A 57671-nucleotide genomic window follows, 5' to 3' on the forward strand; every position below is an offset into this window, starting at 1 on the left:
GTTTATTCTGCTTTTAGAGATTTTCGTGATCCTAAAGGTAGTCTCTTCCCAACGGTCGATATTGAAAATGGTTCTGGTGCTAACTACATCTCTTTTGGTTCAGAACCATTTTCGATCTTAAATAAACTGGATCAGAATTTATTTAGTGTCACCGATAACTTTAATATTTTTGCTGGGGCTCATACGTTTACATTTGGTGGATCTTTGAGCTATCAAAAATTTAGCAATGCTTTTGCTCAATTTATGAACGGACAATTCCGTTACAAAAATATGGATGACTTTATTGCGGCAGCTAAAGGTGATAAAACAGCACTTCCTACGCAATATCAGTTAACCTATTCTGTCGTTCCTGGTAATGAAAGACCATCCGCTGATTTTAGCATGATGCCGATTGCTCTGTATGCACAAGATGAGTGGTTTGTGAAGCCAAACTTTAAACTAAGTTATGGTATCCGCGCAGACATTCCAGTTTATACCACAGATATCGTAACGAATGAGAAGGTGCTTGGTATGACCTTCGCGAATGGCGAGAAATTAGATGTATCACGTTTACCGAAAGCCAGAGTATTGGTGTCACCAAGAGCAGGATTTGATTGGGATATTAGACAGGATCGGTCATTTGTATTACGTGGGGGAACTGGGATCTTCACTGGTGGAGTACCGGGCGTCTGGTTAACAAATCAAGCGGGGCAGACGGGTATGACGTTTGGTAATATACTTGAAAATAAAGGGACGATAAATAGACCGTTTAATCCAGATCCTACAGCGTACTTACCTGCAGATCGCCAGAACCCTGCGACTTACGAAATCGATGTTACTTCGAGAGATTTTAAAATGCCGCAAATCTGGCGTTCGAATCTAGCTGTTGAGTATAGCTTACCATGGGATATGAAAGCTACTTTAGAGGGGATCTATACCAAATCAATCAATGAGGTATATCATCGGGATGCAAACTTAACAGATCCGAAAGGAAGATTTACTGGTACTGGTGATACCAGATCATATTGGTTGGCAGCAGATAATGCAAGACAGATCAATCCGTCTATTACACGTGCTATTGTATTGGATAATACTTCCAAAGGAAATGCCTACAGTATTACTGCGCAATTGGAGAAACGTTTTGGTAAATATGGGGATGCGATGATTGCCTATACCCATAGTAGTGCAAAAGACATCACATCGAATCCAGGTTCGCAAGCAAACTCTGCTTTTGCAGGAAATGCAATTGTAGACAATCCGAATAGTCCAGTTTTAGCATACTCGAGTTTTGTTGTTAGAAATCGTATCATCGCAGCAGTAAATGTGAACTTCAATATTACTCCTCAATTGCCTACTAGAATTGGTTTAGTCTATGAAGGAAGACCATATGGGGATGTCTTTGGTGCAACAAGATATAACTATGTAGTTAGTGGTGATATCCTTAATGCAGATAGACGATTCTCTAACGCTTTAATGTATGTACCTAAAGATCGCGCCGATATAGCCTTAGTTGATATCAAGGAGGTTGCTGGTAAAACTAAAGCTGAAACCGCAGACGCACAATGGGCAAGACTTGATGCCTTTATTAGCCAAGACAAATATTTAAGCACAAGAAGAGGGCAATATGCTGAAAGGAATGGTGCGGAGTACCCTTGGATGAATCGTTTTGATATTCGGATTATGCAAGAATTATCTAAAGTGTTGAAAACAAAAGATAATCATAGACTACAAGTGTCACTTGATATTATCAATGTAGGTAACTTATTGAACAGTAAATGGGGCGTTACCAAAACACCTAATATTACAAACTTTATGCAATATCAGGGCGTAAATGACAATAAGCCGACTTACACGGTTAGTCAGAATCTTAAAGAACAGACATTTAGAAACAATACAGGTATAGATTCTAGATATCAAATGCAATTAGGCATTCGTTATATCTTTAATTAATCTGATTTGGCCAATAAAAAAATCGCCGATCTATTTATATAGATCGGCGATTTTTTTGAAGTAATTCGAACAATTAAAACGATATCATAAGCATTTACGCCCTAGTATTATCGACAGGCCACCTTAATGTCCACTCAAATGTAGCAACTTCATACATAAGTAAAATGTAGTTATAATTATTGGTAATGACTACCGTCCTAAATAAATTTTAGACATGTGTTTCGCTTTAACAAACAGCGATTTTGTAATCATTTCGATTTTGACCTTTGTTTTTATTGTGGGAAGATCTTTAGCTGTCCATTTTTTCGTTTATAGGTGGTCTAATAAAAGGGGCATCGCTGCATTTTCAGAGGTGTCCACAAAAGTTGATACTGCGCAAATGGTTATCCTTTTGTCATAGATTATCTAATAGCGAAAGGTATAGACCTTAAAGAATTCATAACTGCAATGCTGTTTATAGGAAATATTGGACTTGTTGGGAGCTCTACCAACTCCTAAATGGTTAAGATTATCTGTCGCACTGCGCAAGCCGTTAGTGATATCCCGAACTGAATCTGCCAGAAAATGGCAAAATAACATGCTCTCAAGATGCGTCTAGCTGTTGATCTCTCTTTGGTGTCTGTAACTCTAGTATTTAGCGACCAAATCTTTGAAGAATTCGCGGTCGACAAGGGATAAAATCTGACTAAAAACGTTTAAATTTACAATTGGCGGTGTGTTAAAATTTGGCGATTTGAATATAGCAACTTTGCTTTATCGAAACACCGCCACTTTTTTAACGTTTATGACGAAAGTGATTGTATATGGTAGCCAGCAAGTTTGACTAAAATTTAGATTTACAAATTAATTGTTTCAAGAAAATTGGGATTGAAAAGATTTTTGTAGACAAAGTAAGTGAGTAAATCTGCGAGAGAAAGACGAAAAAATTGAGATCGGCCAAAAGGTATGACTGAGAAGTATGTAAAGATTGCTCCATTAGTAAAATATTCATACGACAGTAGCGAGCTTCTAGGTGAGGAAAGTATGAAGGCAATCAAAATTGGAGATAAAACCACATTTTATAAAATTGTAAACTTAAATAACGAAATTAGATGAAAACCTACTTCAACTGGCTAATTATTGTTTTAATAATTTCATTAAATTATTCTTATGCTCAGAATAAGGATTTCCAGATATCTGTTGGCTCTCATTTATATATTTCTAAGTTAGACTGGTCGATTGCTGGGAATATTAATGGAACAGACCCAAATGTACTTTCGGAATTAAAATACGATAACATTCTTACAATTGGACCTGAATTAAAATTGATATATCCTGTCCAGCAAAAAATTACTGTTTTTTTCGCTTATCAAAGAGGTTTTACTATTTCTGGAATGGCTAAGGATCGTGATTATTCAGGTGATAACCGCACAGACATGACTTATGATGAATCTTTTTCGAGCAATAAAGGAAATCAAAGTTCGATAAAACTTGGTGGACGTTATACTTTTTTTAATCTCAAAAAGATCTCATTTAATACAGGTACTCATATTATTCAAAATAAACATAGATTTTATCTACTTAAAGATGAGATCCCAGACCTTAACACAACTTACGACTCTAGATGGAAGGCATTATCCCTAAATCTTGGTGCTGACTATCTTATTAATAAGGCAACCTCTATTAGTTCAGAGGTGACCTATTCATTTATCAAATACCATTCTAAAGCAAACTGGAATCTGATCAAAGATTTTCAGCATCCAGTGAGTTTTGAACAAATGGCCAATGGCAATGGATGGTCGATAAAAATACAGGTTGAAAGAAATATTTTTGATCAATTTAATTTATATCTAAGTATGCTATCGGGTAAACAATCTTCATCAAAAGGGCTTGATATCTCTTATTATAAATATGGTGATAATTCCACAACTCGATTTAATGGAGCGTCTTATTACGCTACAGGGATTTCATTGGGTTTAATTTACGGTATCTAAAGATTTTTTTTCGAATTTATTTTTTACAGGGATGGCGAGTGTCGCCGCGGTTTAGTATTGTCATTAATTTTTCTTGACCTTTTCCGTCCCTTAACGGTTTACATTCAGATATAGCTTTTCATAGAAAACTGTTTTACTACTATTTATCTGTCCCGCTTTCAATTCGTCAAGTGGAAAACCTTCATTATCATAAATTTTTGAATAATGAGAGCCTCATTTTTTCATGGACGACCTCTACCATAGTTATCTGATTAAAATAAAGCTCGTTGTTTTTTGAGCAACCTACATAGCCAATAATCCACCGAAAATTAAATTTAGATTCGCCCATAACATTGTAATATAATTTTATTCAATGCCGTCCAAAACGAATGGAAAAAGACTATAAAAAAAAGTTGCGTATTTGTGATTTCAAAAAATCTTATATTGAAATCACAAATACGCAACCAGTAGCATGGAAAATAGAAGTGTTTTTAGTCAGCTCCTGTATTTGATAGACCCGGATATTTTTAAAAAGTTGGTATCTAAATAAGACAGCGACAAACATCGAAAAGGCCTCAGCAGTTGAACACATCTTGCGAGCATGTTATTTTGTCTTTTTTCTGGCAGATTCGGTTCGTGATATCAGTAATGGTTTTCGGAGCACTACAGGTAATATTAACCACATTGGTATTTCCCAGACGCCGAGCACATCGAGCGTTTCGTATATGAATGAACATAGTGACCATACCCCGTCGAAAGATTTCTATTTCGCACTTATGGCCTATCTGTGGAATAAAGATGTCAATCAGCGTAAAGAACTCAGTACATTAAACCGCAAGGTATACCTGATGGACGCTATGGGCGAAATTTCTGAGCAATAAGAATGCAGCGAAACTAAATGCCATACTAGACTATGATGGCCGCCCACCCGTCTTCATGGAGATTGCCAAGGGGAAGGTACACGAAAGTAAAAAGGCGAACACTTTTAATTTTTCAAAGGACAGCGTTGTTGTGATGGACCGCGGCTATCTGGATTTTAATTGGATGAATATTTGGATGAATATTTTGTACAGCAACAGCAGGTTCTTTGTAACACGGAGCAAAGAAAATATGAACTACCTCGTAGCTGTTAGAGTGAGTCGACGATTGAGGGTGGGATCATTAAGGATCAGATCATCACCTTGAATGGGGGGCGTTCAAACGATATGGAAACAAAAACTGGGGCTTGTACACGTTTTGGACAGCACAACGGGGAAATGAATATGAATTTCTCACTAACAACGTGTATTGGAAGCGGGGTACGGTAGCGATGATGTACAAACAAAGCTGGCAGATAAAGATCTTTTTCAAACACCTAAACAGCTGCTTAAAGTGACCAGTTTTGAGGCATATCACAAAATTCCATACAAATATAAATATGGGCTGCATTGATCGAATATTTTTACTGAAATATATACAGAAAAAAGTTATCTACAGGTAGAATTTGTCTAACTTGGTGAGTTTTATACGCCTGAAAATTTTTATGAAAATTGATTTTTAAAAAGTGGGCCGACGATCCTTTTATCTGGGAAAAAAATGCCTGATAAAAACGGGCGGTTTGGGGTATTTTAAACATCAGGGGGATAGACAATGGTTGTATCGAAAAACAAACTTTTTGAAAAGAAAGAATTCCTTTTTATACATTGCTAATTTTATTTAGAATGATAGTGATAATTTGTTTTTAATTTGTTATCTTTAGTAGAAATAGTTTATATAGTTAATCTAAAATAATGATAAATATGAAAAGAGACATTAAAAATCTTTCCTATTTTATTTTACTAGCGGTCTCGTTAGTTAGTTGTAGAAAAGAAAATGAAATTAATACATCCCAAATTGAAGAAGTGTCACCTACTGATTCTACAATTCATAAGTTTAATTTACCTGGGGGTAGTGAAATTAAGGTCTTAGAAATACAAGGTAATTACTATATCGCAGATGACATTCTTCTTAGCAAGAAGCAATTTTTAACTTTAAAAAGCTTGACTGGCTCGACTTTACCAAGAAGTGCGGTAATGACTAATCTTGTTAGTAAATGGCCAAATGGAGAAGTTCCTTACCTAATTGAAAGTAATTTTTATGATGTGTCACGAATTAATGAAGCAATAAGTCGCTATGATGCTCAAACTCCGATTAAATTAGTGCCGAAACAATCTTGGCATAATGACTATGTAGTTTTTGTTAATCACCCATCTGCAAGTATGTCTAATTTGGGAAGAATAGGAGGAGCTCAGCAAATTCATATTAGCCCGGTAGCAGGATATGGGACAGTAATGCATGAAATCGGCCATGCTATTGGATTATTCCATGAACATACAAGATCTGATCGAGACGAGTTTGTGGATGTTTCTCCTAGCGTAGCAAATAGTATTGATTATCAAAAATATGATACAAATTTTATTGGATTTGATGTTGGTTTTTTTGATTTTAATTCTATAATGATGTACCCTATGAGTAGTGTTTTAAAAAATAAATCTGATCCCACTTATAATTGGCCACTTAATAGAAGCGATTTTTCTACAGGTGATATCTCCGGGATCAATTATATATATGGAGTTTCTCCTTATATAGATATGCGATTAGATGTTACCAGTTATCAATCAACTCCTGACGGATCTGAAAAGACTTACGATATATATGTGGATTTCTATCAAAACGCCTCCAAAACGATACCATTAACTACAACTCATAGTATTAGAATATATTATGAACGAGTTGAAGAACGAAAATCAAATAAAGCTAACCCAATTGAAATAATTAAATTTAATTCAAGTAATATTGTTCCCGCCGGAGTCAGTTCATTTAAACTTGTTAGCGGGTTGATAGAAAGCAGATGGTACGAATATGGCGACTTAGATTTTTTACTTGATCAAAGAATTAATATCTTTCAAAAATCCGGATATCAGTTTTAGTTTGAAGAAATTATAATGGAAAAATATCTGTCTATTTCTTTTTGCCATTTTATTTAATATTGGAGTCAACGCGGGTGGAGTAGTATCTAAAGATTTTTTAGAAAAAAATTAACCTAGTTATTACATCATTAAAATCAATGTTTGAAGAAAACTTGTCACAACTTGGTTTCAGTCCCAGATCACAACCTCGGCAAGCCCGGATATCGGGAGCAGCAGATGCGGGAGTGCCTAAATTAGATACGAAAGATCGCGATCTGCTGAAAGCCCAGAATATAGGGCCTGTATTTATGACAGATTTGGAGAGCAGCCTGGTCATTAATCCTTAAATGACCCTAAATATTATTTTATACGGAGAATAAATTGTTTATTCTCCGCTTTTTTTGCGGTAAAAAATACTTGTATTTACAATAGGCAGCTCAAAATCTGTAGCAGCGCAATCAAAATTGTCAAAGGCAAGATTTTTCTCCTTCTTGCACTCGAGCTTCCAAAAAAATCCAAGAACTAAAGGATAACGTTATCGCCGAAGCGTCACTTTCCATCGAACATCCTACAGCGGTAACTATAGGTAAGGAGCCCTTTTGGATCGGCAATAAAGAAGAATTTACTTACCGTCGTATGGCTATCCAAGCAGCGCGACATCGCTTGCAAAAGGCTGCCGCATTTGATAAAGGTGGGCGTAAGCGGAAAATAAAAAGCTTGGAACACTACAATGAAAAGGAGAAAAATTACGTAGATACCAAACTCTACCTGTATAGCCGTAGATTAATTGAGCTTTGTGTGAAAGCACAAGCGGGTACCCTCTTATTGGTCAACCAATCCAATAAGGAGGAAATGACCAAAGGTGATGAATTCTTGTTGCGAAACTGGAGCTACTACGGTCTTATCGAAAAAATTAAGTATAAAGCCAAAATAGTGGGTATAAACCTTATTATTGAATAGTAATTTTAAAAGAAGGATCGAGCAATGTATAACAACAAGCCTAGACTTGGGAAATACCGAATGACTTTCGAAGATAGGATCAACAACTAGTACAAAATATCCTTCGCTTAACTTCCTATTTTCTTTGCTATTTTTCCTGGCCTTGTTCGCCCTTTGCCCCTCTTTTGGTTTACAGTTAGCCTACTGTTTACCTATTGCAGTAGGCCAATAGTAAGCTAACTGTAGGTCAACAGTAGGTGAAACTTAAAACGGAGCTAGGTAATTATAGATGGAAAGTGTATAGTTGAGTTCTGGGATAACTACATTGATTAATATTTATTTTGCTAATTATTTTAGTATTTTAAACTAATTTTTATTATATTTGCTTCATAACCAGTTTGTAATTATATGACCAGTTTAAAAAAGCATCTTGGGAAGTATGTTGATCCACGTACTGATTTCGGTTGGAAGTTTTATTTTGGAAGAGAGGAGAACAAAATTTTATTGATTGAATTTCTGAATAGCCTGTTTGAAGGAGAAAAGGTTGTGAAGGATCTACGCTATAAGACTGTGGAACATGATGGAGATCATGAGGACATACGCCGTGTAGTTTTTGATCTGCTTTGTATTAGCGATGATGGCAAGCATTTTATCGTTGAGATGCAGCAATTATTTCAAGAGTTCTTTAAGGATCGGGCTATTTATTATACCTCAAGACTGATCAATAAACAATTGACCCGCGGCAAGAAAGGTAACAGTTATTGCTTGCCTGAAGTGTATTTTATTGGCATTTTGGAATTTCGAATGGATGAAAGAAAAGGTTTCGAACATCCGGATACAGGTCATCCTTATTTCTATGATGTAGCGCTATGTGATAAAAATACACATGAAATATTTTACGATAAGCTGGGCTATAAAATGGTATCCTTACCTCTTTTTAATAAAACTCCCGAAGAGCTAGTTTCGGTCATGGATCAATGGTTATATCTTCTTAAACATCTGAGTACCATGGATAAATTGCCGGCTTTTTTGGATAAGCGAATATTTGGCCTTATCTTTGAAATAGGAGAGATAGGTAAATTAACGGAGGAAGATCTGATGTCATACGAAGCAAGTTTAAAACATAAAAGAGATGCCGAAAGCGTTTTCAATTCGGCAATAAATACCGGACGTGAGGAAGGTCGAAAGGTTGGTCTTGAAGAAGGTCTAAAACTAGGACTTGCAGAAGGGAAAGCTAAAGGACTTGCAGAAGGGAAAGCTAAAGGGCTTGCAGAAGGGAAAGCTAAAGGACTTGCAGAAGGGAAAGCTAAAGGACTTGCAGAAGGGAAAGTTAAAGGACTTGCAGAAGGGAAAGTTAAAGGACTTGCAGAAGGAGAATATAAAAAGGCTATTGAATTTGCACGTGCAATGAAGAAAGATGGTGTTCCTATCGAACAGATTATGCGCTACTCTGGCTTTTCTGCCAAAGAAATCGAAAAACTTTAATCATATAGTCAACTATTATCTAACAACCCGATTATTTTTTGATTATCGTCCGGTATTTATAATCTTTGTATAGATTATAATAAATAAATTATGGGAAGTTCCCACGAGCAGTCTCTAAGTATAGCGTTGCCAAATCCCATCCGGTATTTTCCCATGGGAGATCAGGCGCTCGTTCTCTCCTTTGGCGATACAATTTCCGAGATGGTCAATGCGCGTGTTCGTCAGGTTGCTACGCATATCGACAACTGGTCGCAGCCAGGCGTTATCGAGTATGTTCCGGCCTATACAACAATCACGATATACTATGATCCGCTGAAGATTACCTATCAGGAGCTATTATCTGCGCTCCAGATGATTGTACAAGATATACCAGAGGATACAGAATATATAGGCAAAAAAAAGGAAATCCCTGTCTATTATAACGGGGCTGATCTAGCTTATGTAGCCCAATATAACGGGTTGACAGAGGAAGAAGTTATCCGTTTACACAGTACCCCCGAATACCGGGTATATATGATCGGTTTTGTTCCCGGATTTCCCTATATGGGCGGTATGGACAGTCGGATCGCGACGCCACGAAAGGAGGTGCCCCGCTTGAAAATAGAAGCGGGTGCAGTGGGCATCGCGGGGGAACAGACTGGCGTTTACCCAATCGAAACTCCAGGTGGTTGGCAAATTATCGGACATACACCGCTACAATTATTTGATCTTAGCAAGGAGAGTCCCTCACTCCTTGAAATGGGAGATTGTGTACGCTTTGTTCCCATCACATATGATGAGTTTGTACTACTAAAAACAGAATCCTATGGGCATTAAGATCATCAAAGCGGGCATGTTGACGACCATACAGGACTTGGGACGCTATGGTCTACAGCGTTACGGTATGGCGGTTAGCGGAGCGATGGATAGCTATGCTTTACTTCTTGGTAACAGTATCCTGGGAAATGCAGACAACGAAGCCGCCATAGAATGTACTGTCCTTGGTCCTACCATTTATTTCGAACAGACACAACTTATCACAGTGGCAGGGGCTAACCTGTCGCCCAAGGTTGACGGTCAGTCGTTGCCGATGTGGAAACCGGTCCTGATTGAGGCTGGCTCACTGTTGTCCTTCGGACGACCAAATTCGGGCTGCAGGGCTTATATCTGTTTTCAGGATGGGCTTGATATCCCCGAATTGCTGGGCAGCAGGTCGACTTATAGTAAAGGACAAGTAGGTGGCTGGAATGGAAGACCGCTTCAAGAGGGGGACCGTATCGCTTTCCGACATTGCTATAAGGGGAAAGATAGCTTGTTTCGCTGGAGCATGGATCCAAGCCTATACCCGGACCTCAGTACGAACGTCATCCGGGTAATGGATGGACCGCAATTGCCCTGCTTTGAAAGTGCAGCTCAAAAGAGCTTTTTTTCGGATGTATTCACCATCAGCAACAACTCGGACAGGATGGGCTATCGGCTAACATCCAAACCGCTTCGGCTAACAGAACAAAAGGAACTGTTGTCAACGGCGGTGACCTTCGGGAGCATTCAGGTGCCGCCTGATGGCAATGCGATTGTCTTAATGGCTGACCATCCGACCACAGGCGGCTATCCGGTGATTGCACAGGTGGCCACAATAGACCTGCCACTTCTGGCTCAAAAAGGGCCAAATAATCGTATCAGCTTTGAACGGATTAGCCTGGATGAGGCGCATGACCTGCTGAAGAAACAGCATACGCAATTTAAAAAACTGAAACGTGCAATCGCATTGAAATATGAAAAAACAGCTTACCATAGATTTGAATTGTGACATGGGCGAGAGCTTTGGCCCTTGGAAAATGGGCGATGACGAGGCGGTCCTGCCTTATGTTTCCGCCGTAAATATTGCCTGTGGTTTTCATGCTGGGGATCCTTCGACAATGATGAAAACCATTCAGCTGGCCCTGAAATACAAGGTCAAAATAGGCGCCCATCCCGGTTTTCAGGATCTGGTAGGTTTTGGCAGACGTGAGATGCAGCTTACAGCGCGGGAAGTGTATGCGCTGGTCGTCTATCAGGTGGGGGCACTTGCTGCCTGTGCCAAAGTGCAACAGACAACATTGCAACATGTAAAACCGCATGGCGCGCTTTATAATATGGCGGCAAGAAAGCCTGAGCTGGCAGACGCCATTGCAGCTGCCGTCTATGATATAGACCCCCGACTCGTACTATATGGGCTCTCGGGAAGCGAACTCATCAGAGCTGGCAGAGCAAAGGGATTGAATGTTTATCGTGAGGTCTTTGCCGACCGCACTTACCAACAGGATGGCACATTGACCCCAAGGTCGGATAAACATGCCCTGATCCATGATCCTAAACAGGCCGCCGAGCAGGTGGTTGGTATGATTAAAACAGGAAAAGTTGTTTCCCTGCAAGGTACTACGGTCGATATCCAGGCCGATACCATCTGCCTGCATGGCGACGGCGAAGAGGCTGTCCAGTTTGCAAGGACAGTCAACCAGACCTTAAAAGACAATCAGATACTTATCCGATGAAACAAAAAAACACCTCAGCGCTTATTGGAGCGGCATTATTGATGGCGACATCGGCTATCGGTCCGGGATTCCTGACCCAGACCACGGTTTTTACCAAATCACTGGGCGCGAGCTTTGGATTCGTAATTCTGGTTTCGATCCTGATTGATATTGGGGTTCAGCTGAATATATGGCGTGTGATAGCGGTCTCGGAAATGAGGGCGCAGGATATCGCCAATAAATTGCTGCCCGGACTGGGGGGCTTTATTTCCTTGCTTATTATCCTCGGTGGACTGGCATTTAATATTGGTAACGTCGCTGGGGCTGGACTGGGACTGGAGGCGCTCTTTGGTGTTAATGTCATGACCGGAGCCTGCATTTCTGCATTGATCGCCATTGCTGTATTTATTAATAAGCAGATCGGAAAAGCCATGGACCGTTTTACGCAGCTTATGGGAGCAATTATGATATTGGCTTTTATTTACATCACGCTGATATCTTCGCCACCATTGGGCGAGGCGGTACTGCGTACGGTGGCTCCTGCAAAAATTGATTTTGTCTCCATCATTACACTGGTCGGAGGGACTGTCGGTGGCTATATCACTTTTGCGGGTGGTCATCGTCTGATTGATGCGGGGGTAAAGGGATTTGATGCTTTACCTACCGTCAATAGAAGTGCTGTCATGGGGATATCGGTTGCTTCGCTGGTCAGGGTATGTCTATTTTTGGCTGCGCTGGGTGTGCTGAGCCAGGGCTTGCTGATCGACGATGGCAATCCTACAGCTTCGGTCTTCCGGCTTGCAGCGGGCAATTTTGGTTATCGCCTGTTTGGCCTGGTGATGTTCGCTGCTTCGATTACCTCCATTATTGGTTCGGCTTATACTTCCGTTTCCTTTATAAAAACATTCAGTGCACGGATCGCTAAAAATGAAAATTGGGTTATTATTGCCTTTATCTTGATTTCTACCATCATATTTGTTTTTGTAGGTAAACCTGTTCATTTATTGATTATCGCTGGTGCAGTCAATGGGATTATATTGCCCGTCTCGCTGACGGTGATGCTAATCGCTGCCTATAAACCGGCAATTGTCGGTGTATATAAACAACCGGTGATCCTCACGCTGATTGGCGTGATAATCGTTGTCTTAATGTCCTTTATGAGCCTGCGTGTGATGATGGATCTATAATTTTTTGGCTGTGCAACTGCAGATGTCAATATTTCCACCTAAATGACCGAAAATTACCCCTCGAAAAAGCAGCGGCATAACGATATTTGGTATAATAACTAAATATAAACCCAGCTGATGAAATCTTTTATGAGGTCGATACTTTCGGGTATTGTTGTGTCTTTGGCACTATATGCTCCGGCACAGGACATAAATTTAAAAAGCTGGCCCGAAGAGGCCAATCCCATGACCATTGGCCGTTTGGTCGCACAGCGTTTTGTCGAAAGTCCACATAACAGCTTTAAACCGCCTGCACCGCCCAAATCTATTACTTATCCGGAAGTATGTACCTGGTATGGGGCATTGAAGTTTGCGGAAATCTCCCAGGACAAAGCGTTGCTCGATAAGCTGAAACAACGCTTTATGCCTTTTTTTGGTACCGAGAAGCACCTGGTACCCCGCCCCTGGCATGTGGATTATGCGGTATTCGGAACGGTTCCCCTTGAACTTTACCAGCAGACAAAAAACAAAACTTTTCGCGAGATGGGGATGCGTTTTGCCGATGCGCAATGGAGTATTCCTATTGATTCACCTCAAACGGTGAAAGATGCTTACCAAAAGTTCCTGGATAAGGGACTGACCTGGCAGACCCGCTATTGGATCGATGATATGTATATGATCACCATGGTACAGTCAAAAGCTTTTCAGGTGACTGGGGAACGTAAATACATTGACCGGGCTGCCCATGAAATGCTCGTCTATCTTGATACCATCCAAAAGGAGAATGGACTATTCTATCATGCCCCGGATGCGCCCTTCTTTTGGGGAAGGGGGAATGGCTGGATGGCGGCGGGGATGAGTGAGTTGTTGTCTTCCTTACCGGCCGATAACCCCAATAGACCGGCGATATTAACCGCTTACAAAAAAATGATGGCCAGCCTCAAAAAGTATCAGCGTGAAGATGGGCTGTGGGGCCAACTGATCGATAAACCCGAATACTGGGCCGAGACTTCGGGCTCAGCCATGTTTACCTATGCGCTGATTACCGGCGTGCGGAACGGCTGGCTTGATGCCAGTGAGTATACGCCTATCGCACGTAAGGCTTGGTTGGCTCTTGTTGGCTATATCAACGAACAAGGAGATATCGCCAATGTCTGTGAGGGTACCAACCGAAAAAATGATTATCAATATTATCTGGACCGAAAACAAAAGACGGGTGACATGCACGGGCAGGCACCGATACTCTGGTGTGTAAATGCGCTGTTAAAAAAATAGATACTATGGAGAGAATCTTGATGATCTTTATGCTGTTGATCTGTACGCAGGCAAAGACGCAGCCTATTCAATGGAAAGAGCAGTATCCCGGTGTATGGAAAGGTACTTTTGGTCAGCCCGAGAAATATACCTTGCTGGGTGCTGCCGATAGTAAACCTCGCGCTGCTACACTTGAACAGCTGCAATCAACTGATTTTCCATTACCGAAAATGGAAGTTCATGCCGAACTGATTGACGGGAAAACCTATGTGCGGATGCCCTTGACAAAAAATGAACAGATCTATGGATTAGGCCTGAATTTCCAAACTGTTCACCAACGCGGCAAGATACTTAACCTGCATGTGGACCACTATGGGGGCAAGGACAATGGCCGTACGCATGCCCCCGTTCCTTTTTATGTATCCTCCAAAGGGTATGGAGTGCTTGTTAATTCTGCGCAGTATCTGACCTATTACGTGGGTACAGGTGTGCGTAAAGATGCGAAGGAGCCGGTAGACGCCAAGGATCGCAATACCGATAAAAGCTGGAACTCACGGCCTTATTCAGATGCGGTAGAGATTTATATCCCGGCAGCAGGTGTGGAAATTTATGTTTTTGCAGGTATAAATCCCCTCGACGCAATTAAACGATACAATCTATTCTGCGGTGGCGGTGCATTGCCGCCACGATGGGGGCTGGGATTTACACAGCGGGTACAAAAACTCTATACGTCCGAAGAGGTGCTCAATGAAGCCGACCAGTTTGAAAAACATGGTTTCCCACTTGATTTCATTGGTCTTGAGCCCGGATGGCAGTCGCGGGCTTATCCATGTACATTTGAATGGGACAAAGGGCGTTTTCCGGATCCAGCTGCTTTGATCAAGAAATTGGCTACGAAGGGAATTCGTCTAAATCTCTGGACGAACCCGTATGTCTCACCAGAAGCGGGTATCAGCAAGGCCATTGAACCTTATACAGGTTCCCATACCGTCTGGAATGGTACAGTGCCTGATTTGAATCATCCCCAAGCTAAGAAAATCCTCGCTAAACAATTCATGGATGCCCAGCTCAATATTGGCGTCAGCGGTTATAAAATGGATGAAGTAGACGGCTACGATTATTATCTTTGGCCTGATATGGCCAAATTTCCATCGGGTATCAGTGGTATCCAGATGCGGCAGACCTATGGTGTACTCGCACAGAAACTGACCGATAGCCTGTATAGAAGTCTGAATAAGCGAACCTTCGGACTGGTACGTGCATCGAATGCCGGAGCCAATAATTTGCCCTATGTCATCTACAATGACTATTACAGTCACCAGGATTTTATAACGGCATTGGTCAATAGTGGATTTTGCGGTGTACTATGGACGCCGGAAGTGCGAGGGTCGAAAACAGGGCAGGAGTGGCTACGCCGCTTTCAATCCGTTATCTTTTCACCAATGGCCATGATCAATGCTTGGTCCAGTGGGACAAAACCCTGGTCTTTTCCCGAAGTTGCTGATCAGGTGAAATATTATGCACAATTGCGGATGGAGCTAATGCCGTATTTATATTCCGAATTTGCAAAGTATCACTATGAGGGTACACCTCCTTTCAGGGCGATGGTACTGGAAGAAGGCTTCGAAGGGCAGGTGAAGGTGGCGCCGGGCAACCCAGACCTGGAAACAAATCCATATCTCGAAGCCGTCAACAGAGAAGTCAAGGATCAGTATATGTGTGGTGAATACATACTTGTCGCGCCCTTATTCGCTGGAGAGTCATCCCGAAAAGTGTTGTTGCCAAAAGGGAATTGGTATGATTTCTATACAGGGAAATATGTGGGCAATGGAGAAGAGATCGTTGCCGATCCGGGCACGGACCGCATACCGGTCTACGTCAAAGATGGCGGTATTATACCCATGATGGGTAGTCGTTTACACATCCCGCTCCCCAATGAAAAAGTTGATTTGACTATCCGTCATTATGGGCAGAAGGAGGGAAACTATCAGCTATATGATGATGACGGTGTGAGCTTTGACTATGAAAAAGGAAGCTATGCCTGGCGTAGGGTTCTGGTCAAAAAAAATGGAAAGGGGAGTCTGCGTGGAGAAATATCCAAACCGCAGCAAGGAAAACCAAATACGATCGGAAGTGTTCAATTTGAATTTATGACAAAATAGGAATATTAAAACCCCTTGTCACTGAAGGTGGGAACAGGTGCTTTTTGGGATAAAATGACCATTTTTTACTGCTAAAAAGAACAAAATTTACCCCCTTTTACAAGAGGAAGTGCCCGATATTTGGGGAATAACGAATTATAAACAATAACCAAATAAGGAAATGAGGGTTAGTCTGTCATTAGCTTCGGTCAATAGCGAAGCCGGGACGAAATGGGAGCATGATGGCCCGAATTCCATCGTATAGTAAATAACCAATTAATAAAAATCTAACTTATGATGAAAAGTATCACAAAAATGGGGTGCTTTGTACTCTGCCTATTTTTAATAATGGGCAGTATGGGCTTCCCGCTATTTGCCCAGCAGAATATCCGGATTTCAGGCAAAGTGAGCAACAGTAAAGGCGATGCACTTCAAGGGGTGAGCGTCCGTATTAAAGGGAAGAGCCAGGGAACGAGCACAGATGCAGCCGGGAAGTATCAGCTTGAAGCTGCTCCTACTAACACGCTCGTGTTTAGTCAGGTTGGTATGAAAGAGGAGGAACGAGCCATCGGCGGTCAGCGACAGATAGATGTACAGCTGGTCGAAAGCGATAATGCCCTGGATGAGATCGTAGTCACCGGCTATGGTAGCGTCGCAAAAAAGCGGGATCTGACCGGAGCAATATCTTCTGTCAACGCAAAAAAAATCCAAGAAAGACAGCCCATAAACCTATTTGATGCCCTCCAAGGACAAGCTGCCGGTGTACTGATCGTCAACGATGGGGGCGGTGCTCCTGGGGCAACAGGATCCATACAGGTGCGGGGAACCTCAACGTTGAATGGTGGTAACGGGCCTTTGTATCTGGTCGACGGCGTTATCAATCCGGATGGCGCAAATATTAATCCTACGGATATCGAAAACATCGAAGTATTAAAAGATGCTGCATCTGCCTCAATCTATGGATCGCGCGCAGCAAATGGTGTTATTTTGATCACAACCAAGCGTGGTGCGGAAGGAAAACCTCTGATTAATGTCAATTATAACCACCTGTTTGGCCGTCTGGCGCATTATATTCCGGTGAGCAATTCGGCTGAAGTGCGCGAGTTTAGAAATATACAGGGACAAAATAGTAACATAGACTCGCTAAATCCAAGCTTTAATGCAGATAATGATCTTCAAAAATTGCTTCTCGGCAATCTTGCGCAAAAGAAAGAGATCAAGTTGAGTATCGGTGGTGGCCAAAAAAATCTTCGTTATTACAGCAGTTTAAATTATCTGGATGATAAGTCCATTATCCTGAATAGCTATGCAAAGCGTTTGCAGTCGCGGATCAATGTGGAGTATCAGGCCTCATCGAAACTGAGATACGCGAATAATATCTCCTTTGCCTGGCAAAAAGGTAATACCATTCCAATTGCCAACACGGTACGTGTCGTCATGGACAGGCCGGCCTATTCTCTGATCTATTATCCTGACGGATCCTTGACGAGTTATGTTGGATCGAAACGAAATCCGGTCGCCAATGCATTGTATGAACAAAATATTGACGAAACTTATTCGGGACAGTTTAATAACCAATTGGACTATCAGTTGACGAATGATCTAAAACTGACGGCTTTGTTTAATGCGCGGTTGGATAACTTGCAAAATACAGGCTTTTCACCTCGTTTTCTATCGGCCAATAAAGATCAGAACAGTGGGACGAATGAATTTACCAAGACCTTCTCCTGGGAATTCCAGACATTTGCCAACTATAACAAAACATTCGCGCAGGACCATAACGTATATGCCTTGTTGGGATTCAGCGCCGACCGTAGACGTTTCGATCGTTTCCATTCTGAGTATTTGAATAGTGTAAACGAAGAAGTCTTGGTCACATTCCCGGATTATCTGACCTCATCGAAGACGTATACATCGGCGACTGCAAATGCTACAGCTTCCCTATTCAGCAGAATTGGTTATAATTATAAGAGTCGTTACCTTCTACAAGCATCGTATAGAAGGGATGGGTCGTCCAGATTTGGACCGAGCAACAAGTGGGGAAATTTTTTCTCGGGATCAGCTGCCTGGCGTTTTTCCGACGAAAATTTTATGAAATGGGCCAAGCCAGCGTTGCAGGACGCAAAATTGAGATATAGTTTTGGTCAACTCGGAAATGACAAAATAGGGGATTACGAATCTTATGCCAAAGTCGCATTTGGTGGCAATTATAATGGTGTGGGGGGAGCTTCAATGACCCCGACTTTAGGTAATTATTTGATCAAATGGGAAATGACCACGCAGAATAATGTGGGACTAGACCTTACCTTGCTTAATGGAAGATTGGGCTTCACCGCAGATTACTATGTGAAAACAACAACGGACTTGTTGTATCCCAGAGAGTTACCAAAAGAAACCGGATACACCAAACTACAGGTGAATGTGGGATCGATCCGAACCCGGGGAATGGAGTTTGTGATTAATGCCCGACCGATCGTTCGATCAAATTTTAGCTGGGAAATCAACGGAAATATCTCTTTTGAACGAGGAAAAGTTGTGAAACTTGCCGATGGTATTCCTTTCTTTCCGGGAAATAAATGGTACCTCGAAGAAGGTGGACGCATCGGCAATTTTTATGGGTGGAAAAATTTAGGCGTATATGCTTGGGATGAATCCAATGCCTATAACGATAACTGGGATAAACTGACACTTGTACTTGACGATCAGGGAAAACCATTGTACCGCGACGGTAAACCTGTCTATACATCAGATGGACAAAATTATGAAGGAACGGTGCATCATCTGTATGCTCCGGACGGAAAGCTGAAAGGGGGAGATGCCGAGTGGCTCAACAACAAACGCGATAGTTTGATAAATGATGACGATCGTATGATTTTGGGTAATCCTACGCCTGATTTCTACTTTGGTTTTATGCAAACCTTTACCTACAACCGTTTTTCTTTGAATGTCCTTTTTAATGGTGCAATCGGTGGAGAAGTGTATAATGCTTTGTTGCAACGGCAAAACTATCCTTCAAATACCGGAGCTGGATCACCGGATATGGTTTACAATGTATGGAGAAAACCCGGGGACGAAGCGAAATATCCCTACTATCCTGAAAGAAACAATCGAGGGAACATGAAGACCAATCAAAACAGTTTATACGTTGAAGATGCCTCATTTATTCGCTTAGCTAGTGCGCGTCTAGCTTATACCTTCAGTCCAACCGTGGCCAATAAATTGAAAATGAAGGGTATTACAACCTATATCTATGGAACAAATTTATTGACTTGGACAAATTACAGAGGTTATGACCCTGAATTCAGCACAACGAATCCGTTGACACCGGGTGAGGATGATGGTCGTTATCCCCGAAGGAGAGAGTTTGGTTTCGGTGTAAATGTTAACTTTTAGAAGCTCACAATTATGTATAAAATAAAAATTTTCGCAGCATTACTTTTTTTAGGCAGCCTGGGTAGCTGTAAAAAATTCTTGGATGAAAAGCCACTGGCCGACGGTACATTGGAGCAGCATTACAAAAATATGTACGATGTACAAGCTGCAATGGCCGGCATGTATAGTGCATTTCAGCTTGAAATGGTCGGGAAAGAACAGTATACCGAGAAATATCTTTATTGGGGAGAATATCGGTCCGATAATTTCGATCGCTTTATTAGCTATACCAAGGACTATGTCGATGAAATTGTATTGAACAGTATTACTCCTTCCAATGATTTTTCAGATTGGAGCGGTTTATACACTACTATTGGAAGAGCAAATAATAACATCAAATATATTCCGCAGGCAGCACAATTGGACAGTCGGATAACAACGGCAATGCAAAACGATTATTTAGCGCAGAGTTATGCACTCCGCGCCATGTCTTACTTTTATATTGTTCGTGTCTGGGGTGACGCACCGATCTGGTTAGAGCCATACGAGGATGTTCAAAAACCCGCTGAAAGAGCACGTGAACCGAAAGAAAAACTCCTAAAAGACGTCATTATTCCAGATCTGGAAAAAGCCTATTCGTTGATTACCAAAGACGCAAGAAGCCCCTTGTGGACAATCGGTGAAGCCGGAATATGTGCGATTATGGCCGATGTGTATATGTGGCAGGGAGATCATGAAAATGCGATAAAGTGGATGGAGAAATTATTCTTGGCAAAGTCGCCGACCAATGTCACTTATGCTGGTTTAAATGAAACCAATTTACAGGATGCGGCAACATGGAAGACCATCTTTACAAACCCATCGTCCAGTAAAGAGACCATATGGAGTATTCACTGGGATTATCTAAAGAATGGCTGCGCATGTATGCAAACCTCCTGGACGGCGAATAACAAACAAGTAATTGTGGATGAAGGAATTTGGACAAACTGGTTTTTACCGCAGACGACAGCTACACCTAGTCCCGATATTCGGCCAAAACAAACATTGGATGTCTATTTTGGTATGCCCAGCAATAAACGGGATCGATTTATTAAATGGTATCCCACAGAAGCCAATCCCACTAAGGCAGACCCTTGGCCAGCAACGAATCAATTGCTTCCTGTTTATCTGACCATGTACCGACTGAGCGACATTTATCTACTGTATGCCGAAGCACTGAACGCAAGGGGCGATAAGGAAAAGGCCATTAAATACTTGAATTTTGTGCGTAAACGTGCTCAAGTTCCGGTGTATGATGTGAGCGCACCTGAATTAGCAACTGCTTATGGATTGGAAACTGCGATCTTGAAAGAACGACAGATGGAACTCTTTGGAGAAGGCAAGCGCTGGTTCGATTTGGTCAGAACAAATCGTGTCAAAGAAGTGATGGATCCTATTTTGAAACGTCGACAAGAGGATGCGGGAAATCTGGAAATGCCTGGATTCTTGGATCCTCAAAACCGGGCTTACTGGCCATTGAATAGAAATGTTTTAAACTCTAATAGTTTGTTGGTTCAAAATCCGGGGTACACAGATTAATGCGCGAATTTAGAAAAGGAAATTATGAAAAGAAATTTTAACATCAAGTGGATACAAGTCGGAGTGATGCTCCTGACTTTACTGACAACTGGCTGTTCCCTTTTTGATATGGAATTGCAGGAAAATTACGATTACAAGCATAAAACGCTGGATCCTAATATAGGCATTAGTGCGAAGAAGTTTTTAGAAAACCGTTCCTATGGAACTCCCGAAAATCCAACAGATACAGCCTTCAAATGGATGCGTATGGGTTTGGAATATGCCGGTATTGATCTGAATGAACTGGAAAAAGCAGATCGAACATTTATTTTTTTGCACAATGATGCCATTAAGATCTGGGATGCGAAGGCAAAAAAGGTAACGGGTGGACTCTTTTTTGATTTTCCTATCGTGACAGGAATAGATGGTACTGGAAAGCCACTGACAAAACCAGCGGCTAAATGGGAAGATTATAGCAAAGAGGACGTACGGAATTATTTTCTTTACCTTATCCTGCAAGGCAAATATAACTTTGCTGATCTGAGCATCAGCAATGTGAAGGCAAAAACTTTATTGCCGGCAAACACTGTAGCCAGTAAAGGATCGCTGCTCGGCTATATGAATGAGGGGAAAGGTTTTGATCAGGAGGGAGCCATGTATTTAAAGCTGGTGAACAATAGTGATCTGGCTCCGATTCAGATTAATAATAAAACAACCAATAGATCGGGGGGATATGGGGTTACGAATGGTGTGGTGCATGTTTACGGTGTAAAGGGAAACACCACTGTCTATCCTTTTATTTCCTTACAGTAAATTAAATACCTTCGATAAAACTTAAATATGAACGTAAAAAAAATGGTATTTGCTTCGCTCTCACTCCTATTGGTGATCGGGAGCAGCTGTGAGAAACCGGCAATGGTCAATATGCAATTAAATGGTGTCGCCTGTGTGCAATGTCATACCATTCAATCTGCGGCCGATCTGCAGGCCCTAAGTCTGCAGCCAGGGGATACGGTGATCATGAAATCGGGGCAATGGACAGACCAGGAATTGACCTTCGCCGCCCGGGGGACAAGCGAGCAACCTATCGTGCTGATGGCCGAGCAACCCGGTACAGTTATTCTGAAAGGTATGTCTTCCGTTAGTATAACGGGAAATTGGCTTGTGGTTAGTGGGCTGGTTTTTCAGAACGGATATACATCAGGTAAAAATGTCGTTGATTTCACCTCATCTTCATCAAATTGCCGGTTTACAAATAGTGTTATTGTGGATTACAATCCATCTACGGCAACCACGGACTACCGCTGGGTTTCGATCAATGGATCTAATCACCGTGTTGACCATTGCTATCTCAAAGGAAAATCCCATCAGGGCCCTACGATGGTGGTCTGGGGAACAAACAAAATCATGAAGCACCGGATTGACCATAATTTTTTTGGGGAGCGAGCAGAACTGCCCAACAACGGTGGCGAAACCATTCGTATCGGAACGAGTGACTGGTCCATGACCAATGCATATACGACGATCGAGGATAATATCTTTCAGCGTTGCAATGGTGAGATGGAAATTATCTCAAACAAAATGGGAGCGGATACCATTCGCAATAATTTCTTCCACGAGAGTCAGGGGACGTTGTGCCTGAGACATGGAAACGGTTCTGCCGTCTATGGAAATTATTTTGTCGGTAATGGTAATAGCGCCGCCGGGGGAATCCGTGTCATCGGCGAGGATCATATTGTTTATAATAATTATTTCCAGAATATGGCGGGAACAGGACAAAAAGCACCCTTGGTTTTAATGGACGGAGTACCTAATTCACCATTAAGCGGTTACTATCAAGTAAAACGGGTGAAAGTTGTTGCCAATACCATGATTAACTGTAAACAGTCATTTGATATCGGTTCGGGAAAGGGGGGGAACAACCGTACCTTGCCGCCGGCAGACGGGCATATCGCCAATAATGTGGTGTCGCAATCTGCGCAGTCCGCGATGTTAACGTTTACCGATCAACCGGTCAATTTTGTTTATCAGGGAAACATTGTATTTGACGTGCCAACAAGTCAGCAGCTTCCGGCTGGATTTACACGTCAGAATCCACAATATACATTGACAACTGACGGAATCTATGAGCCCACCAGTACCAGTCCGGTGTTGGGTGCTTTTGTTGGTAATTATCCTTTTGCTGCCGCAGCAGATGCTGGAGCTCCGAAATTGGATAGCAAACATCGGGATTTATTGAAAGCACAGAATATCGGTCCGGGATTTATGACGGGATTAGGGAATAGTTTGATCATTAATCCTTAAATGATCCTAGACATTTTCCCCCACTTTTTTCCTTTGTGCAAGGGAATTTAACTTGGTGGATTTTGCGGGATGGATTTGTCAATCCGCGCTGCATCATTGCATTTTCCCCATCTAAAAGTATGAAACAAACCGATGACTGTTTGGTTTTTCCACGTGGGGAAATCAAACAGTCAGTCGACTGGACGAAAAACTCTCCCGACTGCACCAATTAGCCGGGAGGGTTTTTCGTCCAGTTACCCGAGAAAATGAGACAAACACCCGCTCGTTTCATTTTTCCGCGTGGGGAAATCAAAGTTCCATTGCTTTGTTTGTAGCAGTCATAGGACTTAGTGAATATTCCATGCGACTGAATCGCAATCTTACTGTGCGAAACCAATCAGTTACTATACTTTTTGACAGGTTTTGGAGAATTCTTTTTTCGGTATTCTTTATAATTTCCATGTTTTTCGTATTCCAGTGTACCTTCCTGACAGTAGCTGCTGAGATAAACAGAAAATTTATTGCTTTGCTCTTTGTTGGCATTCAGCTGTTGGATGATATCAGAAACACGACGGGGGATTTCGAAAAAATTGGAATTGTAAACAAGATCATCCAGTTCTTTCGTCAGTTCAATACGACGCTTTGACTCAGGAGGAATATTGTAGAGTGGTGTTAAATCTATTTCTTTTTTGAATATGGTATGTGGTTGAATTTTTAAAGCGCGACAGATCAGGATAAAGTTGTTCAGTGAGGCGCCTTTTCCTTTTTCAGCAGCTGCTATTGTATTGGTGGTTAATCCCGTCATATTGGCTACATCTTTCAGGGTGTAGTATATTTTTTCACGTCGAATGCGCAATTGCTCTCCAATTTCCTCCAGTATATGCTCGTTGATATCTCCCATATACAAATGGAAAACTTATTTGCGCATTTTTAAAATAATAATATTTGTATTTTATTTGCGCAAATAAATATTTGTTTTTATATTTGTTTCAACGAAAGCCGATAACTAAATATGAAGGACAGCGGTAACCTTGGAGGTAAGGTGTTAAACTATTGTTGTACGACTAAAATCTAATGAATGAGAAAATTAAGTATTAAAAATATCGCAAAGTCACCGGAATAAAATTGATTTCTATTTTATAGACTCGTATCTAGCATCCTATGTTGATAACCCCTATTATTGACGTGTAACTGCCATTCGAAGCATAGGATTAATAAAAAATAAAATTATTTGAATCGTTGAAATAGACTCTTTATTGAGTTTATTGAAAAATTGTTTTTGCGCAAAAATAAGGTAATTATTTTGCGTGAGGGGTGTTCTTTGACTTATTGGTATTGAAAAAGGAGAATATAAAAATATAGGCTGATCGACTGTTTAGCTGATCGGTTTGATGATGATAGGAGGCATCTTGTTATGCCGTAGGGTGAGCGCAATGGCGACTCACTAAATACCCTTTTTTTAAAAATGTTGGGTTACATGCTACACTATGTTCTTGATTGTTATTTCGATACTAGGAGGGAGGATGTTATAATCTCACAATGTTGGGTATACACAGCCTGCGGAAGAACTGAAAGTTGGCGAAAAGAGATGTTAACGATCTCAAAATGCAGGGTATACACAGCACGAGTGAATATCAGGCGTTTTAAAATGCGATGTTAACTGTCTCAAAATGTAGGGTATACACAACTATTGTGCTGTTTTACTGGTGTATACAGGAGATGTCGATGACCTCAAAAAGTAGGGTATAAACAACGGTTTTCCCGATCTTTCTGTTAAATAACATGATTTTGATTTATGATGTTCACTAGGCCGGATGTTAATGACCCCATAATGTAGGTATACACAATGAGGGTGAACTTTATGTAAGTCTTCTTGAGATGTTAATGATCTCATAATTTAGGGTATACACAACCTGCCCGCCAGAGTAGTAGTCAACAATATGATGTTGTTGATCTCAAAATGTAGGGTATACACACGCTCATGAACGAAACCGTCAAATTCCTAGATTTTGATAATCTTAAAATAAGGCTACACACAATTTACAGTAATCAACAATTCTTCAGCTTGTGATGTTAATGATTTCGAAATGTAGGGTATACACAACATTGAAAATATAGATCCAATGCGAGTATAAGATGTTGATGATCTCAAAAAGTAGGGGTATTGACAATTATATTTGTTTTGCGATACCACGGTCGTTGATGACCTCATAGGTGCAGGGTATAAGCAACATCAATGCTTTGTAATTGTTTTGAGGGGCTGATGTTAATGATTTCAAAATGTAGGGGATATATGCAACTAGCACATGGGCTACTGTTTATTTAGGTGATATTAGAGTTTTTAAAATTATATATTGAGGCATCTTGTTATGCCGTAGGGTGAGCGCAATGGCGACTCACTGAATACCCTTTTTAATAAAATGTTGGGTTACATTCTACGCTATGTTATTGATTATTATTATGATACTAGGAGGTAGGGATGTTAACGATTTCAAAATGCAGGGCATACACAGCGGCCTTTAGTCGGTGCCTCGTGAACGGTCAGATGTTGATAGTATCAAAATACAGGGTATACACAGCGTGGTGGTCGTTCAAGCACTAGGAGTTAGTGATGTTAACGATCTCAAAATGCAGGGTATACACAGCGTCAATTGCTTTTTCAAGATTGAGAGGTAGGATGTTAATGATCTCAAAATGTGGGGTATACACAACTTTCTTCTCCTGTTTTGTTCGTTGAGATCGATGCTAATGATCTCAAAATGTAGGATGTGTAAAATCTTTAAAATTCTGGTTTACAGACACTAAGAGATGTTAATGACCCCAAAAAGTAGAGTGTACACAACTTGTTCCAAACAAATGCAAGCACTTTTTCCTATGCTAATAATCTCAAGATATATGGGGGATACACAACTGGAACGCGTCACGCCAATACCTCCCATTCAATACCAATAAGTTTTTATAACCATATAACAATTTGCACTTACCCGGCTTCGGTTTCCATAAAATCCGTCAAGTTCCGCCGGAGCTGCGGTAAGTAATTTTTCGTGTGCTAACCATAAAAACGAATTATGAAACTACTTTTACTAAACAAGGACATTAAAACTGCCATTGAACACCTTCACAATGGTCATGAAAAAGGACTTAAATTTTTCTACCAAAAATTCTATGAACATTTCCTTTTTCGTGCCCACCGTGCAACCGATGATGAATGTACGGGCGAAAGTATTGCGCAGGAAGCATTTCTAAGGCTTTGGCTGTTCCGTGAAAATGTGCACTCCGAAACGGAGATCTTCGACTTTTTGAAAGCCCAGGTGAAGTCTGCCATTCAGGCTTTTTATCAGAAATCGCGCAATAGGTTTCACCGAAGCTTACTCCGCCTCGACAGCATCGAAGACTATCAGGAATTTATGCTGGGTTATGAACTGGAAGAGGAAAGCGAAGACGATCTGCTCTATATCGAGCAACTGGAACTGGAAAAGAAAAAGAAAATGGATCAGATCAATGCCATCCTACCAAACCTCAACAGCGATCAACAGCTCTTTATCCGCCTTTGCCTCAAATATAGTTTTAACTATGAACGTATCGCTTACTATATGGGGAATATCTCTGATTATGAAGTTAGCCTACAAATAGAGAAAACAATCGAATACCTGCGTTCCATCATTCATAGTGAAGAGAAAATGCAGCTGATGGCTAAACCTGTTGAATTTAAATTAAATGATGAAATGACCGAAGAAGAAGCGGAGGTCTTCCGCATGCGCTATGAATTGCAGTATTCCTTTGACAAGATTTCAGAAGCTTTACAATTGGATGGGGGACAGGTGCGGACATTATTTGTTAATGCACATGCAAAAATTAAATCTGCTAAGAAAACGGCATAAAAAATATAAAAAGATATGGCAGCTGATACAATGGTATTGACCCGCAAAATACAGGTTTTTGTGGATTGTGACGATAAAGAAAAACGATCAGAGTATTTTAAACAGCTCTTTGAATGGCAGGATCTTGTCTTTCGTGGTGCCAATATGGTCATCACCCACCAATATGTACAAGAGAATCTCAAAGATCTGATTTACCTACAAGAAGATGTGAAAATTAAACTGGCCGATCAGGCAAAAGATCCTGAAGGTGTCTTGAATACTTCACGGATGAATACAACTTACCGTTTGCTGTCCAGTTATTTTAAGGGACGAATTCCTACGGATATTCTATCACAGATAAACACGGCTTTAATCAAATATTTTCAGGCGGATCGTCTCTCGTACTGGAAAGGTGAGAAATCACTCCGCAATTATAAAAAAGACATGCCTATTCCTTTTTCCGGTAGACAAATTAACTTGAGTAAAGATGAGAATAATAGAGATTTTAAATTCACACTATTCAAAATACCTTTTCGGACCTACCTCGGTAAAGACCGATCGGATAAAAGGGTATTGCTCCAACGTGCATTGGTCGGACAAATCAAAGTCTGCAGCAGCGCAATCAAAATTGTTAAAGGTAAGATCTTTCTACTGCTGGCCCTGGAACTTCCCAAAAAGATCCAAGAATTGAAAGATAACATTATTGCCGAAGCGTCGCTTTCTATTGAACACCCGATAGCAGTGACCATCGGTAAGGAGTCCTTTCAGATCGGTAACAAGGAAGAGTTTACTTACCGCCGTATGGCCATTCAAGCAGCACGGCATCGTTTGCAGAAGGCTGCCGCATTTGATAAAGGTGGACGTGGACGTAAGCGAAAAATGAAAAGCTTGGAACATTACAATGAAAAGGAAAAAAATTATGTAGACACAAAACTGCACCTGTATAGCCGCAGGTTAATTGAGCTATGCGTCAAAGCACAAGCGGGTACGCTCTTACTGGTCAACCAATCCAACAAGGAAGAAATTGCCAAAGGTGATGAATTCTTGTTGCGAAACTGGAGCTACTATGGCCTGATCGAAAAGATTAAATACAAGGCTAAAATGGTAGGCATCAACATGATTATCGAATAAATCAATCTAATTTTTTTCCTCTATAATATTCATTCCAGCTATCCTTCGCATACCCTTTACCCAGATATTTAAATGTGAAGGCAGTCGCATCTTTTATCTCCTGGCCATAATAATAGACTTTCCAACTGTCCTTGCTGTATCCGTCGCCAAGAAGAACAAAACTTGGAGCGGATACATCTTTTATTTGATTGCCTCTATAATAGACGTTCCAACTGTCTTTGGCATATCCTTCATCCAGTATTTTAAAGCTGGGTGCAGAGACATCTTTAATCTTAATGCCACGATAATAGGCATTCCAGCTATCTTTCGCATACCCCCAACCAAGTGACTGGAAAGAATGTGGCGATACATCTTTGATCTTGACACCACGATAATAGGCATTCCAGTTGTCTCTTGCATAAGCATTACCAAGGTCTTTGAAAGATCGTGCATCAACATCTTCGACCATCCTATCCCTGTAGAAAATCCGGTTGCCTATGTTGACATAATCGTTTTCTCTGTCGTGCCGAAAGGTCGTCTGAGACGTGGATCTTTTATTGTCCCCAATGTGTTGAGCAATACTTTTCTCCATTATACATAGCAATGCAAAGGAAATAACAAACATATTTTTTAAGTGGATAAAGGCCATAATTTAATCTGTTTTATAATATAATATTTATATTGAGTCTTTACTTTATGACCAAGATAATTCACCGAAGGTTTAATCATTCTGTCACTTAATTTTTAATAATATTCATCCATTTCAAAGAAGTGATTTTGGAATGTCCATATTTTTTTGTATATTGCTGGTTATGAGTTTTAAAGAAAAATTAGAGAACTGGCGCACGTCAATCAATCGCGCCGGTAGTGGTGAGGAATTGTATATTTTGCTTTTGAACTACAAAAAGTTTATCAATAAAAATTGGATGGACGATTTTGGCGATCCGGGTAACTGGAAATCAGAGCTAAATCAGGTCATCAGCAAAGTAAGAAAGAAAGTGGATGTCGCAGACATTCGAAATTGTGAGGATCTGTCGTCCTATCAGGACGATGCCCGGCAGACTGCACATTCGCTCAATCATACTTTAAAATATCACCACTCATTGACAAAAGGGTAGGCTAGGCCTACCTTTTTTTGCTAAAAATCTTCTGAAAAAATAAAGCGGTATGTATATCACCCATGATAGTGCATACCGCTTTATTTTTTTTTAGAACGCTGCGCAGGTAACGCTGTTTGGTTGGATGGAGTTAGAAACCATTATTTAAAAAAATATTTGTGGATGTCGGAAAATGTTTTTACTATTGTACAGTAGTATAGAATAGTATAGTTTATATGTTCTATGCTACGTAATAATAACCAATCTATAAGAAGACCAATTTATGATCTACCACATGTATTACCGAATCTGTAAATGGCAGCGATGTAGTCTTGTCTTCCTTTTTCTTCTAATAACTGGCTTTGCAAGCGCACAGACCCAATCGTTTGAATTAAGAGGAGTTGTATTGGACAGCGTCGGACATTTACCCATTTCCAATGTTACAATTGCCTTTGTGGGAAAGAATGCAGTTGTATCAACGGATGCACAGGGACAGTTCCTGATCAAAGATGCGCACATCAACGATCAGCTTGTCCTGACTTCGGTCGGATTTGACCGCAAAACTGTTCAGGTCACGAGTACTAACCGTATGACCATTTACTTATCCTCATCAAGTTCGAGTCTGGATGAAGTGACTGTCGTGGCCTACGGCACACAGAAAAAAACGAGTATGGTGGCCTCTATTACCTCGATCAATCCCAAAGAAATTAAGGGGCCAACATCCAATCTGACTTCCATGTTGGCAGGTCGGGTGGCTGGATTAATTGCTTACCAGCGGAGTGGGGAACCTGGTAATGACAACGCTTCCTTCTTTATCCGTGGTGTCGGTTCCTTTGGGGCGGGAAAAAAAGACCCTTTGATTCTAATTGATGGAATGGAATCCAATACCACAGCGCTGGCCCGCTTACAGCCGGATGATATCGCTGGTTTTTCCGTATTGAAAGATGCAGCAGCCTCTTCCTTATATGGCGCTAGAGGTGCGAATGGGGTTGTTTTAGTCAACACCAAGAGCGGTATTGTCGGTAAGGCAAAATTCAATGCACGTTTTGAAAACTCCATCTCAACCAACACGCGTAATTTTAAATTTGCCGATAATATCACGTATATGAAAATGGCGAATGAGGCGGTATTGACCAGAGATCCTAAAGGAACTCTTCCTTACAGCCAAAACAAGATTGACCATACCGAACGGGGAGACGACCCGTTGCTCTATCCCAATAATAACTGGATCGACCAGCTTATAAAGGACTATACCAACAACCAGCGTTTTAACTTCAATGTCACCGGTGGCGGAAACCTGGCGCAATATTATGTCGCAGGTACCTTTAATAATGATAAGGGAATTCTTCGATCTGAAAATAGCAACAGCTTTGATAATAACATCAACCTGAAAAACTACTCTTTACGATCTAATATTACCTTAAATGTTACCCCAACGACTATTGGGATTATCCGTACATCGGCGCAATTTGACGACTATACAGGGCCAATAGGGGGCTATGATAAATGGGGAAATCTAATTAATGGCGGACAGCGCGTATTCCGCGAAGCAATATGGTCTAACCCGGTGATGTTCCCGGCAATTTATCCTTCGTCCTATTCTCCATTTGCGACACATCCGCTTTTCGGAAATAACTTTATTCCAACTACCAAAACGCTATATAACAATCCCTACGCCAATATGGTCAATGGTTTTCAGGAATATAATAGCTCCACAGTCAATGTGCAATTGGAGCTGAAACAGAATTTTGACTTCATCACAAAGGGGTTGTCCGCGCGTTTAATGGCGTATACACAACGCTATTCTTATTTTTCCGTCATGCGGAGCTTTAAACCATTTTATTACAATCTGGTCCGGATCCCGGGTACCAGCAATACGGTTTTAAGTCTGCTCAACGAAAATGAGGGTACGGAATACCTGGATTACAACCAGGGAAATAAAATCCTAAATACGACGACCTACGGTGAGTTTGCCGTCAATTACAACCGCACAATCACTGAAGACCATGATATTACTGGGATGTTGATCGGTATTATCCGTAATTATCAGACCGCTAACGGTGGTGACTTGCAGGCTTCTTTACCTGCTCGTAATCTCGGTGTGTCAGGCCGTGCGACTTATGCATACAAAAACCGCTACCTTTTTGAGTTCAACTTTGGCTACAACGGTTCCGAACGTTTCTCCAAAGATCATCGCTTTGGTTTCTTCCCATCTTTTGGTGTGGGGTGGAATCTGAATGAGGAAAAAATGTTTGAATTTATGAATCCCGTTGTTTCCCGCTTAAAATTGAGGGCAACCTATGGTCTGGTGGGTAACGATCAGATCGGGGAGGACCGGGATCGTTTCTTCTACCTATCGCAAGTGAATCCGAATAACGGTGGACGAGGTTTCTCTTGGGGAAATAACTGGGATTACACACGGCCTGGTTATTCCATATCGCGGTATGAAAATCGTGATATTACCTGGGAACGGGCAAAAACCTTTGATGCGGGATTTGACCTGAATCTAAAAAATGGCTTGGGTGTAGTGTTTGATTATTACAACTCTACCCGGAGCAATATCCTGATGGTACGTTCGAATATTCCTTCTACAACCGGTTTTCAGGCTGACATTCAGGCTAATATAGGTAAAGCGCAGAGCCGGGGATTTGACCTGGCCCTGGATTACAATAAGTCCTTTCAAAATACCTGGTGGACCCAGTTACGGGCGAATATGACCTATGCAACCAACAAATTACTGGTGAACGAGGAGCCCGACTATCCGGCAAATCTATCCTACCTCTCTCGATTGGGGCATCCGATCAAACAATCGTATGGTCTGATTGCCGAGCGCCTGTTTGTCGATGATATTGAAGCCGAAAACTCACCATTACAGAATTTTGGTGGCGCTTTTAAAACTATGGGTGGAGATATCAAATACAGGGATATCAATGGCGATGGTAAAATCACGGATTTAGACAAAGTGCCGATCGGTTATCCAACAGATCCACAAATTATTTATGGAATGGGCTTTTCTGTAGGATTCAAAGGCTTTGATGTCAGTGCATTCCTACAGGGCTCGGCTCGTTCCTCCTTTTTTATTGATCCGGGAAATATTACGCCTTTTGCAATCAACGGACCGTATCAGAATGGTTTGTTACAGGAAGTGGCCAATAGCTACTGGTCCGAAGATAACCAAGACGTAAGGGCTCTGTGGCCACGCTTAACGGATGGTTTTAACGCTAATAATAATCAGTTTTCAACCTGGTGGATGCGCAACGGTGCATTTCTGCGACTGAAATCTGTTGAATTGGGCTACAATCTACCGAATCAGTTTCTCAACAAATTTAAGATGTCAAATGTGCGGTTTTATGTCAACGCGCTCAATCTTGCTGTCTGGAGTAAATTTAAGATGTGGGATCCTGAAATGGGGGGCGAAGGATTAGGTTATCCTGTACAGGCTGTATATAACGTCGGTATTAACGTCGGATTTTAAAAGGCAATTTATCATGAAAAATCTAAGATTAATTAAATTACTGGTTGCATCGGGTCTATTGTTCTTTCAGTCCTGCAACTATTTGGATGTTGTGCCGGACAATGTGGCGACAATAGATAATGCATTTACCATGCGTAGCGAGGCGATAAAATACCTGGCCACCTGTTATTCATACCTACCACCAGATGGCGATCCGACCAGAAACCCAGCTTACCTCGCGGGGGATGAATTCTGGCTGGACTACCCAACCCTCAGTATTGATGGGACAAACTGGAATATCGCCCGCGGAAATCAGAACGTCACCAATCCCTACGTGAATTATTGGGATGGTTATATGTATAATGCCATTCGTGACTGTAATATTTTTCTGGAAAATATTCGTAATCCCGAAAAAGTACGCGATATGACGCAGGACGAACGTACTACCTGGGAAGGGGAGGTGATGTTCTTAAAAGCATACTATCACTTTATGTTGATGCGGCATTATGGCCCTATTCCTACCATGGATGTCAACTTATCTGTAAATACCTCCATTGAGGATGCAAAAGTTAAACGTCAGCCGATTGATGAGGTTGTCGATTATATAGTCAAGGTTCTTGACGAGGCAATTCCTAAATTACCTAATACGGTCCAGTCTCCGGTTACGGATTTGGGCCGTATTACCAAACCTATCGCCTTGGGGATCAAAGCAAAAGTATTATTATATGCCGCAAGTCCGCTGTTCAACGGTAATACGGATTATGCGACTTTTAAAAATATCGATGGGACGCTGTTTTTCAACCAAAGCTTCCAGCTGGAAAAATGGCAGAAGGCTGCCCGTGCGGCAAAGGAAGCAATTACGGCATGCGAGAATCTAGGTATGGGCTTATACCAATTTCCTGGTACTGTATTTCCACTTTCCGATACAACAATGATTCAAATGAGCATTCGTAATGCTGTCACTGAAAAATGGAATAAAGAAATCGTCTGGGCAAATCCGACTTCACGGGCTTGGCAGATGCAGTATTCATCTATGGCACATATAGATCCGAATAACGCAGGCAATAACAGTGTGCATGGTACCTTAGCGCCTTCCTTAAAAATTGTTGACCAATTTTACACGCGAAATGGTGTGCCGATGGATGAAGATAAAACTTTGGATTTCAGTAATAAAAACCAGCTTCGTGCGGGTATTTATGCCGAGCGGTTCAATAATATCCAGAATTATCAGACTGCCCGCGTGCATTTTGACCGTGAAAATAGATTTTACGCCAATGTTGGTTTTGACGGGGGGATCTGGTTTATGGAAAATAGTCCGAGCCGTAGTGACGAAAATACCTGGACCACACAGCTGCGCCTGGGGCTGTTTGGTAGTGGGCTCTCTATTCCGGTGACGACCTACTACCCCAAAAAATTGGTGAACTGGAAATTTGCTTTCAAAGATGGCAACAGCTCACATATTGAAGAATATCCTTGGCCGATGATGCGCCTGGCCGATTTGTACCTGATGTATGCCGAAGCCTTGAATGAAAGTGAGGGACCGAGCGCTGATGTCTTTTTATACCTAGATAAAATCCGTCAAAGGGCCGGATTGGAAGGTATCCAAGAATCATGGTCAAAGTATGCGTTAAATCCTGCTAAGCCGGCAAGCAAGGAAGGCTTGCGCAGTATCATCCAACGTGAACGGAATATTGAAATGAGTTTTGAGGGGTCACGCTTTTGGGATCTGAAACGTTGGAAATTAGCAGCACAGGAACTCAATAAAAACATTACCGGCTGGGATAGAAACCAGGATAAAGATCATCCGGAACTTTTCTATAAAGAACAGACTTTCTTCCAACAGCGTTTTGTGGCACCGAGGGATTATTTTTGGCCGATACGGGAAAACAACCTTTTGGTCAATCCCAACTTAGTGCAAAACCCAGGCTGGTAATTCCTTATTAAATAGAAAATTATGAAAAATCCAAACTACATAAACTATTGCTATTTCCTGATAGGCCTTTTTTATCTATTAGCCGGTTGTAAAGAGGAAAAGGGATGGACCTTGCTTGAAGATGACCAAACGAAACCAGGTGTTGTACAAAATACTTCTGTGACCAATGGCTACGGACAGGCAACAATACATTACAGTTTACCGTCCAGTAAAAATGTATTGTATGTCAAGGCTGAATATGTCATGGCCAATGGGCAGACACGGGTCGTAAAATCATCAACCTATAAAAATGAGATCTTAATCGACGGTTTCCCCGATACACAAAAACATACTGTCAAGCTTTATGCCGTCAATAAGGCTGAAATAGCTTCAGATGCTGTGGACGTTACAGTGGAACCTAAAACACCGATTTTTGATCTTGTATTCGGACAAATGAAAATTGCACCGACATTTGGTGGCGTCCGGATCAGTTCGGTCAATCGGGAAAAAGGCGATGTGGTGATTGTCCCAATGGTTGATTCCCTGAATAATGGGGAATATTTGCCTTTGGACAACTATTATAGCCAAGATTCCCTGATCTTGTATAATATCCGCGGATTGAAATCCCGTGAAATGAAATTTGCCTTTTATGTGCGTGACCGATGGTTAAATAAATCGGATACTTTATATACCTCGCTGACACCGCTGGAAGAAAATCTTTTTCCGAGACAGCAGTTTTCAGCGCTACACTTACCGGGGGATGCCCAATATATGTATGGGACGACTTCTGAAATGATGTGGGACGGCAATATGAATCCCTCACGCTGGCCAGCCTTATATACGGTTGAAAGTGCCGGTGCGCCGCAATCCCTGACCTTTTCGATTGGTAAGGAAGCAAAATTGAGCCGCGTCGTGATTTTCCCACGACGGGAAAATGGTTTTTATGATAAGGGTAACATGCGTGAATTTGAAGTTTGGGGAAGTAATAACCCAAATCTGGATGGCTCCTGGGAATCTTGGTCTAAACTGGCAACCTGTACCGTGCGAAAACCTTCGGGTACTCCCGCTGGAACAAATACTAACGCCGATGAAGTGTATGGCATTGCAGGCTGGTCTTTTGATATGCCCGAAGATGCTCCAAAATACAAATACCTGCGGATCCGCAATCTGCGCAACTGGCGTGGTAGTTACTTTATCCAGATTGCCCAAGTACAAGTATGGGGTGTTTATTAACTATTAAAAAGAAAATGAAGATGAGAACATATCTATGCATACTAGCCTTGTTCGGCGTTTGTTTATTCGTCGCGTGTTCCAAGATGGATGAATTTACCAAATTCACCGATGGAGAGGAAATCGTATATCCTGCGAAGCTAGATTCCATCAAAATACGTTCGGGAAAATATCGTGTACAAGTAGATGGTATCTTTCGGGTGAATGCCGGAGTTTCCGAGCTGCGTGTCTATTGGAACAGTAAACAGGATTCGATGAAGTTTCCAGTAAAATTGACGGATGCAATCGATACCGTACATTATATGATTGAAAATCTACCGGAAGGGCCCATGAATTTTGAAATCCGTACAGTCGATAGCCAAGGAAGATTTTCGGTTCCGACCTTTCTGGTCGGAAACGTGTATGGCGATCGTTATCGTGAAGGACTTTTCCAGCGGACAATATTGGACCAGAATTTTATGGCTGATCAACAATTTCAGCTTGCCTTACAGGATGTGACACCAAGTGTAGGATTTTATGCGGTGCGCATGACTTATAAGAATCAGAACAATACAACTACGGATACTGTCGTGCGGACGAAAGAGCTGAATGAGAAAATTAACCTGTTGGACTATCTGCCGAATCAGGAGATCGCTTACCAGACGGTATTTAGACCAGATAGTAATGCCGTTGACACTTTTATGGTACAGCGTAGCAAATTGCCTGTAAAAAAAGGCGATATCACTGTCTGGTGTCTGAAGAACTTTAAAAACCCGTTTACAGCGACAGCTTATGATGGCAACAGATGGGGTAATCTGGATTATTGGATGATCAATACCAGTATGAAAAACCATAACGGTTACGGTGGTTTTGGATCGGACGATGGCGGCGTCGTCAATATTGAAGCCGGATGGGGTGCTCCGGCTATCGTAAATGGTAAAATTGAACAAAAAGTAACCTTATTTCCCGGTAAATATCGTTTTTTTTGTAACTTATCCTGGACAAATTATGATCAACCGCCAGCAAAACTGGTTGTTAGCAAAGCAAACAGTGGAATTCCAGATCTTGAGCAACTTCAACAGGCAATGGCCCATGCTGATGTTAAATCAGATGGTGTTTATTTTGAAATCAAAGAAAAGGTTACGGTCAATATGGGGATGCTGGTCAATTTTCAACCTGACCATTACATGAAGATAAACGCTTTTCAAATCAATTTACAATAATATCAAGCAGAATGAAGACAGTTATTTTCGCGCTAAGTTTTATGCTATGTACCTTCATGTTATGCGCACAGCCTTTTCAGGTCAAGAAAAATGGCCTAACGTTGACCTATAACAAACAAGAGGGAACATATTCGCTAAGTAAAGATCAAGTCGCCTATATCCAACAAGCAAGTGCCTATCTGGCACTTGCTAATGGACAAAAAATTAGTACTGATAAACTGAAAGGAACCCGCAGCGTCACAGAAAAGCCTATTCAGGACAATTTGGGCAAAGGCATACAGTATACCATTTCGGTTAAAACTCAACAGGGCATTACATTGCTGCAGCATTTTTATTTCTACGACACTATAGATGGTGTCATCCTTGAACTGGAAGTTAGGGGTAAAAATATAGCCAGTAATGAACTTGTGCCGATCTGGTCAAATGCGTCGGTTGCCGGCCTGGGAAAATCCTTGTACCAGCTGGCTGTTCCTTTTGATAACGATACGTTTATTTCGTATGAAAACAATGCCCTTGCAAGGAATAGTAAGCGCAGTGCCGAAGTCGGTGTTGTATACGATAAGGATAGCGGAAAAGGTCTCTTGATTGGTTCATTGGATCAATCCGTCTGGAAATCGGGTATCGCGATCGAAGGAGATCAGGGGCAATATACCCACCTGGTAGCACAGGCCGGATTTACAGATGTACATATCACACGGGATTCCATGGCGCACGGGACGGTGAAGGGTGATGTCATTCGCTCCCCAAAATACCTCGTGTCTTACGACAAGGATTGGCGCATTGGGCTCGAAAACTATGCTAAAACCCACCGGAAGCTATCGCCGGCCTATGTGAAATCGTGGCAAGGTGCCACACCTGTCGGCTGGAACAGCTGGGGAGTGATACAGGAAAAACTTAATTTTCAGAATGCCACGGGCACGGCAGACTATTTCGCAAAAGATATTCCTTATTTCCGCAACGCAGATGGTGAGGCTTTTATAGATCTTGACTCTTTTTGGGATAATATGACGCCCGGTGGTATGTCAGGAGATTACACGCAGCTGAAGCAATTTGTTCGCTATTGTGATTCTTTGGGCCTCAAGCCCGGCGTCTATTGGGCTCCTTTTACAGACTGGGGGCATGGAAGTGGGCCCGACCGCAAGGCGGAGGGAAGCCAGTATACCTTTGGCCAGCTTTGGACCAAAACCCAAAAAGGCTATCACAATTTAGATGGTGGTCGGGCTCTTGATCCGACGCATCCCGGTACTTTGGCCCGTATGGATGTGATCCTGGGGAAATTGGTCGACTGTGGCTTCCGGATGATCAAGGTCGATTTCCTTTCTCACGCAGCAATCGAATCCACAGGTTTTTACGACAAGAAAATTCAGACCGGTATGCAAGCTTATGCTGTGGGTATGAAACATCTCGTTGACGTACTCCAAGATAAAATGTTGATCTACGCGGCAATTTCGCCGTCCCTGGCAACTGCCCAATTTGCACACATGCGCAGAATAGCCTGCGACGCCTGGAAAACCATCGACCAAACTCAATATACGCTAAACAGTGTTAGTTACGGCTGGTGGCAAACTTATCTTTATGATTTTATCGATGCCGACCACCTGGTCTTTCACGATGAAAGCCCTGAGGTCAATAAGGCAAGATTGCTTTCCGGTGTTGTAACGGGGACCATTATCCTCGGCGATGACCTGTCTAAAAAAGAAAACTGGCAGCCTAAGATGAATCAATATCTGCAGGATCCCGAAATTTTAAAGATCATAGCCGACGGTAAAAGCTTCCGCCCGGCAGGATTTGTAGAAGGAAAAGCCGCAAATACGTATTATTACAAAAAGATTGGAACAACGCTGTATGTGGCCGTATTTAATTACAATACAGCTCCGGCAGCAATAAACATAGATTTTAAACAGATAGGCCTAGTGCCAAATACAACCTATAAGGCGGTGGAACTGTTTGAAAAAACAGCGCAGAATTTTACTGCTGAAAATCCCATTGCCTTTGAGCATGCAGGAGCAAAATTGTTTAAGATTGCTCTTTAGTTAATAATATTATATGAAGATAAGCAAAGAAGAACAGTTTAAGGCGTTGATCGATCGGATCAAACGATTGGAAGCTTTAAATGGGCTTTCGAAACATGAATGTATTGTGCAGGGCGTGTTGGATGCCATTGATGCGAATGAACTGGAGGTGCACGCGAGTTTACCTTCTGTCAATAACTTGATCCAATACCTGGGCTATGCACGCGAAACCTTCGCTAAGGCGTACCGTGATCTGATTGCCCACGGAGTCGTGGAATCGAAAAACAGAAAGGGATATTTTGTGGTGAGCAACAATACGCAGATGAAACAAAAAGTTGCGGTCCTGCTGTATGCATACGATACCTTTCAGGACACCTTGGTGAATGAACTGCGGACCAACCTGCCGGAGGAAGTAACGGTGGATCTCTTTTTCCATCACAACAATATGGAAACTTTTGAAGATATTTTTAATCGTATCCAGGGACGATATACGGTATATATTGTTGCTCCGATTGAAAATAAAGATTCCGAAATGCTGCTGCGTTCCATTCCGGCATCCAAATTATTGATTATTGACCGTTTGATGGATCTTGGCGATGATTATTCCTATGTGTCCCAGGAATTTGAGGCAGCCACTTATGCCGTTTTTCAGGAACTTTATCCAAAGATCAAAAAGTATAAAGAAGTGATCTTCTATTTTAGGGAAAATACAGCCGAACCCAATGAAATCAAAAATGCTTTCTTACGCTTTCTGAAAGACTATAAAGTAAAAGGACGTATCGAAAAGCAATACCATGTGGGGGATCTAAAAAAGGGAAAACTGTATTTTACCATTCATAATCCGGAGCTCTATCAGATGCTGAAAGAGGTGCTACAAAAAGGCTGGACCCTCGGGCAGGATCTGGGAATTCTCTCGCACAACGATGATGTCATCAAAGAGATTATCAGCGGCGGTATTACCACCTTTTCGACAAGTTTTGCACGGATCGGATCGGAAGCAGCCAAGTTTGTGCTCGAAAGAACGTTGATCAAGGAAGTGGTGCCAACGACATTGGCAGACCGCAACTCTGTCTAAATAGGGAAGTTTTACGATGATAGTTTTTAGTTTTTGTCTTTTTACTGGTTTGGTTGCTTTGGGGTCTTTATGGAAGTTTAAAACCAATTATTCCAATACCTTAAATGGTTTTTTCCTTGCAGGAAAGAGCAATAGTTTTTGGATGGTGGGCTCGGCTTTGCTGTTGACTAACCTGAGCGCCAACCAGTTTATCGGTGAAAATGAATCGGTCTATATCAACAACCTGTCGGTCATCGGCTGGGGGGTGAGTTCGGTAGTCGCGATGCTCCTGGTTTCGGAATTTCTACTGCCTATTTATTTTAAGCATGGTTTTCGGACGGTTCCGGATTTCTTGGCACTACGATTTGACACCAAAACAAAGATGTTGGTATCTATCCTGATTCTGATCGGATACATCGTTAACTTATTGCCACCGGTATTGTACGGTGGTGCGCTAAGCCTGGCCACAATGTTTGATGTGCCCGGACTGCTGCACATCAGTTATTGGCAGAGTATCTGGATGTTGGTCTGGGCCCTCGGGATCATCGGGAGCTTATACAGCATATTAGGTGGATTGAAGCTGATTTCCCTGTCTGACCTGGGCTTAGGGTTCTGTCTGTTTCTGCTCGCCCTGCTGATTCCGGTTTTTGCCTTTTGGTATTTGGGGAATGGCGACATCTGGACGGGGGTACTCCAGTTATTTCACGACAAGAAAGAACATCTCAATGCCGTCGGTGGAAAGCATGATGCGGTTCCATTTTCGACCTTATTTACCGGAATGCTGCTGATCAATTTCTATTACTGGGGGATGGAACCCTATATTGCACAACAGGCATTAAGCGCCAAAAATCTAAAGGAAGCACAGAAAGGAATGACTTTGGCTGCGGGGGGCAAACTCCTGATGCCGCTGTTGATCAATTTGCCCGGTCTTCTGGCCGTACACTTACTGCCGCATGTGCAGCCTACAGCTTCTGTTTTTCCGAAACTCATTGTCCTGATCTTTCCGGATGTATTGATTGGTTTTTCCTTGGCACTGGTCTTTGGTGCGGCAATGACTACCTATACTGCTGGCCTTCAGAGCTGTGGCAGCTTATTTGTTTTTAATATTTATAAACCTTACCTGGAACGTAGAAAGAGGACGCTCAGTGAAAGGGAGCTGGTCAAAAAAGGAAAACTGTTCGAATTGATCATCTCTATCTCGGCCATGTTTATTGCACCTTTTATCCTCTTTGCCCATGACGGATTTTATACGTACCTCCAAACCGTATCGGGGCTGTTCAATATGCCCATTTTCACCATTATGATCTTGGGGATTCTATCGCGCCGTGTGACGCCAAGGATGGCGCAAATTGGCCTGTTCCTGTACATGGTCAGCTACTTCGTTCTGGTGTTTGTCTGGAAGACAGAGCTACATTATCTGCACTTGTTCGCGCTGTTGTTTGTCGCTGTGGCGCTGGTCATCTGGGGGGGGAGTAAATTGAGCCGGCCAGATTATCTCTCGGAGTATCAGTTTGAGTTTTCGGGCCAGGACAAGGGCACCTATTGGAAGGGAAGGTATCGGATTGGTGCCTTTCTCATCCTATTGATGATTGTCATCTATTTTGTTTTTTCACCATTGGGCATCGCTCAATAAATTGTATAAGTCGCTATGTTAATACACAGAAAAATTAAATGCCTCATCTTTATATGCGTGACACTCTGTTCGGCCACATCGTATGCACAACGCTATTACCTCTGGGATAATAAGCCCGCAACGGATTGGATGACCGAAGCATACCCCATCGGAAATGGACGAATTGGCGCGATGATCTTCGCGGGCGTAAATCATGAACATATTCAATTTAATGAAAATAGCCTCTGGACAGGTGATGAACATGAAACAGGTGCCTATCAGGCTTTTGGTGATCTTTTTGTTCGCTTTGACTCCGACGTTAATAAATCCTTTACCGCCTATAGCCGGAAATTAAATTTGGATAAGGGCCTGCATGAAATAGCCTATCAGCAGGATGGACAGCAAATCAACCGCCGATATTTTGCGAGTCAGCCCGATCAGGTTATGGTATTTGACTATGCAAACAGTAAAAAAGGGAAACTCAATGCCCAGATTGCACTTCAGGATGCACATGGGCAGGCGGTGCAGGTAGAAGATGGTCGTCTGTGGTTTCAGGGAACGCTCGACAATGGCATGCGGTATGCCGCACAGGTACGCGTGCAGGTCGTCGGCGGGTCTCTTTCCAAAACGACAGATGAAAAAGGACAGGCTGTCCTTACCGTAAAATCTGCCGATCGAATTGTTCTGCTGCTGAGTGCCGCAACAGACTACGCCAATACACGGGCGACCAACTGGAAGTCGGCCGAAGAACCGATGAAGGTCAATGAACGTTATCTGCAGCAAGCGGAAAAATATGGCGTAAATAAGCTGCTGGAACGGCACGTTGCAGATTATACAGCGCTGTTCAATCGGGTGGCGCTTGATCTCGACCATAGCCAGCTGGACGCCAAGCAAACAACAAAAGCGCTGTTGGAGGCGTATAAAAAACAGCCGATCCCGGCTCTGGAAGCATTGGTATACCAATATGGACGTTATCTGCTGATCAGTTCCTCGCGGAAGGGCGGTTTGCCTGCAAACCTGCAGGGACTCTGGAACAACAGTAACAATCCACCATGGCGCTCAGATTACCATTCCAATATCAATGTACAGATGAACTATTGGCCTGCAGAAGTCGCTAATCTACCTGAATCGGCCTGGCCTTACCTCGATTATATCAATAGCATGCGTGAGGTGAAAAAAATAAATACGCAGAAGGAATTTCCGGGCGTAAGGGGCTGGACCGTAAAGACCGAAAATAATATCTTCGGTGGGGAAAGCTTCCTTTGGAACACCCCCGGAAGTGCCTGGTATGCTCAGGCACTGTGGGAGCATTATGCCTTTAACAGGGACAAGAAATACCTACGCGAATTTGCATACCCGATTTTAAAAGAAATAAGCGAGTTTTGGGATGATCGTCTGGTTCGAAGAGCAGACGGAACTGTGGTGGCGCCAAAGGGCTGGTCGCCGGAACATGGCCCCACAGAGGATGCCGTGAGCTACGACCACCAGATTATTTACGATCTCTTTAGCAACTACATCCAGGCGAGTGCAATTTTAAATATAGACGCCGATTACCGTAATCGTATCACGGCACTTCGCGCTGCGCTGCTCAAACCCAAAATCGGTAAATGGGGACAGTTGCAGGAGTGGGAAACGGATCGTGATGATCCGCAGGACAAGCACCGCCATGTCTCGCATCTGTTTGGTCTGTATCCAGGTAACCAATTCTCTGTTTTAAAAACACCGGAACTGGCCAAAGCTGCACGAGTTACCCTCACCGCGCGTGGCGACGAATCCACCGGTTGGTCCATGGCCTGGAAGGTGGCTTTTTGGGCCCGCTTGCAGGATGGGAATCACGCCTATAAAATCCTGACTAATTTCATTAACCTCGTTGGCGGCGATGGTATTGATTACAACAATGGCGGTGGCGTTTACGCCAACTTGCTCTGTGCGCATCCACCTTTTCAGATAGATGGCAACCTGGGTTATGTGGCTGCGGTGAGTGAAATGTTGCTGCAGTCGCAAACGGATGTGCTGGAATTACTTCCTGCTCTGCCTGATCGCTGGTCGGCCGGAACAGTGAAAGGACTCAAAGCCCGGGGCAATGTACACATCGACAAGATGGAATGGAACAACAGCAGCATTAGGCAGCTTATTCTTTCATCGCCGCAAGATCAAACGATTCAGGTATTGAGCCCTTCGCCATTGACAGGTTTAAGCCCAGAGCAGGAAATCAATGGTAAATACCTTTATAAGATTCAATTGAAAGCAAACAAAATAGTCAAGTTCGTTAACAAATCCTAAATCTATTTATATATGCCAACCCATCACTTTAAACATGTTGTACTCGGGCTTTTGATGACCCAAGGGCTTGTCCATCTGGAGATCCAGGCGCAGTCCAAACAGATTCCTATTGAAACCAGATCGAATGCCCTGGTGTTGGAGTACGATTCCACGAAAACACTTAAAATGCGCTATTACGGTGAAAAATTGAATGATGCTAAAGAGTACTCGACCATTGCAAGCGGTTATAGGCAATTGACAGATTATAGTGGCCTCTCCGACGCGGCGTATACTCCCTCAGGTTCAAAAAACCTATTGGAACCGGCCATCAGTGTTGTTCATTCCGATGGCAACCGCTCCCTGGACCTGCGTTATGAAAAGCATGAGGTGAAAAACCTGGATGCTAATGTCAAACAGCTTGATATCACCTTAAAAGACCCGGTATACGATATTTATGTCGTTTTACACTATAAATCGTTTTTGAATGAGGACGTCATTGAGCAGTGGGCAACCATCCAAAATAAGGAAAAGAAAGTCGTCACGCTGGAAAAATTTGCTTCGGCCAATCTGACCCTGCGCTCCAATGCGTATTGGCTACGGCAGTACCATGGCGACTGGGCAAAAGAAATGCAAGTAGAGGAGGCGCCCTTGACTCATGGCATTAAAGTGCTGGACAGTAAACTCGGAACACGCGCGAATTTATTCCAGCCACCTTCCTTTATGGTGTCTCTGGGCAAGGCGGCATCCGAAGATGAAGGAACAGTACTGATGGCAAGCCTTGGGTATAGTGGAAATTTTAAGGTGGATTTTGAAGTGGACTACCTCAATAACCTGCGTATCATTGCCGGAATAAATAACTATGCTTCCAATGTAAAATTAGCCAGCAACCAGGACTTTACAACACCCAAATTGATCTATACTTTATCGACGAAAGGAAAAGGCACCGCCTCCCGAAATCTGCACAATTGGGCCCGTAAATATCAGCTGCTGGATGGAAATGGCGAACGCCTGACTTTACTCAACAATTGGGAGGCGACCTACTTTGATTTTAATGAACAAAAATTAAAAGGTTTGCTCCAGGATACCAAAAAACTAGGGGTAGATCTGTTTTTATTGGATGATGGCTGGTTTGGAAATAAATATCCGCGTAACAGCGATCACTCCAGTCTGGGAGATTGGCAACCGAACCGGACAAAATTGCCCAATGGTATCGCTACACTCGTGGAAGAAGCGACCAAACAGGGCGTTAAATTCGGTATCTGGGTAGAACCCGAAATGGTTAGCCCCAAATCCGAACTCTACGAACAACATCCGGATTGGGTCGTCAAACAGCCACAGCGGGAAGAACATTACTTCCGCAATCAGTTGGTCCTGGATCTGACAAATCCCAAGGTGCAGGATTTTGTATTCCAGATCCTCGACGACCTGTTTACCAAAAATCCGGCATTAGCCTATATCAAGTGGGACTGTAATGCGGTCATTTACAATGCGCATTCGGCATTTCTAAAAGACCAGGGGGCTTTCTATGTTTCGTATGTGGAAGGTCTTTATAAAGTCCTGGAGCGCATTCGTTCGAAGTATCCGAAAGTGCCGATGATGTTATGTTCGGGCGGTGGTGGTCGCGTGGACTATGCGGCACTTCGGTACTTTACCGAATTTTGGCCTTCGGACAATACAGACCCTCTGGAACGTATTTTTATGCAGTACGAGTATTCGTACTTTTTCCCGGCAATCAGCACCTCCAACCATGTGACAGACTGGGGAAAACAGTCCCTCAAATTCCGTACGGATGTAGCGATGATGGGTAAACTGGGTTTTGATATCGTGGTGAGCCACCTGAAAGAACAGGATCTCTTATTCTGCCAGCAGGCGGTAAAGAATTACGACGCGCTTAAAGGAACAATATTGCACGGGGAGCAGTATCGTCTGGCCGATCCACGTGAAGGTGACTTCGCCGCCCTCAGCTACGTGAATAACCAAAAAACCGAGGCTGTCATCTTCAACTACTTGGTCAATAACCGCTATGGTATCGGAACAACCGATCCTGTCCGTTTAAAAGGACTGGATGCCCAAAAGCAATACCGGGTGGAGGAAATCAACCTGTATCCGGGAACCAAGTCGAGCTTAGGCCAGGGGCAAACCTATTCGGGCGACTACCTGATGAAAGTTGGCGTAAATCCAGACTTGAATAGCAACCGTCCCAGTGTTTTATTAAAAATATCGGCACGCTAAAAAATATCGGTGGCACATCCGAAGCTCCGACGCTAACAGCCCGGACTTCGGATGCGCCAAATGTATAAACTCAATTGAGCAACAAACTCAAAAATCATGATAAAACCTAAACAGTATAAACGGACTTTGTTGGCGCTGCTACTCAGCGTTGCAAGTGGATTTTCTGCCCTACAGGCCAAAGTACAGCTGCCGGCTTTTATTGGCGACAATATGGTGCTGCAGCAAAAAGAAAAGGTCAAGATCTGGGGATCCAGTACCGCAGTAGGTAAAGAACTTCGCGTAAACACCAGCTGGAACAACAAGAACTACCAGGTTGAGGTCGATCAGCAGGGAGGCTGGCAAGTCTATCTGGAGACCCCGAAATACGGTGGACCCTACCAGATTACCATCAACGATGGTGATCAATTGATCCTCAAAAATATCCTGATCGGCGAAGTCTGGTTTTGTTCAGGACAGTCAAATATGGAAATGCCCCTGGCGGGCTGGGGTAAGATCAATAACTTTGAGCAGGAAATCAAAGCAGCCAACTTTCCCAATATTCGTATTTTGCAGATTCCAAAAGCAACGGCCAATCAACCTACCACAGCAGTGAAGGTGGAGTCTGGTGGATGGAATCCGGTGACGCCACAAAGTATTCCGGAGTTTTCGGCGACGGCCTATTTTTTTGCACGTGAGATCTACGAGAAAACAGGCATTCCCATTGGCCTGATCCATTCCTCCTGGGGTGGAACAATCATTGAAGCCTGGATGAGCCGGGAGGCACTTACACCTTTTTCAACCTATACGGCGGCCATTGATAAAATCCAGCGCCCGGATGCGCAGGAAATCTATGCGAAAGACCTGGCCGAATGGAATCGCGTCGCCGAACAGCAGGATCAGGTGAAGACAGCAACGCGGGGCGAGTGGTTTGCACCACAATTGGATAAAAGCAGCTGGTCTACGATTACAATTCCGAGCTTTTTTGACAAGAACCTGTTTCCGGGAATGGATGGTGTCGTTTATTTTGGCAAAGACGTTGCACTACCGGCACATTGGCAGGGTAAACCGATCAAGTTGGTTTTGGGAGCGATTGATGACAACGACATCACTTATGTTAATGGTACAAAAGTGGGTGAAACTGTCGGTTACGACCAGATTCGGAAGTATACTGTTCCTGCAACGGCCAACAACGGCAGCCGATTGCATATCGCCGTTCGCGTATTTGACGGAGCCGGCGATGGCGGAATATATGGCGGAACAGAACAACCGCGACTGGAAGGACCAAATGGTGAACAGCTATCTCTGGTTGGAGACTGGAAATGCAAAGTAGGTTATGATCTGGCGAAGCTGCCGGTAAAACCGAATGCGATGGAGGGTCCCAACAGACCTACTGTGCTCTACAATGCCATGGTTAAGCCTTTTGTGGATTTTAAAATAAAAGGCGCCATTTGGTACCAGGGTGAAAGTAACGCGGATTCAAAAGACGCTCCTTATCAGCAACTGCTGCCCGCACTGATTCAGGACTGGCGCCAGCAGTGGAACAATGAAAAGATGCCTTTTTATTTTGTTCAACTGGCCAACTTTAAGGCGAAAAGTGTAACACCGCAGCCTTCTTCCTGGGCGAGATTACGGGAAGCGCAGCGCCAAACACTCAAATTGCCTTATACAGGTATGGCAGTCATTGCTGATATCGGCGATGCACTGGATATTCATCCGAAAAATAAGCAGGATGTCGGTAGAAGGCTTGGCTGGATCGCAACAGCGCAGCTCTATGGCAAGAAGATCCCTTATTCGGGTCCTGTCCTTCAGCATTGGACGACAAAAGCTGCGGAAATGGAACTTAGCTTTAACCCCATGGGCAAAAAGCTTGTATTGAAAGGAGCGGATAAAGGCAACGGTAGTTTCACAATTGCTGGAGCCGATCAGGTCTTTTATCCCGCAGAAGTCAAACAGGTCGGCAATAAGCTGATCGTATCCGCCAAAGAAGTACCGTCACCCGTTGCAGTGCGCTACGGCTGGGCCGATAACCCGGATCTGACGTTATACAACGAAGCCGGGATACCCGGTTCTCCCTTCCGAACCGATGACTGGACAAAAAACTAAAACCACATGAATAGATCATCAAAAATAAATCTTCGGAAAGGTCAGTTACTTTGCACGCTTGTGGTTTTCTTTTTTTCGGGAAACTTATTTGGGCAAGTGCTGGGGGGCAAACTTTGGTATCGGCAGCCGGCAAAACAATGGGAGGAGACCCTACCCCTGGGCAATGGAAAAATTGGCATGATGCCCGATGGTGGATTGAAGAATGACCATATTGTGCTCAATGATATCACCCTATGGTCGGGAAGCCCTCAGGATGCCAATAATTATGAGGCCAGCAGGTATTTGGATAGTATTCGAAATCTGATAAAAAGCGGGAAAAACGACCTTGCCCAGCGTCTGATAGACCAGCATTTTATCTGCAAAGGCCCGGGATCGGGCGGCAAGCAATGGGGCTGTTATCAAGTGCTCGGCAATCTGATGCTTGCCTTTGACGGACAAACGGATCTCTCCGCAGTGCAGAACTATCGCCGGGAGCTGGACCTCGATAAGGCGATAGCGAAAACAAGCTATGAGCTCAAAGGCGTCAGGTATAGCCGCGAATATTGGACTAGCTTTGCTGATGACCTGGGCGTTATTCGTTTACAGAGCAGCAAAAAAGGGCAGATTAGCCTGGAAATCAAGATTGACCGTCCCGAAAGGGCAACTGCCAGGATCGAGGATGGCGAGCTTGTTTTAGCCGGACAATTGGACAACGGTGTGGACGGTAAAGGAATGCAGTTTAAAACACGTGTCCGCGCGCAGATAAAAGGCGGGAAACAGCTGGTAAAAGGACAATCTATTGTTATTCAACAGGCTGACGAAGTGCTGATTTACGTGGCAACAGATACTGATTTTAAAGGTAAGGATTTTGAGCGTACGACAGCTGAAACGCTAACAAAGGCGTTGAAAAAATCCTATAGCCAGCAGTATGCCGAACATCTGCGAAACTATTTGGCAAAGTTCAACCGTTTGTCGCTCCGATTGGGGCAGTCGAAAGATGACTTACCGACCGATGAGCGTTTGGTGGCCTTTGGTAAAGAACCGGATCAGGATCCAGGGCTGGCAGCGCTATTCTATCAGTACGGTCGTTACCTGAGTATCAGCAGTACGCGCTTAGGCTTGCTACCACCAAACTTACAGGGCTTATGGGCAAATCAGATTCAGACGCCCTGGAATGGGGACTACCACCTGGATATCAATGTGCAGATGAACCATTGGCACCTCGGGGCGGCCAATCTGGGCGAGCTCAATGAACCCTTGGTGGGGCTTGTGGAAGGCCTTATGGCCCCGGGGGCAAAAACCGCGAAAGCGTATTATAATGCACCGGGCTGGGTAGCCCATGTGATCACCAATGTATGGGGCTATACCGAACCTGGAGAATCTGCTTCCTGGGGAATTGCCAATGCGGGCTCGGGCTGGCTCTGCAATAACCTTTGGGAACATTACCTCTATACCGAAGATATAGACTATCTACGGCGGATATACCCGATTCTCTACGGAGCAGCACAGTTTTATTCCAGTGCCCTGACCGAACACCCAACCAAGGGCTGGCTATTGACTTCGCCCTCTGTATCTCCCGAAAATTCCTTCAAGCTCCCCAATGGGCAGCAGGCAAATGTTACCATGGGACCAACGATAGATAATCAGATCGTACGTGAATTATTTGGAAATATCATTCATGCGGCGGGATTATTGGGCAAACAATCGGACCCTTTTTTAACTCAGGTTGCGGCGCAGCTTAAACGCTTAGCTCCGGCGGTACAGATCGCCAAAGATGGCCGCATCATGGAATGGATCGAAGATTATGAAGAGGCGGATCCGCAGCATCGGCATATCTCGCATCTGTACGGTTTGTATCCAGGCTATCTGATCCGTTATGATGAACATCCGGACTGGCAGCTTGCCGCTAAAAAAAGCCTAGACGTGCGGGGAGATGATGGACCGAGTTGGGCCATTGCCCATAAACTACTCTTCTGGACCAGATTACATGAAGGCGAGCGGGCTTATAAATTATTTCGGCAACTCATGACCCCACGTGTCGATACACATATCAATTATGGCGCCGGTGGTGGTATTTACGCCAATTTGTTAACAGCAGGCCCCCCATTTCAGATCGATGGTAATTTTGGTGGAGCAGCTGGTATTGCCGAGATGCTGGTGCAGTCCCATCAGGATACGGTGTATCTTCTACCGGCGGTGCCTCAGGCCTGGAAAAAAGAAGGCCGGGTGAGGGGCATGCGCATCAAGGGAAATCACACATTAGATATGGAATGGAGAGATGGTAAGATACTGAACTATCAGATTTATTCAGCCAAATCACAACAACTTAACGTATGTATAGATCATAACTGGATCGCCTATCGTACAAAAGAAAAATAACAAAACATAGCGTCCTCAACCGAATTGGATCATGCAATTTTTTGCATGATAGGGGATACTTTGTGCCAAAAATTTCAAGATAAAAGCACCTTATAAACAAAAAAAGTAAATATGAAAACAGAAAAGACAAGACAATGGCCTTTGATCAAGGGCCTGTCCTTCGGTCCTGAGGCCAGTATTATGGCACTCTGTCTTTCGATAGCTGTACCCTACACGGGCTCCGCTGCATCAATAAGGAAAACAGACCGTCGTTTTGCCCCAACAGAAAAAGTTCCTTCCACAGTCGCGGATGTAATACGTCAACAGCGTACAATAAAAGGAAAAGTGCTGGATAATACAGGGCGCCCGCTACCTGGTGTTACAGTACGGGTCAAAAATACAACGCAGGAAACACAAACGGATCAGCAGGGTCAATTCGAGCTCAGGCTGATAGATGGAACTGTCGTACTGACGTTCTCTTCGCTGGGATTTGAAAGCCGGGAAATGGCTGTTGCTGCCAATGAGGGAACTGTGAATGTGCAGCTGAACGACGCTTCGTCGAGTTTGGAAGAGGTCGTTGTCGTCGGTTACGGTACACAAAAGAAAGTAAACCTAACCGGTGCCGTGGCTACAGTGAGTGGCAAAGATATGATCAAACGGCCCGTTGTCAATACAGCTTCCATGCTGCAGGGGGCAGTGCCGGGTGTTCAGATCAATCAAGGGTCAGGAGAACCGGGCAATGAAGGCGTTTCCATCCGTATTCGTGGTAAGGGCACCTTTAGCGGCGCCGGATCGGATCCCCTGGTGCTGATTGATGGTGTGCAGGGCAAATTCTCCGATGTCAATCCCAATGATATCGAAAATGTCAGTGTGCTGAAAGATGCCGCCTCCGCAGCAATCTACGGCTCGCGCGCAGCCAATGGCGTTATTCTGATCACGACGAAACAAGGGAAATCGGGAAAGACAACCGTTCAGTATGACGGAAATGTGGGTATCTATAAGCCTACGAAAATGTTTGATCTGATCACCAATTCGGCGCAGTACATGGAACTGTACAACGAAGCGCGTAAGAATTCCAACCTCAACGATGGCCTATACCCCGCTGACGTGATCGCCGCCTATCGCAACAGCAACGATCCTATAAAATATCCAAATACGGACTGGCTGGGACTTATTTTCCAAACGAAACCGACGTATACCCATAATCTCGGTATCCAGGGCGGAAACGAAAAGACAACTTTTAATGTTGGCTTGGGCTACGTCAATCAGGATGGAATGATCAAAGGTTTCAACTACGACCGTTATTCCGCCCGCCTCAATCTGACGACCAAAATCTCGGAAGGTATTAAATTCGGAACAAATATCTTACTCAAGACAGGACATACGGAATCTATCCCCGGGGGATCCAAAGACCTCTTCCTGTCGGCCATGTCGCAGGCACCAACTTATGGCCCATTTTTGCCGGATGGTAGCGGACGGTATACTTACAAAGCTTACGACTGGGAGTACAACAATAAAAACCCTATGGCGGTATTGGACCGGAAATTCACCTACAATACCGATGACTATGCTGCCAATTTGCAGGCTTGGATGGAGGTACAGCTGTTTAAGGGGCTTTCCTGGTATACCAAAGGGGCCTATAATTTCAATATGGACAAGTACAAGGATTATAAATCAACGTTAGATGAATATTATTACCATACGGGCACGCTCGGAACAACATTGGATTTGGGAAAGGGACTGACAGATCAGGACCAGCAGACCATTTACACCAACTTATTTACCTACCTGAACTATGATCGTGCGTTTGGGGCACACCACCTCAAAGCTCAGGCTGGATATAGTATTGAAAAAAGTAAGTATACTTACCTCCAGGGCTTCAGACAGAATTTTGTCGACGATACGTTAACAGAATTAAATGCCGGGGGATCGGATATTCAACGGGCAAATGGGACAGCCAACCAATGGGCGCTAATCTCGTATTTCGGCCGGTTGAACTATGATTATCAAGGGAAATACCTCTTGGAAGCCAATATGCGTTACGACGGTAGTTCCAAGTTTTACGGTAAAAACCGTTGGGCAGCCTTTCCTTCTTTCTCTGCAGGCTGGCGTGTATCGGAAGAATCGTTTGTCAAGGAATTCGCTTCCGGTTGGTTGGATAATTTGAAGATCCGTGGATCTTGGGGCCAACTTGGAAATCAGAATGTAGTGGATGTGAATGGCTATTCCTTAAATTATCCATACCAGCCTGTATTGGGACTTACCGGTAATTATTCATTTGATAACAATAGCCTGCAATCGGGGGTGGCACAGCAAAGACTGACCAACCCACTGATCAAATGGGAAACAACGACCATGACAGATGTCGGGGTAGATTTAAGCCTGTTCAAAAATTTGGATATTACTTTCGACTGGTATAAGAAACGGACAACCGATATCCTGCGCCCGTCGCAGATCACGGCAATCGTCGGATTGGGCGCCCCAAATATCAATGACGGTATCGTTGAAAATAAAGGCATTGAATTAGGAATTACGTATCGTAATCAGCTTACCACGGGCGCATTGGAAGGTTTGCGCTATCAACTGGGTGCAAATCTCGACCGTTTTAAAAATAAACTGGTGAAATTTGGGGAACCGGAAATTGGGGGCTATACAATCAAAAAAAATGGCTACGCCATGGATAGCTTCTATACCTACGAGGTGGTCGGTATCTTTCAATCGGAGGCTGAAGTGAGCAGCTCACCAAAACAGTTTAACGACAATACTCTGCCAGGCGATCTGAAGTATCGGGATGTCAATGGTGACGGAAAAATAGATGCCAACGACAGAACAATGATAGCCGGTGTGGATCCAAAGCTGAACTATAGTTTTAATCTAAGTGCTAGTTTTAAGGGCTTTGACTTTTCGGCCCTATTACAAGGCGTATATGGCGTCAAATCCTATGTTTCGGGCTGGGGCGTAACCCCATTTGTACAAGGTAGCCCGCCGACAAAAGACTGGTTAGACCGTTGGACTCCTGAAAATCCTTCGACAACGATGCCCCGTATTTATTGGGGTTGGAGTGCTCCGGAGAAATTCAGCCGGGCTTCCAGCTATTTTATACAGGATGCTTCGTATTTCAGGTTGAAAAATCTCGTGTTAGGATATACTTTACCTGATGGGTTATTAAAAAAATATAAAATTGATCGCTTGCGGGTTTATTTTTCGGGTGATAACCTCCTTACTGCGACCAAATTTAAGGGCTTGGACCCTGAACGCTATGGAAATGGTGATCTGGTACAGTATCCACAAAACAAGATTTATTCATTTGGTGTACAAGTTAACTTTTAAGTGCTATGAAAAAGAAATTTATAACAGCGTTGATGCTATCCGGCCTATTTTTGGGTTCATGTAACAGTGCCTTGGACCTCAACCCTTTGGATCAGATCGCTTCGGACAACTATTTTGGCAAGAAATCGGATTTTGATAATGCCTTGGCCGGTGTATATGCCTCGTTGCAGAGTGAAGCTTTCTCTTATGGGATGCCTTTTCGGGATTGTCTGACCGACAATGGTTACAATCAGTTCAATTCAGGTAGCGTTAATGAAATCGTCGGTGGGAACTTAAATCCGACCACAGGGGGCTACGAAACCGGTATTTATAACGATGCTTATGTAGGTATAGGACGTGCCAATCGCCTGATCGAGAAGCTTCAGGGCTACAACGGCTCGGATATGAACGATGCAGAGAAGAAAAATATGGAAGCCGAAGCCCGCTTTATCCGTGCTTTTGTGTATTTCCAATTGTACAGTATCTATGGTGAAGTGCCACTTGTGCTGACCCCCCTCAGTTTGGAGAATCAACGTCAGCCAAAGGAAAGTGCGGAGAATATTTTAAAACAGATTCGGGCCGATCTGGATTTCGGGATCGCCAACTTAGCGGCTAAACCTTATTTCAACAATGGGGGACATGCGACCGCAAGTTCAGCAAAAGCCTTGAAAGCACGGGTTTTACTGTTTGCGGCTTATGGTGACAAAGGGGTGCCCGATTTAGCAATTTTGAAAGAGGTAAAAGATTTATGCACCGATGTCATGAAAGAGTATACCCTGAGTACGGCTTTTGAAAATGTCTTTCGCGACGCAACACAGAAGAACAATCCCGAGATTATCTTTTCGGTCAATTTTCTGGCACCGAATAATACAGCCCCCTGGGACATGTACCTAGGCGATTGGATAGCAGCTTCGCCGTTGCAAAACCTCGTGGATACCTATGAATGCAAAGATGGCCTGCCTTATGGTGAATCTCCGCTGACGGACCGGGCCAATCCGTTTAAAGATCGGGATCCGCGGTTGAGCAAAACAATTTTTGTGGACCATCCCGACTTTGGCGGCGGTAAGATCCATACACCGTCCAATCCGCGGCCTACGGGTTATGGGGTGCTGAAATTCCTGGATCCGGCCAACTTACCTTTTGGCTTTTCAACATTGAGTCAACAGGATGCGGTTGTGCTGCGTTTTGCGGAGGTGCTATTGATGTATGCCGAAGCACAAAATGAAATCGCCGGGCCAGATCCATCGGTGTACGATGCCATGAATACCCTGAGGAGCCGCGTTCAGATGCCCGGGTTTCCTGCCGGTTATACCAAGGAAAAAATGCGCGAACGTATCCGCCACGAAAGAAGGGTAGAACTTGCTTTCGAAGGACTGCGGCATTACGATCTGATTCGTTGGCATATCGCGGGTGAAGTACTCAATGCGGTCAAAGACAGTAAAGTGCCCTATCATTTTGAAGACAAATTTTACCGCTGGCCGCTGCCACAAACAGAAATTGAGAAAAGCGCAGGTGTGTTAATTCAGAATCCAAACTATAAGTAATAAGATTATAGCCTTTTTTAAATCGGCAATTTCCTAAACCAATCACAGCAGCGCGCACGAAGTCCTTTCGATGCGCGCTATTTTTGTGCCGATAACGCTTACTGTAAAGGAATCAAGACGTTCTGTTCCAAACGTACTGGCACCTGCTTTACCGAGGTAAAACCGTCTTCCTTGGAAATGATGTTGGAAAGATCCAGTCCTCTTTTGGAGAACGTACTGATCAAAGCTGTTCTAAAGGTAGCTTTCGATGATCCCCAGCCTTGACCCAAAATGGTGTCATTGTTGAGCTGTATCAGTTCGTCCGTAGAATAGTAGCTGAATTTTTCCAGTAAGTGTTGGTAAAGATTTGTTGTAGTAGCCATACAATTTAAAAATTTAAAGGATTAAACCATAAACTGTATCCAGATCTTGTTGGGAAAATAATCGTTCTGCGACGTTTATTTTGGTCGAAACCCGTATTAATTTACCACCGCGGTGCCTGCACTCGGTTGGTATTGCATCATGCAATTCTGAATACTCTACAAATATAGTAGATTATTTTTATAATAAAAAATATTTTTCTTTCTAACTGCAAATTAGGGATAGCAACAGCTATGAGGAGATCAAAAAGCAGGGGCGGGCTGTTGGCTGTGATTTGGTTATGAAGTGGATAACTGGACGAGAAATTTATCATGTTACTGTAATCTCATTGAAAATACTTTAAAAAACAGAGATAAGACAATACTTTTGCGCCATGAATAGAATTGCGGAAATTAACGAATACATTGCTGCCGAACGCGAGGTATTATTGCAACACCCCTTGTATCGTAAGATCAAAACGATCAAGAATCTACGTTCGTTTACAGAAGGGCATGTGTATGCCGTATGGGATTTTATGTCTTTACTAAAAGCTTTACAGATTAAATTGACCTGTACGACTTTACCTTGGTTTGCGAGCGAGCATCCATCGACACGCTATCTGATCAACGAAATTGTATTAGCGGAAGAATCTGACGAATATATTGATGGTCGCCGTTTGAGCCATTTTGAAATGTATCTGGACGCAATGAGTGAAATGGGAGCAGATCTGCATCTGATCAATAAGTTTATCGTGCACGCCAAGAAATCCAAAAGTATTTTTGATGCCATTGCATTGACAACACTGGACAAAAGGATCAAAGATTTTCTGAATTTTACTTTTGAACTGATTGAAGAAGGGGAGGTACATAAAATTGCGGCTGCTTTTACATTTGGCCGTGAGGACCTTATTCCGGGTATGTTTACTTCTATTTTGCAGGAGCTGAAAACTAACTTCCCTGAATCTAGCTTGGATAATTTTATCTATTATTTCCAACGTCATATTGATCTGGACGGTGATGAGCATGGCCCTTTGGCCATGCAGATGATCTCCGATCTGGCCAAAGAGGATGACGAGAAGTGGGAAGAAATGAAAATAGTGAGTAAAGAGGCGCTTCAAAAGCGCATTGAACTCTGGAATGCAATAGAAGATTCCCTATAGGGAATCTTCTATTGTTTGGAATCTTTGTAAAAAGAACTTAACGGATAATTTTACGGAAAACTATTCCGACAGCGAAGTTTTTAAGGCATGGGTAAAAGCGCTTATAAATTGTGGGTCCAAGGTGTTGGAAAAGGTATTCATATTCCCTAAGCTGACAATGAGTGCCGGTATTTTTGCTCCCCGTAAAATCGCATGACTGTGGCTTTCAACGGGTTTCTGCGTGCTCAATCCTTGATTTTTTAAATTTTGTGTGAGACGGAATGCGAACTCCCGACTTTGATCCTGTATCTTCGGAAATTCAACAGCTTTTGGATAAAATAAGCCGATTGGCAGCTTTGTGTTTGAAGGATCAACATCGAAATGAATG

The 57671-nt window shown here is 43.0% G+C and carries 39 protein-coding genes, 1 pseudogene and 1 riboswitch (2 of these 41 cut by a window edge); of the genes and pseudogenes, 35 read left to right on the forward strand and 5 right to left on the reverse strand.

From position 1 onward, the window contains the following. Window positions 1-1929: the 3' portion of a carboxypeptidase regulatory-like domain-containing protein gene (locus tag ABTV71_RS06010; protein WP_433902492.1), read on the forward strand. 1305 nt of this gene lie to the left of the window's left edge; 1929 of the gene's 3234 nt are visible here — the last part of the coding sequence; the start codon falls outside the window, past its left edge; it ends in the stop codon at window positions 1927-1929. A gap of 405 nt (window positions 1930-2334) precedes the next feature. Here the strand turns inward: ABTV71_RS06010 and ABTV71_RS06015 are convergent. Continuing rightward, window positions 2335-2511 (reverse strand): annotated as a pseudogene (locus ABTV71_RS06015) (hypothetical protein); the annotation flags it as partial. Between the two features lie 509 nt (window positions 2512-3020). Here ABTV71_RS06015 and ABTV71_RS06020 point away from each other — a divergent pair. The 17 genes from ABTV71_RS06020 (at window position 3021) to ABTV71_RS06100 (ending at window position 23518) form a co-directional block, all read left to right on the forward strand. Beyond that, window positions 3021-3902, forward strand: a complete 882-nt coding sequence (locus tag ABTV71_RS06020) for a hypothetical protein (protein WP_433902493.1) — start codon at window positions 3021-3023, stop codon at window positions 3900-3902. Between the two features lie 704 nt (window positions 3903-4606). Continuing rightward, complete coding sequence (locus ABTV71_RS06025) at window positions 4607-4762, forward strand: hypothetical protein (RefSeq protein ID WP_433902494.1); 156 nt, start codon at window positions 4607-4609, stop codon at window positions 4760-4762. Beyond that, complete coding sequence (locus tag ABTV71_RS06030) at window positions 4752-5066, forward strand: transposase (RefSeq protein ID WP_433903697.1); 315 nt, start codon at window positions 4752-4754, stop codon at window positions 5064-5066. The genes ABTV71_RS06025 and ABTV71_RS06030 overlap by 11 nt, the downstream gene beginning before the upstream one ends. A 593-nt stretch (window positions 5067-5659) precedes the next feature. Next, a complete protein-coding gene (locus ABTV71_RS06035) occupies window positions 5660-6829 on the forward strand; it encodes a M12 family metallopeptidase (RefSeq protein WP_433902495.1) in 1170 nt (389 codons plus the stop codon). A 137-nt stretch (window positions 6830-6966) separates the two neighbouring features. Further along, complete coding sequence (locus tag ABTV71_RS06040) at window positions 6967-7155, forward strand: hypothetical protein (protein ID WP_433902496.1); 189 nt, start codon at window positions 6967-6969, stop codon at window positions 7153-7155. A gap of 289 nt (window positions 7156-7444) precedes the next feature. Further along, window positions 7445-7768, forward strand: coding sequence for a hypothetical protein (locus ABTV71_RS06045; protein ID WP_433902497.1), 324 nt, complete (start codon window positions 7445-7447; stop codon window positions 7766-7768). 387 nt (window positions 7769-8155) lie between these two features. After that, window positions 8156-9232 (forward strand): PD-(D/E)XK nuclease family transposase, encoded by a 1077-nt coding sequence (locus ABTV71_RS06050; protein WP_433902498.1) that lies wholly within the window; start codon window positions 8156-8158, stop codon window positions 9230-9232. Between the two features lie 90 nt (window positions 9233-9322). Then, on the forward strand, window positions 9323-10048 hold the full coding sequence (gene pxpB, locus ABTV71_RS06055; protein ID WP_433902499.1) for a 5-oxoprolinase subunit PxpB: 726 nt from the start codon (window positions 9323-9325) through the stop codon (window positions 10046-10048). Continuing rightward, the gene (locus ABTV71_RS06060) at window positions 10038-11021 is read left to right on the forward strand and encodes a biotin-dependent carboxyltransferase family protein (protein WP_433902500.1); all 984 of its coding nucleotides are present in this window, start codon (window positions 10038-10040) and stop codon (window positions 11019-11021) included. Before pxpB ends, ABTV71_RS06060 begins: the two co-directional genes overlap by 11 nt. After that, window positions 10987-11745: a LamB/YcsF family protein gene (locus ABTV71_RS06065; RefSeq protein ID WP_121124990.1), complete on the forward strand. Its 759-nt coding sequence runs from the start codon at window positions 10987-10989 to the stop codon at window positions 11743-11745. Before ABTV71_RS06060 ends, ABTV71_RS06065 begins: the two co-directional genes overlap by 35 nt. Beyond that, window positions 11742-12911, forward strand: coding sequence for an NRAMP family divalent metal transporter (locus tag ABTV71_RS06070; RefSeq protein ID WP_433902501.1), 1170 nt, complete (start codon window positions 11742-11744; stop codon window positions 12909-12911). The genes ABTV71_RS06065 and ABTV71_RS06070 overlap by 4 nt, the downstream gene beginning before the upstream one ends. A gap of 117 nt (window positions 12912-13028) precedes the next feature. After that, window positions 13029-14165 carry a glycoside hydrolase family 88/105 protein gene (locus tag ABTV71_RS06075; RefSeq protein WP_433902502.1) on the forward strand — a complete coding sequence of 379 codons (1137 nt, stop codon included), beginning with the start codon at window positions 13029-13031 and terminating at the stop codon, window positions 14163-14165. 5 nt (window positions 14166-14170) lie between these two features. After that, a complete protein-coding gene (locus ABTV71_RS06080; RefSeq protein ID WP_433902503.1) occupies window positions 14171-16306 on the forward strand; it encodes a TIM-barrel domain-containing protein in 2136 nt (711 codons plus the stop codon). A 273-nt stretch (window positions 16307-16579) separates the two neighbouring features. Next, window positions 16580-19678 (forward strand): SusC/RagA family TonB-linked outer membrane protein, encoded by a 3099-nt coding sequence (locus ABTV71_RS06085; RefSeq protein ID WP_433902504.1) that lies wholly within the window; start codon window positions 16580-16582, stop codon window positions 19676-19678. A 12-nt stretch (window positions 19679-19690) separates the two neighbouring features. After that, on the forward strand, window positions 19691-21235 hold the full coding sequence (locus tag ABTV71_RS06090) for a RagB/SusD family nutrient uptake outer membrane protein (protein WP_433902505.1): 1545 nt from the start codon (window positions 19691-19693) through the stop codon (window positions 21233-21235). A gap of 24 nt (window positions 21236-21259) precedes the next feature. Continuing rightward, window positions 21260-22027 (forward strand): hypothetical protein, encoded by a 768-nt coding sequence (locus ABTV71_RS06095; RefSeq protein ID WP_433902506.1) that lies wholly within the window; start codon window positions 21260-21262, stop codon window positions 22025-22027. 27 nt (window positions 22028-22054) lie between these two features. Then, window positions 22055-23518 carry a polysaccharide lyase 6 family protein gene (locus ABTV71_RS06100; protein ID WP_433902507.1) on the forward strand — a complete coding sequence of 488 codons (1464 nt, stop codon included), beginning with the start codon at window positions 22055-22057 and terminating at the stop codon, window positions 23516-23518. 376 nt (window positions 23519-23894) lie between these two features. On the opposite strand, the gene ABTV71_RS06105 is transcribed toward ABTV71_RS06100, so the two are convergent. Beyond that, window positions 23895-24398 (reverse strand): helix-turn-helix domain-containing protein, encoded by a 504-nt coding sequence (locus ABTV71_RS06105; RefSeq protein ID WP_433902508.1) that lies wholly within the window; start codon window positions 24396-24398, stop codon window positions 23895-23897. A 2167-nt stretch (window positions 24399-26565) separates the two neighbouring features. Between ABTV71_RS06105 and ABTV71_RS06110 the strand changes: the two genes are divergently transcribed. Together ABTV71_RS06110 and ABTV71_RS06115 are read left to right on the forward strand one after the other, a co-directional pair. After that, a complete protein-coding gene (locus ABTV71_RS06110; protein WP_121124998.1) occupies window positions 26566-27378 on the forward strand; it encodes a hypothetical protein in 813 nt (270 codons plus the stop codon). Window positions 27379-27393: 15 nt separating this feature from the next. Then, window positions 27394-28488, forward strand: a complete 1095-nt coding sequence (locus ABTV71_RS06115) for a hypothetical protein (RefSeq protein WP_121124999.1) — start codon at window positions 27394-27396, stop codon at window positions 28486-28488. 1 nt (window position 28489) lies between these two features. Here the strand turns inward: ABTV71_RS06115 and ABTV71_RS06120 are convergent, their stop codons facing one another. Beyond that, the gene (locus ABTV71_RS06120) at window positions 28490-29059 is read right to left on the reverse strand and encodes a DKNYY domain-containing protein (protein WP_433902509.1); all 570 of its coding nucleotides are present in this window, start codon (window positions 29057-29059) and stop codon (window positions 28490-28492) included. A gap of 220 nt (window positions 29060-29279) precedes the next feature. Between ABTV71_RS06120 and ABTV71_RS06125 the strand changes: the two genes are divergently transcribed. From ABTV71_RS06125 to ABTV71_RS06190, 14 genes are all read left to right on the forward strand, one after another. Continuing rightward, window positions 29280-29585: a hypothetical protein gene (locus ABTV71_RS06125; RefSeq protein WP_147430426.1), complete on the forward strand. Its 306-nt coding sequence runs from the start codon at window positions 29280-29282 to the stop codon at window positions 29583-29585. Between the two features lie 262 nt (window positions 29586-29847). Then, entirely contained in the window at window positions 29848-33039 is a 3192-nt protein-coding gene (locus ABTV71_RS06130; protein ID WP_433902510.1) for a SusC/RagA family TonB-linked outer membrane protein, read from the forward strand. 13 nt (window positions 33040-33052) lie between these two features. Further along, window positions 33053-34951 carry a RagB/SusD family nutrient uptake outer membrane protein gene (locus ABTV71_RS06135; protein WP_433902511.1) on the forward strand — a complete coding sequence of 633 codons (1899 nt, stop codon included), beginning with the start codon at window positions 33053-33055 and terminating at the stop codon, window positions 34949-34951. A 21-nt stretch (window positions 34952-34972) separates the two neighbouring features. Further along, window positions 34973-36163, forward strand: coding sequence for a DUF5000 domain-containing lipoprotein (locus ABTV71_RS06140; RefSeq protein WP_433902512.1), 1191 nt, complete (start codon window positions 34973-34975; stop codon window positions 36161-36163). 20 nt (window positions 36164-36183) lie between these two features. After that, complete coding sequence (locus ABTV71_RS06145; protein WP_433902513.1) at window positions 36184-37362, forward strand: DUF4998 domain-containing protein; 1179 nt, start codon at window positions 36184-36186, stop codon at window positions 37360-37362. Window positions 37363-37373: 11 nt separating this feature from the next. Beyond that, window positions 37374-39395, forward strand: a complete 2022-nt coding sequence (locus ABTV71_RS06150; RefSeq protein ID WP_433902514.1) for an alpha-galactosidase — start codon at window positions 37374-37376, stop codon at window positions 39393-39395. Window positions 39396-39408: 13 nt separating this feature from the next. After that, on the forward strand, window positions 39409-40449 hold the full coding sequence (locus ABTV71_RS06155) for a GntR family transcriptional regulator (protein ID WP_433902515.1): 1041 nt from the start codon (window positions 39409-39411) through the stop codon (window positions 40447-40449). A gap of 16 nt (window positions 40450-40465) precedes the next feature. Continuing rightward, window positions 40466-42061 carry a solute:sodium symporter family transporter gene (locus ABTV71_RS06160; RefSeq protein WP_433902516.1) on the forward strand — a complete coding sequence of 532 codons (1596 nt, stop codon included), beginning with the start codon at window positions 40466-40468 and terminating at the stop codon, window positions 42059-42061. A gap of 15 nt (window positions 42062-42076) precedes the next feature. Continuing rightward, a complete protein-coding gene (locus ABTV71_RS06165; protein ID WP_433902517.1) occupies window positions 42077-44323 on the forward strand; it encodes a glycosyl hydrolase family 95 catalytic domain-containing protein in 2247 nt (748 codons plus the stop codon). A gap of 12 nt (window positions 44324-44335) precedes the next feature. Then, a complete protein-coding gene (locus tag ABTV71_RS06170; RefSeq protein WP_433902518.1) occupies window positions 44336-46534 on the forward strand; it encodes an alpha-galactosidase in 2199 nt (732 codons plus the stop codon). A gap of 96 nt (window positions 46535-46630) precedes the next feature. Further along, a complete protein-coding gene (locus tag ABTV71_RS06175) occupies window positions 46631-48616 on the forward strand; it encodes a sialate O-acetylesterase (RefSeq protein ID WP_433902519.1) in 1986 nt (661 codons plus the stop codon). A 6-nt stretch (window positions 48617-48622) separates the two neighbouring features. Next, on the forward strand, window positions 48623-50974 hold the full coding sequence (locus tag ABTV71_RS06180; RefSeq protein WP_433902520.1) for a glycoside hydrolase family 95 protein: 2352 nt from the start codon (window positions 48623-48625) through the stop codon (window positions 50972-50974). A 111-nt stretch (window positions 50975-51085) separates the two neighbouring features. Continuing rightward, window positions 51086-54283 carry a SusC/RagA family TonB-linked outer membrane protein gene (locus tag ABTV71_RS06185; protein ID WP_433902521.1) on the forward strand — a complete coding sequence of 1066 codons (3198 nt, stop codon included), beginning with the start codon at window positions 51086-51088 and terminating at the stop codon, window positions 54281-54283. Between the two features lie 5 nt (window positions 54284-54288). After that, a complete protein-coding gene (locus ABTV71_RS06190) occupies window positions 54289-55806 on the forward strand; it encodes a RagB/SusD family nutrient uptake outer membrane protein (RefSeq protein WP_433902522.1) in 1518 nt (505 codons plus the stop codon). 98 nt (window positions 55807-55904) lie between these two features. Here the strand turns inward: ABTV71_RS06190 and ABTV71_RS06195 are convergent, their stop codons facing one another. Continuing rightward, window positions 55905-56168 (reverse strand): 5-oxoprolinase, encoded by a 264-nt coding sequence (locus ABTV71_RS06195; protein WP_121125014.1) that lies wholly within the window; start codon window positions 56166-56168, stop codon window positions 55905-55907. A 66-nt stretch (window positions 56169-56234) separates the two neighbouring features. Then, window positions 56235-56328: riboswitch (SAM-I-IV-variant riboswitch) on the reverse strand. Between the two features lie 211 nt (window positions 56329-56539). Between ABTV71_RS06195 and ABTV71_RS06200 the strand changes: the two genes are divergently transcribed. Further along, a complete protein-coding gene (locus ABTV71_RS06200) occupies window positions 56540-57304 on the forward strand; it encodes a DUF3050 domain-containing protein (RefSeq protein ID WP_121125015.1) in 765 nt (254 codons plus the stop codon). 60 nt (window positions 57305-57364) lie between these two features. On the opposite strand, the gene ABTV71_RS06205 is transcribed toward ABTV71_RS06200, so the two are convergent. Then, window positions 57365-57671 carry the 3' portion of an N-acetylmuramoyl-L-alanine amidase gene (locus ABTV71_RS06205; RefSeq protein WP_433902523.1) on the reverse strand. Its footprint extends 1163 nt past the window's final position, so the window shows 307 of its 1470 coding nt (coding positions 1164-1470); its start codon lies beyond the right edge, outside the window — the gene reads right to left on this strand; its stop codon occupies window positions 57365-57367.

This window comes from Sphingobacterium puteale (assembly GCF_050986225.1).
GTDB lineage: Bacteria > Bacteroidota > Bacteroidia > Sphingobacteriales > Sphingobacteriaceae > Sphingobacterium > Sphingobacterium puteale.

What these genes read in the sequence shown, in the direction of transcription:
- ABTV71_RS06105 (WP_433902508.1), bottom strand. Translation starts at nt 24,398, where the DNA reads ATGGGAGATATCAACGAGCATATACTGGAGGAAATTGGAGAGCAATTG.
- ABTV71_RS06140 (WP_433902512.1), top strand. Translation starts at nt 34,973, where the DNA reads ATGAAAAATCCAAACTACATAAACTATTGCTATTTCCTGATAGGCCTT.
- ABTV71_RS06065 (WP_121124990.1), top strand. Translation starts at nt 10,987, where the DNA reads ATGAAAAAACAGCTTACCATAGATTTGAATTGTGACATGGGCGAGAGC.
- ABTV71_RS06125 (WP_147430426.1), top strand. Translation starts at nt 29,280, where the DNA reads ATGAGTTTTAAAGAAAAATTAGAGAACTGGCGCACGTCAATCAATCGC.
- ABTV71_RS06200 (WP_121125015.1), top strand. Translation starts at nt 56,540, where the DNA reads ATGAATAGAATTGCGGAAATTAACGAATACATTGCTGCCGAACGCGAG.
- ABTV71_RS06195 (WP_121125014.1), bottom strand. Translation starts at nt 56,168, where the DNA reads ATGGCTACTACAACAAATCTTTACCAACACTTACTGGAAAAATTCAGC.
- ABTV71_RS06040 (WP_433902496.1), top strand. Translation starts at nt 6,967, where the DNA reads ATGTTTGAAGAAAACTTGTCACAACTTGGTTTCAGTCCCAGATCACAA.
- ABTV71_RS06190 (WP_433902522.1), top strand. Translation starts at nt 54,289, where the DNA reads ATGAAAAAGAAATTTATAACAGCGTTGATGCTATCCGGCCTATTTTTG.
- ABTV71_RS06050 (WP_433902498.1), top strand. Translation starts at nt 8,156, where the DNA reads ATGACCAGTTTAAAAAAGCATCTTGGGAAGTATGTTGATCCACGTACT.
- ABTV71_RS06180 (WP_433902520.1), top strand. Translation starts at nt 48,623, where the DNA reads ATGAATAGATCATCAAAAATAAATCTTCGGAAAGGTCAGTTACTTTGC.
- ABTV71_RS06100 (WP_433902507.1), top strand. Translation starts at nt 22,055, where the DNA reads ATGAACGTAAAAAAAATGGTATTTGCTTCGCTCTCACTCCTATTGGTG.
- ABTV71_RS06020 (WP_433902493.1), top strand. Translation starts at nt 3,021, where the DNA reads ATGAAAACCTACTTCAACTGGCTAATTATTGTTTTAATAATTTCATTA.
- ABTV71_RS06075 (WP_433902502.1), top strand. Translation starts at nt 13,029, where the DNA reads ATGAAATCTTTTATGAGGTCGATACTTTCGGGTATTGTTGTGTCTTTG.
- ABTV71_RS06135 (WP_433902511.1), top strand. Translation starts at nt 33,053, where the DNA reads ATGAAAAATCTAAGATTAATTAAATTACTGGTTGCATCGGGTCTATTG.
- ABTV71_RS06060 (WP_433902500.1), top strand. Translation starts at nt 10,038, where the DNA reads ATGGGCATTAAGATCATCAAAGCGGGCATGTTGACGACCATACAGGAC.
- ABTV71_RS06130 (WP_433902510.1), top strand. Translation starts at nt 29,848, where the DNA reads ATGATCTACCACATGTATTACCGAATCTGTAAATGGCAGCGATGTAGT.
- ABTV71_RS06080 (WP_433902503.1), top strand. Translation starts at nt 14,171, where the DNA reads ATGGAGAGAATCTTGATGATCTTTATGCTGTTGATCTGTACGCAGGCA.
- ABTV71_RS06170 (WP_433902518.1), top strand. Translation starts at nt 44,336, where the DNA reads ATGCCAACCCATCACTTTAAACATGTTGTACTCGGGCTTTTGATGACC.
- pxpB (WP_433902499.1), top strand. Translation starts at nt 9,323, where the DNA reads ATGGGAAGTTCCCACGAGCAGTCTCTAAGTATAGCGTTGCCAAATCCC.
- ABTV71_RS06110 (WP_121124998.1), top strand. Translation starts at nt 26,566, where the DNA reads ATGAAACTACTTTTACTAAACAAGGACATTAAAACTGCCATTGAACAC.
- ABTV71_RS06045 (WP_433902497.1), top strand. Translation starts at nt 7,445, where the DNA reads ATGGCTATCCAAGCAGCGCGACATCGCTTGCAAAAGGCTGCCGCATTT.
- ABTV71_RS06035 (WP_433902495.1), top strand. Translation starts at nt 5,660, where the DNA reads ATGAAAAGAGACATTAAAAATCTTTCCTATTTTATTTTACTAGCGGTC.
- ABTV71_RS06120 (WP_433902509.1), bottom strand. Translation starts at nt 29,059, where the DNA reads ATGGAGAAAAGTATTGCTCAACACATTGGGGACAATAAAAGATCCACG.
- ABTV71_RS06185 (WP_433902521.1), top strand. Translation starts at nt 51,086, where the DNA reads ATGAAAACAGAAAAGACAAGACAATGGCCTTTGATCAAGGGCCTGTCC.
- ABTV71_RS06070 (WP_433902501.1), top strand. Translation starts at nt 11,742, where the DNA reads ATGAAACAAAAAAACACCTCAGCGCTTATTGGAGCGGCATTATTGATG.
- ABTV71_RS06085 (WP_433902504.1), top strand. Translation starts at nt 16,580, where the DNA reads ATGATGAAAAGTATCACAAAAATGGGGTGCTTTGTACTCTGCCTATTT.
- ABTV71_RS06115 (WP_121124999.1), top strand. Translation starts at nt 27,394, where the DNA reads ATGGCAGCTGATACAATGGTATTGACCCGCAAAATACAGGTTTTTGTG.
- ABTV71_RS06165 (WP_433902517.1), top strand. Translation starts at nt 42,077, where the DNA reads ATGTTAATACACAGAAAAATTAAATGCCTCATCTTTATATGCGTGACA.
- ABTV71_RS06155 (WP_433902515.1), top strand. Translation starts at nt 39,409, where the DNA reads ATGAAGATAAGCAAAGAAGAACAGTTTAAGGCGTTGATCGATCGGATC.
- ABTV71_RS06160 (WP_433902516.1), top strand. Translation starts at nt 40,466, where the DNA reads ATGATAGTTTTTAGTTTTTGTCTTTTTACTGGTTTGGTTGCTTTGGGG.
- ABTV71_RS06150 (WP_433902514.1), top strand. Translation starts at nt 37,374, where the DNA reads ATGAAGACAGTTATTTTCGCGCTAAGTTTTATGCTATGTACCTTCATG.
- ABTV71_RS06145 (WP_433902513.1), top strand. Translation starts at nt 36,184, where the DNA reads ATGAGAACATATCTATGCATACTAGCCTTGTTCGGCGTTTGTTTATTC.
- ABTV71_RS06095 (WP_433902506.1), top strand. Translation starts at nt 21,260, where the DNA reads ATGAAAAGAAATTTTAACATCAAGTGGATACAAGTCGGAGTGATGCTC.
- ABTV71_RS06175 (WP_433902519.1), top strand. Translation starts at nt 46,631, where the DNA reads ATGATAAAACCTAAACAGTATAAACGGACTTTGTTGGCGCTGCTACTC.
- ABTV71_RS06090 (WP_433902505.1), top strand. Translation starts at nt 19,691, where the DNA reads ATGTATAAAATAAAAATTTTCGCAGCATTACTTTTTTTAGGCAGCCTG.
- ABTV71_RS06025 (WP_433902494.1), top strand. Translation starts at nt 4,607, where the DNA reads ATGAATGAACATAGTGACCATACCCCGTCGAAAGATTTCTATTTCGCA.